At 62.3% G+C, this 56,086-nt stretch carries 51 protein-coding genes (2 of these 51 only partly in view); 25 read left to right on the forward strand and 26 right to left on the reverse strand.

Going from position 1 to position 56,086, the window contains the following annotated elements:
* From PQR40_RS28720 to pdxH, 3 genes are all read right to left on the reverse strand, one after another.
* On the reverse strand, positions 1-516 hold the beginning of the coding sequence (locus PQR40_RS28720) for a DUF72 domain-containing protein (protein WP_408510346.1). The gene continues 813 nt to the left of window position 1, outside the view; the window shows 516 of its 1,329 coding nt (coding positions 1-516); the start codon lies at positions 514-516; the stop codon falls past the left edge of the window.
* 103 nt (positions 517-619) lie between these two features.
* Positions 620-1,834 (reverse strand): class I SAM-dependent methyltransferase, encoded by a 1,215-nt coding sequence (locus PQR40_RS28725; protein WP_408510347.1) that lies wholly within the window; start codon positions 1,832-1,834, stop codon positions 620-622.
* A gap of 144 nt (positions 1,835-1,978) precedes the next feature.
* Positions 1,979-2,623, reverse strand: coding sequence for a pyridoxamine 5'-phosphate oxidase (pdxH, locus tag PQR40_RS28730; RefSeq protein ID WP_408510348.1), 645 nt, complete (start codon positions 2,621-2,623; stop codon positions 1,979-1,981).
* A 243-nt stretch (positions 2,624-2,866) separates the two neighbouring features.
* Between pdxH and tcdA the strand changes: the two genes are divergently transcribed.
* Positions 2,867-3,724: a tRNA cyclic N6-threonylcarbamoyladenosine(37) synthase TcdA gene (gene tcdA / locus PQR40_RS28735; RefSeq protein ID WP_408510349.1), complete on the forward strand. Its 858-nt coding sequence runs from the start codon at positions 2,867-2,869 to the stop codon at positions 3,722-3,724.
* 127 nt (positions 3,725-3,851) lie between these two features.
* On the opposite strand, the gene trxA is transcribed toward tcdA, so the two are convergent.
* Together trxA and PQR40_RS28745 are read right to left on the reverse strand one after the other, a co-directional pair.
* Complete coding sequence (gene trxA / locus PQR40_RS28740; protein ID WP_408235019.1) at positions 3,852-4,700, reverse strand: thioredoxin; 849 nt, start codon at positions 4,698-4,700, stop codon at positions 3,852-3,854.
* Positions 4,701-4,797: 97 nt separating this feature from the next.
* On the reverse strand, positions 4,798-5,673 hold the full coding sequence (locus tag PQR40_RS28745) for a pirin family protein (protein ID WP_408392101.1): 876 nt from the start codon (positions 5,671-5,673) through the stop codon (positions 4,798-4,800).
* A gap of 177 nt (positions 5,674-5,850) precedes the next feature.
* Here PQR40_RS28745 and PQR40_RS28750 point away from each other — a divergent pair, with 177 nt between their 5' ends.
* Positions 5,851-6,732 (forward strand): EamA family transporter, encoded by an 882-nt coding sequence (locus tag PQR40_RS28750; protein WP_408235025.1) that lies wholly within the window; start codon positions 5,851-5,853, stop codon positions 6,730-6,732.
* Positions 6,733-6,885: 153 nt separating this feature from the next.
* On the opposite strand, the gene PQR40_RS28755 is transcribed toward PQR40_RS28750, so the two are convergent.
* A complete protein-coding gene (locus tag PQR40_RS28755; protein WP_408235028.1) occupies positions 6,886-8,463 on the reverse strand; it encodes an N-acetylmuramoyl-L-alanine amidase in 1,578 nt (525 codons plus the stop codon).
* Entirely contained in the window at positions 8,445-9,053 is a 609-nt protein-coding gene (gene tsaE / locus PQR40_RS28760) for a tRNA (adenosine(37)-N6)-threonylcarbamoyltransferase complex ATPase subunit type 1 TsaE (RefSeq protein ID WP_408510350.1), read from the reverse strand. The genes PQR40_RS28755 and tsaE overlap by 19 nt, the downstream gene beginning before the upstream one ends.
* A 17-nt stretch (positions 9,054-9,070) precedes the next feature.
* Here tsaE and queG point away from each other — a divergent pair, with 17 nt between their 5' ends.
* The 3 genes from queG to xerD all read left to right on the forward strand — a co-directional run bounded on the left by queG (position 9,071) and on the right by xerD (position 11,857).
* Positions 9,071-10,312, forward strand: coding sequence for a tRNA epoxyqueuosine(34) reductase QueG (gene queG / locus PQR40_RS28765; protein WP_408510351.1), 1,242 nt, complete (start codon positions 9,071-9,073; stop codon positions 10,310-10,312).
* Between the two features lie 142 nt (positions 10,313-10,454).
* Positions 10,455-10,925: a methylated-DNA--[protein]-cysteine S-methyltransferase gene (locus tag PQR40_RS28770; protein ID WP_408337453.1), complete on the forward strand. Its 471-nt coding sequence runs from the start codon at positions 10,455-10,457 to the stop codon at positions 10,923-10,925.
* Positions 10,922-11,857 carry a site-specific tyrosine recombinase XerD gene (gene xerD, locus PQR40_RS28775; protein ID WP_408337455.1) on the forward strand — a complete coding sequence of 312 codons (936 nt, stop codon included), beginning with the start codon at positions 10,922-10,924 and terminating at the stop codon, positions 11,855-11,857. The genes PQR40_RS28770 and xerD overlap by 4 nt, the downstream gene beginning before the upstream one ends.
* A gap of 106 nt (positions 11,858-11,963) precedes the next feature.
* Here xerD and PQR40_RS28780 read toward each other — a convergent pair whose 3' ends face one another.
* Positions 11,964-13,526 carry a class I adenylate-forming enzyme family protein gene (locus tag PQR40_RS28780; RefSeq protein ID WP_408510352.1) on the reverse strand — a complete coding sequence of 521 codons (1,563 nt, stop codon included), beginning with the start codon at positions 13,524-13,526 and terminating at the stop codon, positions 11,964-11,966.
* Positions 13,527-13,770: 244 nt separating this feature from the next.
* On the opposite strand from PQR40_RS28780, the gene ybaK reads away from it, so the two are divergent.
* Together ybaK and plsY are read left to right on the forward strand one after the other, a co-directional pair.
* A complete protein-coding gene (gene ybaK, locus PQR40_RS28785) occupies positions 13,771-14,262 on the forward strand; it encodes a Cys-tRNA(Pro) deacylase (protein WP_408235046.1) in 492 nt (163 codons plus the stop codon).
* A 125-nt stretch (positions 14,263-14,387) separates the two neighbouring features.
* On the forward strand, positions 14,388-15,032 hold the full coding sequence (plsY, locus tag PQR40_RS28790; RefSeq protein WP_408235049.1) for a glycerol-3-phosphate 1-O-acyltransferase PlsY: 645 nt from the start codon (positions 14,388-14,390) through the stop codon (positions 15,030-15,032).
* A 257-nt stretch (positions 15,033-15,289) separates the two neighbouring features.
* Here plsY and PQR40_RS28795 read toward each other — a convergent pair whose 3' ends face one another.
* Entirely contained in the window at positions 15,290-15,775 is a 486-nt protein-coding gene (locus tag PQR40_RS28795; RefSeq protein ID WP_054034313.1) for a YajQ family cyclic di-GMP-binding protein, read from the reverse strand.
* Between the two features lie 185 nt (positions 15,776-15,960).
* On the opposite strand from PQR40_RS28795, the gene murB reads away from it, so the two are divergent.
* On the forward strand, positions 15,961-17,001 hold the full coding sequence (murB, locus tag PQR40_RS28800) for a UDP-N-acetylmuramate dehydrogenase (protein ID WP_408235052.1): 1,041 nt from the start codon (positions 15,961-15,963) through the stop codon (positions 16,999-17,001).
* A 336-nt stretch (positions 17,002-17,337) separates the two neighbouring features.
* Here the strand turns inward: murB and PQR40_RS28805 are convergent, their stop codons facing one another.
* Positions 17,338-18,564: an argininosuccinate synthase gene (locus tag PQR40_RS28805; protein WP_408235055.1), complete on the reverse strand. Its 1,227-nt coding sequence runs from the start codon at positions 18,562-18,564 to the stop codon at positions 17,338-17,340.
* Between the two features lie 236 nt (positions 18,565-18,800).
* Positions 18,801-19,730, reverse strand: coding sequence for an ornithine carbamoyltransferase (gene argF / locus PQR40_RS28810; RefSeq protein WP_325045554.1), 930 nt, complete (start codon positions 19,728-19,730; stop codon positions 18,801-18,803).
* A 437-nt stretch (positions 19,731-20,167) separates the two neighbouring features.
* On the opposite strand from argF, the gene PQR40_RS28815 reads away from it, so the two are divergent.
* Positions 20,168-20,515 carry a DUF3579 domain-containing protein gene (locus PQR40_RS28815; protein ID WP_408235057.1) on the forward strand — a complete coding sequence of 116 codons (348 nt, stop codon included), beginning with the start codon at positions 20,168-20,170 and terminating at the stop codon, positions 20,513-20,515.
* Between the two features lie 240 nt (positions 20,516-20,755).
* On the opposite strand, the gene rpsT is transcribed toward PQR40_RS28815, so the two are convergent.
* Entirely contained in the window at positions 20,756-21,034 is a 279-nt protein-coding gene (gene rpsT, locus PQR40_RS28820; RefSeq protein WP_074282377.1) for a 30S ribosomal protein S20, read from the reverse strand.
* Positions 21,035-21,555: 521 nt separating this feature from the next.
* On the opposite strand from rpsT, the gene murJ reads away from it, so the two are divergent.
* Together murJ and PQR40_RS28830 are read left to right on the forward strand one after the other, a co-directional pair.
* The gene (gene murJ, locus PQR40_RS28825; protein WP_408510353.1) at positions 21,556-23,106 is read left to right on the forward strand and encodes a murein biosynthesis integral membrane protein MurJ; all 1,551 of its coding nucleotides are present in this window, start codon (positions 21,556-21,558) and stop codon (positions 23,104-23,106) included.
* A gap of 5 nt (positions 23,107-23,111) precedes the next feature.
* Positions 23,112-23,954, forward strand: coding sequence for a SirB1 family protein (locus tag PQR40_RS28830; RefSeq protein ID WP_408235063.1), 843 nt, complete (start codon positions 23,112-23,114; stop codon positions 23,952-23,954).
* A 180-nt stretch (positions 23,955-24,134) separates the two neighbouring features.
* Here PQR40_RS28830 and PQR40_RS28835 read toward each other — a convergent pair whose 3' ends face one another.
* From PQR40_RS28835 to lpxK, 5 genes are all read right to left on the reverse strand, one after another.
* On the reverse strand, positions 24,135-24,893 hold the full coding sequence (locus PQR40_RS28835; protein ID WP_408510354.1) for a 3-hydroxyacyl-CoA dehydrogenase: 759 nt from the start codon (positions 24,891-24,893) through the stop codon (positions 24,135-24,137).
* A gap of 283 nt (positions 24,894-25,176) precedes the next feature.
* Positions 25,177-25,842 carry an adenylate kinase gene (gene adk, locus PQR40_RS28840; RefSeq protein WP_408235069.1) on the reverse strand — a complete coding sequence of 222 codons (666 nt, stop codon included), beginning with the start codon at positions 25,840-25,842 and terminating at the stop codon, positions 25,177-25,179.
* Positions 25,843-26,056: 214 nt separating this feature from the next.
* Positions 26,057-26,857 (reverse strand): 3-deoxy-manno-octulosonate cytidylyltransferase, encoded by an 801-nt coding sequence (gene kdsB / locus PQR40_RS28845; RefSeq protein ID WP_408235072.1) that lies wholly within the window; start codon positions 26,855-26,857, stop codon positions 26,057-26,059.
* A 160-nt stretch (positions 26,858-27,017) separates the two neighbouring features.
* Positions 27,018-27,221, reverse strand: a complete 204-nt coding sequence (locus PQR40_RS28850) for a Trm112 family protein (protein WP_006050060.1) — start codon at positions 27,219-27,221, stop codon at positions 27,018-27,020.
* A complete protein-coding gene (gene lpxK / locus PQR40_RS28855; RefSeq protein WP_408337469.1) occupies positions 27,202-28,218 on the reverse strand; it encodes a tetraacyldisaccharide 4'-kinase in 1,017 nt (338 codons plus the stop codon). Before lpxK ends, PQR40_RS28850 begins: the two co-directional genes overlap by 20 nt.
* A 566-nt stretch (positions 28,219-28,784) precedes the next feature.
* On the opposite strand from lpxK, the gene xseA reads away from it, so the two are divergent.
* The 7 genes from xseA (at position 28,785) to PQR40_RS28890 (ending at position 35,611) form a co-directional block, all read left to right on the forward strand.
* Positions 28,785-30,164, forward strand: coding sequence for an exodeoxyribonuclease VII large subunit (gene xseA, locus PQR40_RS28860; protein WP_408510355.1), 1,380 nt, complete (start codon positions 28,785-28,787; stop codon positions 30,162-30,164).
* Positions 30,165-30,383: 219 nt separating this feature from the next.
* Positions 30,384-30,962, forward strand: a complete 579-nt coding sequence (gene sodB, locus PQR40_RS28865; protein WP_408206612.1) for a superoxide dismutase [Fe] — start codon at positions 30,384-30,386, stop codon at positions 30,960-30,962.
* A 210-nt stretch (positions 30,963-31,172) separates the two neighbouring features.
* Positions 31,173-31,805, forward strand: coding sequence for a LysE family translocator (locus tag PQR40_RS28870; RefSeq protein WP_408235081.1), 633 nt, complete (start codon positions 31,173-31,175; stop codon positions 31,803-31,805).
* Between the two features lie 247 nt (positions 31,806-32,052).
* A complete protein-coding gene (gene tetH, locus PQR40_RS28875) occupies positions 32,053-32,844 on the forward strand; it encodes a thiosulfate dehydrogenase (protein WP_408337471.1) in 792 nt (263 codons plus the stop codon).
* 9 nt (positions 32,845-32,853) lie between these two features.
* Positions 32,854-33,876, forward strand: a complete 1,023-nt coding sequence (locus tag PQR40_RS28880) for a substrate-binding domain-containing protein (RefSeq protein WP_408510356.1) — start codon at positions 32,854-32,856, stop codon at positions 33,874-33,876.
* Positions 33,877-33,968: 92 nt separating this feature from the next.
* On the forward strand, positions 33,969-34,679 hold the full coding sequence (locus PQR40_RS28885) for a c-type cytochrome (protein WP_408510357.1): 711 nt from the start codon (positions 33,969-33,971) through the stop codon (positions 34,677-34,679).
* Positions 34,676-35,611: a c-type cytochrome gene (locus PQR40_RS28890; RefSeq protein ID WP_408510358.1), complete on the forward strand. Its 936-nt coding sequence runs from the start codon at positions 34,676-34,678 to the stop codon at positions 35,609-35,611. The genes PQR40_RS28885 and PQR40_RS28890 overlap by 4 nt, the downstream gene beginning before the upstream one ends.
* 200 nt (positions 35,612-35,811) lie before the next feature.
* Here PQR40_RS28890 and PQR40_RS28895 read toward each other — a convergent pair whose 3' ends face one another.
* Entirely contained in the window at positions 35,812-36,117 is a 306-nt protein-coding gene (locus tag PQR40_RS28895; RefSeq protein ID WP_408337477.1) for a hypothetical protein, read from the reverse strand.
* 124 nt (positions 36,118-36,241) lie between these two features.
* On the opposite strand from PQR40_RS28895, the gene PQR40_RS28900 reads away from it, so the two are divergent.
* The 3 genes from PQR40_RS28900 (at position 36,242) to PQR40_RS28910 (ending at position 42,117) form a co-directional block, all read left to right on the forward strand.
* The gene (locus PQR40_RS28900) at positions 36,242-38,701 is read left to right on the forward strand and encodes a tetratricopeptide repeat protein (protein ID WP_408510359.1); all 2,460 of its coding nucleotides are present in this window, start codon (positions 36,242-36,244) and stop codon (positions 38,699-38,701) included.
* Positions 38,702-39,498: 797 nt separating this feature from the next.
* Complete coding sequence (locus tag PQR40_RS28905; protein WP_408235095.1) at positions 39,499-40,077, forward strand: glycine zipper family protein; 579 nt, start codon at positions 39,499-39,501, stop codon at positions 40,075-40,077.
* 291 nt (positions 40,078-40,368) lie between these two features.
* Entirely contained in the window at positions 40,369-42,117 is a 1,749-nt protein-coding gene (locus tag PQR40_RS28910; RefSeq protein ID WP_408510360.1) for a PQQ-binding-like beta-propeller repeat protein, read from the forward strand.
* A 260-nt stretch (positions 42,118-42,377) separates the two neighbouring features.
* Here the strand turns inward: PQR40_RS28910 and PQR40_RS28915 are convergent, their stop codons facing one another.
* Positions 42,378-43,808 (reverse strand): NYN domain-containing protein, encoded by a 1,431-nt coding sequence (locus PQR40_RS28915; protein WP_408392069.1) that lies wholly within the window; start codon positions 43,806-43,808, stop codon positions 42,378-42,380.
* 149 nt (positions 43,809-43,957) lie between these two features.
* Positions 43,958-44,605, reverse strand: a complete 648-nt coding sequence (gene clpP, locus PQR40_RS28920; protein ID WP_408392067.1) for an ATP-dependent Clp endopeptidase proteolytic subunit ClpP — start codon at positions 44,603-44,605, stop codon at positions 43,958-43,960.
* A gap of 350 nt (positions 44,606-44,955) precedes the next feature.
* Here clpP and PQR40_RS28925 point away from each other — a divergent pair, with 350 nt between their 5' ends.
* Positions 44,956-45,942 carry a sigma-70 family RNA polymerase sigma factor gene (locus PQR40_RS28925; protein ID WP_408235110.1) on the forward strand — a complete coding sequence of 329 codons (987 nt, stop codon included), beginning with the start codon at positions 44,956-44,958 and terminating at the stop codon, positions 45,940-45,942.
* Here PQR40_RS28925 and PQR40_RS28930 read toward each other — a convergent pair.
* The 3 genes from PQR40_RS28930 to PQR40_RS28940 all read right to left on the reverse strand — a co-directional run bounded on the left by PQR40_RS28930 (position 45,898) and on the right by PQR40_RS28940 (position 50,390).
* Positions 45,898-47,172 (reverse strand): EAL domain-containing protein, encoded by a 1,275-nt coding sequence (locus PQR40_RS28930; protein ID WP_408337561.1) that lies wholly within the window; start codon positions 47,170-47,172, stop codon positions 45,898-45,900. The genes PQR40_RS28925 and PQR40_RS28930 overlap by 45 nt on opposite strands.
* A 231-nt stretch (positions 47,173-47,403) precedes the next feature.
* The gene (locus tag PQR40_RS28935; RefSeq protein WP_408510361.1) at positions 47,404-48,867 is read right to left on the reverse strand and encodes a multidrug transporter subunit MdtD; all 1,464 of its coding nucleotides are present in this window, start codon (positions 48,865-48,867) and stop codon (positions 47,404-47,406) included.
* Between the two features lie 95 nt (positions 48,868-48,962).
* The gene (locus PQR40_RS28940) at positions 48,963-50,390 is read right to left on the reverse strand and encodes an aminotransferase-like domain-containing protein (protein WP_325043275.1); all 1,428 of its coding nucleotides are present in this window, start codon (positions 50,388-50,390) and stop codon (positions 48,963-48,965) included.
* A gap of 204 nt (positions 50,391-50,594) precedes the next feature.
* Between PQR40_RS28940 and PQR40_RS28945 the strand changes: the two genes are divergently transcribed.
* Entirely contained in the window at positions 50,595-50,900 is a 306-nt protein-coding gene (locus PQR40_RS28945) for a DUF2917 domain-containing protein (RefSeq protein ID WP_408484041.1), read from the forward strand.
* A 14-nt stretch (positions 50,901-50,914) separates the two neighbouring features.
* Here PQR40_RS28945 and PQR40_RS28950 read toward each other — a convergent pair whose 3' ends face one another.
* Positions 50,915-52,153: a citrate/2-methylcitrate synthase gene (locus PQR40_RS28950; RefSeq protein WP_408510362.1), complete on the reverse strand. Its 1,239-nt coding sequence runs from the start codon at positions 52,151-52,153 to the stop codon at positions 50,915-50,917.
* 125 nt (positions 52,154-52,278) lie between these two features.
* Here PQR40_RS28950 and PQR40_RS28955 point away from each other — a divergent pair, with 125 nt between their 5' ends.
* Positions 52,279-53,670: a CoA transferase gene (locus tag PQR40_RS28955; protein ID WP_408510364.1), complete on the forward strand. Its 1,392-nt coding sequence runs from the start codon at positions 52,279-52,281 to the stop codon at positions 53,668-53,670.
* Between the two features lie 102 nt (positions 53,671-53,772).
* On the opposite strand, the gene PQR40_RS28960 is transcribed toward PQR40_RS28955, so the two are convergent.
* Positions 53,773-54,519: a GntR family transcriptional regulator gene (locus PQR40_RS28960; RefSeq protein ID WP_408235123.1), complete on the reverse strand. Its 747-nt coding sequence runs from the start codon at positions 54,517-54,519 to the stop codon at positions 53,773-53,775.
* 200 nt (positions 54,520-54,719) lie between these two features.
* Here PQR40_RS28960 and PQR40_RS28965 point away from each other — a divergent pair, with 200 nt between their 5' ends.
* Positions 54,720-55,565, forward strand: coding sequence for an aldo/keto reductase (locus tag PQR40_RS28965; RefSeq protein WP_408337490.1), 846 nt, complete (start codon positions 54,720-54,722; stop codon positions 55,563-55,565).
* Between the two features lie 82 nt (positions 55,566-55,647).
* Here PQR40_RS28965 and PQR40_RS28970 read toward each other — a convergent pair whose 3' ends face one another.
* Positions 55,648-56,086, reverse strand: partial view of a hypothetical protein gene (locus tag PQR40_RS28970; RefSeq protein WP_408337492.1) — the 3' portion only. Its footprint extends 44 nt past the window's final position; 439 of the gene's 483 nt are visible here — the last part of the coding sequence; the start codon falls outside the window, past its right edge; it ends in the stop codon at positions 55,648-55,650.

Genomic DNA, 56,086 nt, shown 5'->3' on the forward strand with positions numbered 1-56,086 from the left:
CCGGTCGATGCTGACTGTCTTTAACAGCGGATGCGCGCCATAAGCCGTCAGACCTCCGCGCGAGAGTTTGCTGTTGCTGTAGTCGTCGCCGTAGACGATGCCGTTCCAGCCCGGGAACGACCATGTCGACGTACCGAGATGGACCTGCGACGGCAGTTCGGCGGCGAGCGCGAGGAGTTCAGGAGAGGGTGGAGCGGCGAGCACGTCGCGGGTACGGCGTTTCTTCGGCGCATCCGAGGAAGACGGTGTTGGACTGGAGCCGGCGTTGGCGATGGGCGCCGGTGGCGCGTCATCTTCCTGCCAAAGGGTGGTGGCGCTCTTCTTCGCGCGCGGCTGACGCCGCCGCTCAAGCTGTGCCGTTTCGTCGGCCGTTGCCGGGGTGGCAGCGGCGGGTGCCGCCGATGCCGGCGCGGGCTCCACCGGCATCCCGAACAGATCGAACTGCTCGGCGTCAGCCTGTGCGTCTTGCTCACCGCTCACCGGCTGTTCAACTTCGCTTGTCCCGCTTTGGTCCATCGACGTTCGACCTGCTGTTTAAGGTTTGCGCCGCGTCGGCCCGCCCGTGCAATGCACGCAGCCCCGGAACGCAGCGACGGCACATCGCCGCGGCGCAACCGTATCACAACGATTTGTCGTACATATAGCGGCGCGACCACGGCAGGGTCTTCGCGCTGCGGCCGGCTTTGCGGCAGACCACCTGGAAGATCGAGACGTCGTCGGTTTCGAACGCGTACGCGCAGCCGGCAAGATACACCCGCCAGATGCGGAATTTCTCGTCGTCGACCAGCTTGCGGGCTTCGTCCGCATGCGCCTCGAAGTTTTCCGCCCAGATGTCCAGCGTCTGCGCATAGTGACGGCGCAGGCTTTCGACGTCAACCGCTTCGAGCCCGCCGCGCTGCATCGCTTCGAGCGCGAGGCTGATGTGCGGCAGTTCGCCGTCCGGAAATACATAGCGGTCGATGAATTCGCCACCGCCCAGCGCGGTTTCGCCGCTATCCGAATCGCTCGAGGTGATGCCATGATTCATGGCGACGCCGTCGTCGACGAGCAGATCGTGGATCTTCTGGAAGTAACCCGGCAGATTCTTGCGGCCGACGTGCTCGAACATGCCGACGCTGGTGATGCGGTCGAACTGTCCGTCGATGTCGCGATAATCCTGCAGGCGAATCTCGATCTGATTTTCCAGGCCTGCGGCTTTCACGCGTGCGGTAGCGAGATCGAACTGGTTCTGCGAGAGCGTCACGCCGACGCACTGGGCGCCGAATTTCTGCGCTGCACGCAGGACGAGCGCACCCCAGCCACAGCCGATATCGAGCAGGCGTTGCCCCGGTTCCAACTGGATCTTGGTGAGGATGTGGTCGATCTTCTTGATCTGAGCGGTGGCGAGATCTTCATCGCCATTCTCGAAGTACGCACACGAGTACACCATGTTCTCATCGAGCCACAGCTTGTAGAACTCGTTCGAGACGTCGTAGTGGTACTGAATGGCTTTTTTGTCCGACGACTTCGAGTGATGGAAGTAGCGGCGGACGCGCGCCAGCTTGCTCGCGCTCGTGACGGTATTGCGCGCCAGCTGATAGCCGATGTTGATGATGTCCGACAGCTTGCCTTCGATGTCGATCTTGCCCTTCACATACGCCTCGCCCAGATTGTCGAGGCTCGGTTCGAGCAGATACGGCAGCGCGGTGGCGCTTTTGACGTGTAGCGTGACCCGAGGCGCGGCGAACTGCCCGAAGTCATGTTGCTGGCCGTCCCACAGCACAAGGCGTGCTGGCAGGTTAGCCTTGGTTTTTACTTCTTCCACCCACTGCGCCAGCTTCTTCTCCCAGAACATGTGATTTCTCCGTGTCCGTTGAATTAAAGCAAAGCCTGTGCGGATCGCTGCTCACTGCGGCGCAACTCCTATGCCATGGAGCGCAATCCGGCCGCCGCGCGCTGCTGCGTTGGCAACGCGCGTACGTGTTGTATTCCAATCCATTCAAGGCGATAGGCGGGAGATTTGCCAGTCGCTGCGTTCGCTTGAACGCGTGTAGAGCAGACGATCGTGCAAGCGCGACGGCCGGCCCTGCCAGAATTCGATTGCTTCGGGTACCAAACGATATCCGCCCCAGTGCGGTGGGCGCGGCGGTTGGTCGCCGTATTGCAGGCTGATTTCGCGTTCGCGTGTTTCGAGCTGCGAACGGCTTTCAATTACCTGACTTTGATTGGATGCCCACGCACCGATGCGCGAACCGAGCGGGCGCGAGGCGAAATACGTATCGCTTTCTGCCGCGCTGGTTTTGACAATACTGCCCTCGACGCGCACCTGGCGTTCGAGTTCGATCCAGTAGAACAGCAGGCTCGCGTAGGGATTGGCGGTCAGTTCGCGGCCCTTGCGGCTTTCGTAATTGGTGAAGAACACGAAGCCACGCTCGTCGACGCCTTTGATTAGCACGATGCGCGCCGATGGCCGGCCGCGCGAGTCGACTGTGGCCAGCGTCATCGTATTCGGCTCGGGCAGTTGGGCGTCTACCGCTTGTTGAAACCACGAATCGAATTGACGAAACGGGTTGCGGTTGACGTCGGCAACGTCCAAAGAATCCAGCGAATAGTTTTTTCGAAGTTCGGCGAGTGAGGAGGTCATGTTCTTATGCGAACGCTACAGTACAACCAGTATAGCCAGGGCGTGAATTTTTTGCGCGCAACCAGGTCAAGGCCCACCGCGCTGTGTGGACATCCACGCCACCTCGTTTGCGGCCATTCGCGGCTGAATGGGTGCGTCCATGTGGATCGTCGCGATCAGGCAAAATACGGGCTGCGAACGCCTGAGCATGCCTGAGCGTTTTTATCACTTTCTGTTTTGCCTGTTTTGAACGAGCCTTTCACCATGTCCAGCACTACCGCGCATTCCGATCTTACTACCAGCCTCGACGGGCGGGAAACCGCCGACCGCGCGCGGCGCTTCGGCGGCGTTGCCCGCCTGTACGGCGCGCCGGCGCTTGCTGCGTTCGAAGGGGCCCACGTTGCCGTGATCGGCATCGGCGGAGTCGGCTCATGGGTGGCGGAGGCGCTGGCGCGCAGCGCGGTCGGCATCCTGACCTTGATCGACCTGGACAATGTCGCCGAGAGCAACACTAACCGCCAGATCCACGCGTTGGACGGTAACTACGGGAAACCGAAGGTCGAGGCGATGGCCGAACGCATCGCGGCGATCAATCCGTTCTGCGACGTGCGGCTGATTGAAGACTTCGTCGAGCCGGACAATTTCACGGCGACGCTCGGCGGCGGTTTCGACTACGTGATCGATGCGATCGACAGCGTACGCACCAAGACCGCGTTGATCGCATGGTGCGTCGAGAAGAAGCAGCCGTTGATAACGGTGGGAGGCGCGGGCGGCCAACTGGACCCGACGCGCATTCGGATCGACGATCTCGCGTTGACGATTCAAGACCCGTTGCTGTCGAAAGTGCGCGGACAGTTGCGCAAACAGCATGGATTTCCGCGTGGCCCGAAGGCGAAGTTCAAGGTGAGCGCGGTGTATTCAGACGAGCCGTTGATCTACCCTGAGGCCGCCGTGTGCGATATCGACGGGGAAGCGGAGCATGTCACGACGTCGCCGGGTCACACGGGACCGGTGGGTTTGAACTGTGCGGGATTTGGATCGAGCGTGTGTGTGACGGCGAGTTTCGGTTTTGCTGCGGCCGCGCATGTATTGCGGGCGTTAGCGAAGCAGGCGGCGGATTGAGGCGCTAGGACGTTACAGCATCACCGCGTTCGAACGGCAGGATGTTGATTCAGCCAGGCGGGCCGATGCAGTTTAGCCGCACGGTGTTCAGGCGCGGCTCCCTCGCCGCACCCGAACACAGTACAGATCAGAACAACAACGCGCTCAGCTTGCGCCGCCATTTCGACACCAGCTCCGGCTGATGCGCAGCGAGATCGAACACCGACAGCATGGTTTTACGGCCTATGTCGTCGCGGAACGCGCGGTCGCGTTGCACGATAGCCAGCAGGTGCTCTAGTGCGCCCTCGTATTTGAGGCGGGCGATCAGCGCGCTAGCCAGGTCGAAGCGCGCTTCGAGATCGTCCGGGTTAGCGGCGACTTTGGCGTCAAGTGCGTCCGTGGGCGGCAGATCCGCGGCCGCCTCCACAGCGTCGAGTCGCGTCTTGAGCGCATTGAAGCGGGCGTCGATCCCTTGCGTGGTTTTCGGCGACAACAGGTCGACTTCATTGCGCGCTTCGTCGATACGGTTATCCTCGAGCAGCATCTCGATGAGATCCATGCGCGCTTCGTCGAAGCCAGGATCGTGGGCGAGCGCGGCTTGCAGTGCGTTGTAAGCATCTTCGCGACGGCCTTCGGTCAACGCGGTTTGCGCTTCAAGACGTGCCGCCTCCGCGCCTTGCGGCACGAGGCGCTCAATAAACTCGCGCAACTGGCCTTCCGGCAGCACGCCGACGAATTGATCGACCGGCTGGCCTTCGGCAAACGCCATGACGTGCGGAATGCTGCGCACCTGGAAGTGCGCGGCCAGTTCCTGGTTCTCGTCGACGTTCACCTTCACCAGTTTCCATTTGCCGGCGGCTTCGGCTTCGAGCTTTTCCAGCATCGGACCGAGCGTCTTGCAGGGACCGCACCACGGCGCCCAGAAATCGACCAGCACAGGGGCCAGTGTCGACGCCGCGATGACGTCCTGTTCGAAAGTGGCCAGCGTGGTGTCCATTGCATCCTCTTCGATAAATCGGTTTGTTGGCTAAGTGGGGCCGAGCGCGGCGAATTCAATGCGTCGCGCGCTCACTTCTGCTTGCACTGATTCGCGCTTAATTTCTCGCCGGCAGCGGAATCCATTCGGTTTCTCCCGGTACCTTGCCCATCTCCTGATGGGTCCACGCCTGCTTCGCGGTTTCGATCTTCTCGCGCGAGCTGGCGACGAAGTTCCATTCGATAAAGCGCTCGCCATCCAGCTTTTCACCGCCGAGCAGCATGACGCGCGCGCCGTGAGTGCTGGCCAGCGTGACGGTTTCGTCGAGTGCGAGCACGGCCATCTGACCCACTTCGAGCGGTGCGCCGTCGATCTCCAGATCGCCGTCCACCAGATAGACGCCGCGTTCCTCGTGCTCCGGTTCGAGCGCGAATGCGCCGCCCGGGGCGAACTCCGCAGCCACGTACAGCGTGCCGGAAAAGGTTGCGACCGGCGAGGTTTCGCCGAACGCTGTGCCGGCAATCACGCGCAGCGTGACGCCGTTGCGCTCGACCACCGGCAGCGTGTCGGCCGCGTGATGCGAGAAGGACGGTTCGATGTCTTCGTCTTCGAGCGGCAGCGCGACCCAGGTCTGGATGCCGTGCATGGTCAGGCCACTCGCACGATCTTCGGCCGGCGTGCGCTCGGAATGGACGATGCCGCGGCCCGCCGTCATCCAGTTGACGTCGCCCGGGACGATCTTCTGCTCGGAGCCGAGGCTGTCGCGGTGCATGATCGAGCCTTCGAACAGATACGTGACGGTGGCAAGGCCGATATGCGGGTGCGGACGCACGTCGAGCCCGACGCCGGGTTCGAGCGTGGCGGGGCCCATGTGGTCGAAGAAGATGAACGGGCCGATCAGGCGTGCCGCCATAGCCGGCAGTACACGCCGCACGGTGAGACTGCCGACGTCGCGCAGATGCGGTTTGAGAACTGCTTTGATCGAGGAGGACATGGGCAGGCTCGGCTGGAAGGGGGAGTCGGATTTTGCTTAATGGACGATTCTACTGCGGAGGGCGGAATCACGACGGTTTGCGCCGTCTTGCCGCTCCGGGATTCCGTAATGCGCGCCATCCCCTGGCGCTGCAAGCTCCGCTAAACTGCCGGATCGAACAATCAAATGGAGACTGGGATGTCGCCCAGGGACTTACTGCTCGCGCTGGTCGTCGTGGTTGCGTGGGGCGTCAATTTCGTCGTGATCAAGGTGGGCCTGCATGGCGTGCCGCCCATGCTGCTCGGCGCGCTGCGTTTCACGCTCGCCGCGGTGCCGGCAGTGTTTTTCGTCAAGCGGCCGAAAATGCCGTGGCGCTGGCTGTTTGCTTACGGCGCGACGATTTCGTTCGGGCAGTTCGCTTTCCTGTTCTCGGCGATGTATGTGGGCATGCCGGCGGGGCTCGCTTCGCTCGTATTGCAGGCGCAGGCGTTCTTCACGCTGATTTTCGCGGCGCTGTTTCTGCATGAGCGCTTTCGCGTGCCGAATGTCGTCGGTTTGCTGATCGCGGCGGGCGGTCTTGCGGTAATCGGCATGCAAGGCGGCCACGCCATGACGCTCGCCGGTTTCGTCCTCACGCTGTGCGCCGCGTGTTCGTGGGCGCTCGGCAACATCGTCACGAAGAAGGTCGGCAAGGTCGATCTGGTCGGGCTAGTGGTGTGGGGCAGCCTGATTCCGCCGTTGCCGTTTTTCGCGCTGTCGTACGCGTTCGAGGGGCCGCAGCGGATCGTCGCGGCGCTATCCGGGATCAGCGCGATGTCGATTTTTGCCATCGTCTATCTCGCGTTTATCGCGACGCTGATTGGCTATGGTCTGTGGAGCAGGCTCCTGTCGCGCTATCCGGCGAGCCAGGTGGCACCGTTCTCGCTGCTGGTGCCGATCGTCGGGCTGGCCTCGGCGTCCCTGTTTCTCGACGAGCAGTTGTCGGCGGCGCAGATCGCGGGCGCCTTGCTGGTGATGGCGGGGCTGGCGGTGAATGTGTTTGGCGGTTGGGTCGTGCAGCGGTTTTCTCCGGCGCGTTGAATGCCGCCGCCTGGCGTGAAGCAAAAAAACGGCCGGGTTGAACTGCTCTCCAAAAGTTGGACACCGATCTAAGCTTTGGGTGCAGTTCACATCGAGCGGCCGTTTTTGTATCGCCTGCATGACAGAGCGTGACGCGTGCCATGCAGGGCGGCCTCAGGTCATGCGGTTTTTCGCCAATGGCGGATTCGCCGCGAAATAGCGCTTGATGCCGCTCATGATCGCGTCGGCCATCTTCTCCCGATACGCGTCGTCGTTCAGTTGGCGCTCCTCGTCCGGGTTACTGATGAAGGCGGTCTCCACGAGGATCGACGGAATGTCCGGCGCCTTCAGCACAGCAAATCCTGCCTGTTCGACCGAGCCCTTGTGCAACTTGTTGATGCCGCCGATCTCCTTCAGCACGAAATTGCCGTAGCGCATCGAATCGCGGATCTGCGCGGTGGTCGACATATCGAACAGCGCGCGGTTGACGGTGGCGTCGGCGGACTTGATGTTGATCCCGCCGATCTGATCCGATGAGTTCTCCTTGTTCGCCATCCAGCGTGCCGCGGCGCTCGACGCGCCATGCTCCGACAAGGCGAACACTGACGAGCCCTTCGCCTCGGGCGTGGTGAACGCGTCCGCATGGATCGAGACGAACAGGTCCGCGCCCACGCGCCGCGCCTTCTGCACGCGCACGTTAAGCGGCACGAAAAAGTCGGCGTCGCGCGTCATCATGGCGCGCATGTTCGGCTGCGCGTCGATCTTCACGCGCAGCTTCTTCGCGATGTCGAGTGCGACGTGCTTCTCATACGTGCCCCCGCCGCCGATCGCGCCTGGGTCTTCGCCGCCGTGACCCGGATCGATCGCGACGGTCAGCAGACGTACCGTGTTGCTCCTGCCGGTTTTCGGGTTGGTGAACGCGTAGCTATCGTCGCTGTCATCGCCACCGAGGTTGCTGTTGCTGCTTCCTTTGTTGCGGGCGATTGCGGTGGGCGGCGTGGTCGGCGCAAGCGGTACCGCCGGTGTTGCGGGCTTGCCGAGGATGGGCGGAGCAGGTGTCGGCGTGGTATGCACCGGCGGACGCGGCACGCTCGGCGCGGTCCCGCCGCTGCCGTTCTGCGCATAGCGCTCGAAGAAGGCTTCGCTGTTGTCGGCGGTGGGCGGCGTGGTGCCCGGGCCGCTTAGCGTGGCGGGCGGTGCGCTGTTTTCCTCCAGCGTTTGCTGTTTGCGCTCGGTCTGCGCGAGCAGATCCATCAGTGGGTCGGGCGCGACAGCGGGGTACAGGTCGAACACCAGCCGGTATTTGTACGCGCCGACCGGTGGCAGCGTGAACACCTGCGGCTTCACCGAGCCCTTCAGATCGAACACCATTCGCACGACATGTGGCTGATATTGCCCGACACGCACCGACTGAATCTGCGGGTCGTTCGGCGTAATCTTCGACACCAGATCCTTCAGCGCCTGGTCCAGATCGAGGCCGCTCAGATCGACCACCAACCGGTCCGGACCCTGCAGCAACTGCTGCGTGTTCTGCAAAGGCTGATCCGACTCGATCGTCACGCGCGTGTAATCGCGCGCCGGCCAGACCCGCACGCCCAGCACCGAGCTCGCCCACGCGAGACGCGGAGCGACAAGGCCGAGCACCAGCGTGGACGCGCCCGCGCGCAGAATCTGCCGGCGCCGCCAGTTATGCGTTGCGGTAGCCGCCGATTCGATCGAGCGGAACGGTTTGATCAACATCTTTCGAGACATGCCTTTCCTGATTCGCTGTATGCCCGTGCGACAAGTACCCGGCCGTCACCCGTGCTGTCCAGATCGAGCGAGAAGACAAGATCCGGCACGCCAAGGAGACGCCCTGCGCGCTGCGGCCATTCGACGAGGCAGATGGCGCCGCTGTCGAAGTACTCGCGAAAGCCCGCGTCGGCCCATTCGGCCGGGTCGGTGAATCTATACAGATCGAAGTGATAGAGCGCGAGTTCCCCAGCGGGCCGCTCGAGCACGTAGGGTTCGACGAGTGTGTAAGTGGGACTGCGCACGCGGCCAGTGTGGCCGAGGCCGCGCAAGGTCGCGCGCACGAGCGTGGTTTTGCCGGCGCCGAGGTCGCCGACGAGTTGTACTTGCAGTCCGTGGAATGCCTGGTCACCCGTGGTGCCCGGCGCGCGTTGCTGCGCTTTTTGCAGCGGGTTTTGCGGCGGGTTTTGCGGCAACTCGCGCACGCTTTCGATCGCCCGCGCGAAGCGCTCCCCGAATGCATGGGTGGCGGCCTCGTCCGCGAGCGCAAAGGAGCGTTCGAGCAGGATATCGGCGGGCGGTTGGATCGCGAGATCGGGGTTGACAGGCATTCTCGTAAAATGGCGTGATGAACCGAAGTCCGGAGTCCCCTGTTTCCTGCTCGCCTGCGTCTAGCGACGATGTGCGTGCCGAGCGTCATTTCGATGAAGCGGCGCTGAATGCGCTCGCGCTCAACATCAAAACGTGGGGCCATGAACTGGGTTTCGGGGCGATCGGTATCAGCGACACCGATCTCTCCGCTGCCGAAGCGCCGCTTGCTGCATGGCTGGACGCGGGTTGCCACGGCGAGATGGATTATATGGCGAAACACGGCATGAAACGCGCGCGCCCCGCCGAGCTTGTGGCCGGCACGCGACGTGTGATTACCGCGCGCATCGCCTATTTGCCCGCTCAGACATTGAGTGGAAAGGCGCACGAAAGCGCTTTGCAGGGCGCGTCGCTCGAACCGCAAGACTGGCGAGCAGCCGAGCATGCACGGCTCGCGGACCCGTCGGCGGCGGTGGTGTCGATCTATGCGCGGGGCCGCGATTATCACAAGGTGATGCGTAACCGTCTGCAACATCTGGCCGAGAAAATCGAGGCGGAGATCGGCGCCTTTGGCTACCGCGTATTTACCGATTCGGCGCCGGTGCTTGAAGTAGAACTTGCCCAGAAGGCCGGGATCGGCTGGCGTGGCAAGCACACGTTGTTGCTGCAGCGCGATGCCGGTTCGCTGTTTTTCCTCGGCGAAATTTACGTTGATGTGCCGTTGCCTACCGATGCCGAGACGTCGCCCGACGACGCGCCCGAAACGCCGGGCTCGCATTGCGGCAGTTGCACGCGTTGCATCGGCGCATGTCCGACGGGTGCGATCGTGGCGCCCTATAAGGTCGATGCACGCCTCTGTATTTCATATCTGACAATCGAGTTGAAGGGCAATATTCCCCTGGAAATGCGGCCGCTGATCGGTAATCGTGTGTATGGCTGCGACGATTGCCAGCTCGTGTGCCCCTGGAACAAGTTCGCGCAGGCCGCGCCGGTCGCCGATTTCGATGTGCGGCACGGGCTCGATCGCGCGACGCTGGTCGAACTGTTTGCATGGTCCGCCGACGAGTTCGATACGCGCATGCAGGGGAGTGCGATTCGCCGCATCGGCTATGAGAGCTGGCTGCGCAATCTGGCGGTCGGGATGGGTAATGCGCTGCGTGCGTCTTCGGAAAGTTTGAGCGCTGATGCGCGCGAGGCGATTGTTCGCGCGCTGAAATTACGGACCGAAGACCCTTCGGCGGTGGTGCGCGAGCATGTGGAATGGGCGTTGGAAGCGGCGTAAAGTAGCGGCAGTCGGGCGAGATCGTTGCCAGGAGTCAGTCTGGATGATGGTGAGTAGCGCGTTTGCAAGCTGTCTGCGCGCCTGTTCAAATGCGCCGCCATGCAATCTGAAAGATACGCTGCCAATCACGGAGCAAACAACCATGTTCAACGCAGTGATCGATGCACCGTTCGGCAAGGTCGGCATTCGCCTCGACGGTGACGTCGTGCGCGAGATTGTCTATCTTCCTGAGTCGACGCAGAACATCGCACCGGACACGCGCCTGGCAAAGCAGGCCGTGGAGCAGATCGAGCGTTATTTCGAGCGGGCCTCCGCAAAGTTCGAATTGCCGCTGGCAGCGGTTGGCACCACGTTTCAGCAGCGCGTCTGGCAAGCGATCAGCGATATTCCGCCCGGCGTCGTGCTGACTTATGGACAATTGGCAAGGCAACTTGGCAGCGCTCCGCGTGCGGTCGGTCAGGCATGCGGCGCCAATTACTTTCCGATCGTGATTCCGTGTCATCGGGTGGTGAGTTCGAGCGGCATCGGCGGATTTGCGCATCACGCCGGAGATGGTTTCTTTCGCAACGTCAAGCGCTGGCTTCTGGCGCATGAAGGCATTCCCTACGCATGAGCGACACCGTGACCGAAGACGCGCCGACCGCGTCACCTTTGTTTGTGGCGAGCTCGGCCTCGATCGATGCGTTCTGCGACGCGTTGTGGCTCGAGCACGGTTTATCGCGCAACACGCTCGATGCGTACCGGCGCGATCTGCGGCTGTTCTGCGAATGGCTCGCGCAAACCCGCAACTCGTCGCTCGACACCGCCAGCGAGGCCGATCTCAACGCCTATAGCGCGGCGCGCCAGAAAGACAAATCCACCTCGGCGAACCGGCGGCTCTCGGTGTTTCGCCGCTACTATGGCTGGGCGGTGCGCGAACATCGCGCGAAGGTCGATCCGACGGTGCGCATCCGTTCTGCGAAGCAACCACCGCGTTTTCCGTCGACGCTCACCGAAGCGCAAGTCGAAGCACTGCTCGGTGCGCCGGATATCGACACGCCCTTGGGCCTGCGCGACCGCACCATGCTGGAGTTGATGTACGCGAGCGGTTTGCGTGTCACCGAACTCGTCACGCTGAAGACAGTGGAAGTGAGTCTGAACGACGGCGTAGTGCGGGTGATGGGCAAGGGCTCGAAAGAGCGCCTGATTCCGTTCGGCGAAGAGGCGCATGGCTGGATCGAACGCTATCTGCGCGAAGCGCGTCCGGCTTTACTCGGGGCGCGGGCGACGGATGCGCTGTTCGTCACGAGCCGCGCGGAGGGCATGACCCGCCAGCAGTTCTGGAACATCATCAAGCGCCACGCGGCAGCGGCCAATGTGCATGCGCCACTCTCGCCGCACACGCTACGGCACGCGTTCGCGACGCACCTGCTGAACCATGGCGCCGATTTGCGCGTCGTGCAATTGCTGCTCGGTCATACGGATATCTCGACCACGCAGATCTATACACACGTGGCCCGCGAGCGGTTGAAGTCGTTGCATGCGCAGCATCATCCGCGGGGGTGAGGGGCGTCTGCACGGGCCGTCAGGCGTGTGGTTGTGCTTGCGCTTGTCGTAGCTCTTGTACGGCCTGACTGGCTCGACCGGAGTCGAAGCCATTGCGGCCGCTGCTTTACATGAACTCGCGTAACCGGTGCTTCAGAATCTTGCCAGTCGACGCAGCCGGCAGAGCGGCGAGCACTTTCACTTCGGCAGGGCGCTTGTATGGCGCGAGACGCTCGCCGCACCACGCGATCAGTTCTGCCGGCGACACCTTCGCGCCCGCGATCAATTCGACGAACGCGACCACTTCCTCATTACCCTCCACTGCGCGCCCAATCACCGCGGATTGCACCACCTGCGGATGCGCGTTCAACACATGCTCGACTTCCGCCGGATACACGTTGAAGCCCGAGCGGATGATCAATTCCTTGCTGCGCCCGACGATATGCAACGCACCGTCTGCGTCCTGCCGTGCGAGATCGCCGGTCTTGAGCCAGCCGTCTTCGGTAACGACGGCGCGGGTCTGCTCCGGGTTGCGGTAGTAACCGAGCATCACGTTCGGGCCACGTACCCATAGTTCGCCGATTTCGCCCGGCGCGGCGTCCACGCCATCGAGTCCGACGAAGCGCACGTCGACGCCAGGAATGACCTCGCCAACCGAGCAATCGCTGCGCGGCGCATCGAGCATGGTGTGGGAGACGGTTGGGCTGCTCTCGGTCATGCCGTAGCCGTTGTGCAGCGGGAGGCCGTAGACGCTTTCGACGCGCGCCTTGAGCGCGGCGTCGAGTGGTGAGCCGCCCGAATAGGCAAAGCGCAGGTGCGGCGCGGACCACGTGTGACCGTGCGTTTGCACATGTTCGAGCAATTTGGCATGCATGGCCGGAACGCCCTGGAAGATCGACACGCGCTCGTCGGCGAGCGCGCGCCGCACCGCTTCGGGCGCGAAGCGTGGCGCTAGGCGCAAGGTCGCGCCGGCGTGCAGGCTGCCGAGACAAACCGATGCAAAGCCGTACACGTGCGAGATCGGCAGAACGGCGTACACGACATCGTCCGGACCGACTTTGCGCAAGCGGCTCGACACGGCCGCGATGAAGAGCAGATTGCGGTGCGACAGCATCACGCCCTTCGGCGCACCTGTAGTTCCCGTGGTGTAGATCAGCGCGGCGCATTGACGATGATCATCGGTTTCGACCGGTTCGGCTTTTGCGCCGGTGTCGATCGTGTACGACCAGGCGCCGATATTTGGTGTGATGGCAGGCGCTGTGACAGCTTGATGGCGCTGCGCATGCTGTTGGGCATCCGCGGAGCTTTCGGCCGCATAGGCGACCACGCGAGGCTGCGCGTGTGCTCGGATCGCGTCGAGTTCGGCGGCTGACAGACGCGCGTTCGACACCAGCGCCCACGCGTCGAGTTTCGCGGTCGCGAACAGCAGCACGATCTGCACGATGCTGTTCTCGGCCACGATCATGACGCGATCGCCGCCACGTACGCCCCATTCGCGCAACAGCGCGGCGGTGGCATCGACGGCTTCCAGAAGTTGCGCATTGGTGAGGCGCCGCGCATCCTCGATCAAGGCGATGTGCTGCGGGTCGCGCGCGGCCGCGAGCACCGGAATGTCGGCAATACGCGCGGGCAGGGCGGCCAGCAGCGCGGGAATGTCGATCGTGGGACGGGTGGATGAATCGAGGCTCAACGCTGTCTCCTGTGTCGACCAGAGTTGACGCTTTAGCGTCTTACTCTGGTCCCATGCAAGGCGGTCGACCAGAGTTGGTGCTTTAGCGTCTTCTGGTCCCATGCCACATGGTTGCTAAACGTATTTAGTGCCCGGCATACTATGCGCCGGAAGATTTACGAACGATCGTGCCACAATCGCCGGGCCCGCACAATTGGCCGTTCGGCAAATAGCCGTTGTGCAAACTCGCCATTACAATGCGCCGATGAGCAAATCCAGACACGTCTCCGAAACGCCCGCGACGCAGTTTCTGCGCCGTCACGGTGTCACTTTCGGCGAACATCCCTACGATTATGTCGAGCACGGCGGCACTGAAGAATCGGCGCGCCAGCTCGGTGTGGACGAACATCATGTCGTGAAGACTTTGGTGATGGAAGACGAGCACGCCAAGCCGCTGATCGTGCTGATGCACGGAGACCGCACCGTCAGCACCAAGAATCTGGCGCGGCAGATCGGCGCGAAACGTGTGGAGCCGTGCAAGCCCGAGGTGGCGAACCGGCATTCGGGCTATCTGATCGGCGGTACGTCGCCGTTCGGTACACGCAAGCAGATGCCGGTGTACGTCGAGTCGAGCATCCTCGAGATGGACAAGATCTGGTTGAACGGTGGCCGGCGTGGTTTTCTGGTCAGCATCGAGCCGACTGCATTGACTGGCTTGCTGGCCGCGAAGCCGGTTCAGTGCGCAAGCGTCGATTGACGTTTGCCTCAATGTTTTTCGGGCCGGTGGGTTCGGTAGAATGTGCGCCGCCTGGTTGCCTGTTGCGTTCCCTGTTGCGGTTGGGGTGTCCAGTTTCAGACCGCGGATCCTTATAAGAGTCCCAGATGCAAAACCTGATCGTTGCTGTCGTTGCCTACCTGATCGGCTCGGTGTCGTTTGCCGTGATCGTGAGCGCCGCGATGGGGCTGGACGACCCGCGCTCCTATGGCTCGGGCAACCCGGGCGCGACCAACGTGCTGCGCAGCGGCAGCAAGACGGCCGCGATACTTACCCTGATCGGCGACGCCGTCAAAGGATGGTTGCCGGTGTGGTTCGTGGTGCACTTCGGCGCGCGTTACGGCCTCGACGATACGTCGGTGGCGATTGCGTCCGTCGCCGTCTTTCTCGGCCACCTTTATCCGGTTTTCTTCCGCTTCAAGGGCGGCAAGGGCGTGGCGACCGCTGCGGGCGTGTTGATTGCGATCAACCCGATCCTCGGCATCGCCACCTTGCTGACGTGGCTGATCGTAGCGTTCTTCACGCGCTATTCTTCGCTGGCGGCGTTGGCCGCGGCGGTGTTCGCACCGATCTTCGACGGCTTTCTTTTCGGGCCGCACGTCATCGCGCTGGCAATTGTCGTGATGAGTTCGTTGCTGGTATGGCGCCACCGCGCCAACATCGCGAAACTGATGCGCGGCCAGGAAAGCCGCATCGGCGACAAGAAGAAGGCCGACGCAGCGGCCGGCGCGGCGGGCGGCAACGAACCTTGAGCGCGGGCGGGGGCGCCCGGCTGGGTGTCAACCGGCGTGCTTCAGGTCGTTCACGGAGTGCGCGCGGAAGGCGCACTGCTTGTGTGCTGGTCGTTCGCCACGCGCCGGGTGTTGGGTCAACGCAGCGAATTGCCGGGTGTCGAGTCTCTAAGTGACCCCGTTGTCGAGCGTTCGGCATGCGTCCAGCGCCGAGCCAGCCACAACGCACGCCCGTCGCCGAGCGTCAACAGGCCTCCGGCGCCGAGTGTAGTGCGTGTTCAGTCGCGGAAGTTGTTGAAGTCGAGCGGGGTATCGGTCACGTCCTTGCGCAGCATTGCGATCACACTTTGCAGATCGTCGCGCTTGCCGCCGGTGATGCGCACCGCGTCGCCCTGAATGCTCGCCTGGACCTTGATCTTGCTGTCCTTCACGAGGCGCACGATTTTCTTCGACAGATCGCCGGACACGCCTTTCTTGATCTTGATGATCTGCTTGACCTTGTCGCCGCCGATTTTCTCGATCTTGCCGTAGTCGAGAAAACGTACGTCCACATTGCGCTTGGCCATTTTCGACAGCAACACGTCTTTTACCTGGCCGAGCTTGAAATCGTCGTCGGCGTAGGCCGTGATTTCGCTTTCTTTGTGCTCGACGCGCGCGTCCGACCCTTTGAAGTCGAAGCGGGTTGAAATTTCCTTGTTGGACTGCTCGATCGCGTTCTTGACTTCGATCATGTCCGCTTCGCAGACGACGTCAAACGATGGCATTGTTTTCTCCCAATAGTGCTGCGGTGCGTGGCGCGGCCGGTCGGCTGCTCACGAGGCACTCGCTATAATCACGAACCGGTTGTCATTTTACCGACGCCACTCCCTTTTGCCTAAGGCCGTCGCGCATTGTCGCGCGGCCGGAGGCCAGATGTCGTTTCGTTCGTCGTTCCATTCTTCTCATTCTGATGTCCCAATCCGACTCCGCCGCGTTCATTGCCGGCTATCCGCTAAAGGCGCATAACACCTTCGGTTTCGATGTTCGTGCGCAGTTTGCGTGCCGGATCGAGCACGAAGCGCAATTGATGGCTGCCATGCGCGATCCGCGTGCCGCCGGCTTGCCGCGGCTGGTGCTGGGCGGCGGCAGCAATGTCGTGCTCACGGGAGATTTCGCCGGACTGGTGCTGCTGGTGGTTCTGCGAGGCCGCCGCGTTGTGCGCGAGGACGACGACGCATGGTACGTCGAGGCGGCAGCCGGTGAGCCGTGGCATGACTTTGTCGCATGGACCTTGTCGCAAGGGTTACCTGGATTGGAGAACCTCGCGCTGATTCCGGGCACGGTGGGGGCGGCGCCGATTCAGAACATCGGCGCGTACGGGCTGGAAATGTGCGAGCGGTTTGCGTCGCTGCGGGCGGTTGAGCTGGAAACGGGGGCCGTCGTCGAACTCGATGCCGACGCTTGCCGATTCGGCTACCGCGACAGTTTTTTCAAGCGGGAAGGGCGTGACCGTTTTGTGATTACCTCGGTCACTTTCCGTTTGCCGAAGGTCTGGCAGCCACGGGCCGCGTATGCGGATCTTGCACGTGAGTTGGCCGCGGGTGGGCACGCCGATGCGCCGCCGAGCGCTCAGGCGATTTTCGACGCTGTAGTGGCGGTGCGCCGCGCCAAGCTGCCTGATCCGCTGCAGATCGGTAACGCCGGGAGTTTCTTCAAGAATCCGGTTGTGGAGGCAACGCAGTTTGAGGCGTTGAAGGTTAAGGAGCCTGAGCTTGTGTCTTACCTTCAACCGGACGGCAGGGTGAAGCTCGCGGCGGGCTGGCTGATCGATCGATGCGGCTGGAAGGGCCGTGCAATGGGCGCCGCGGCCGTGCATGAACGGCAGGCGCTGGTGCTGGTCAATCTCGGTGGGGCGAGCGGTGCCGAGGTGTTGGCGCTCGCGAAAGCCGTCCAGCGGGATGTGCTGGCGCGATTTGGTGTGGAGCTGGAAGCTGAGCCGGTTTGCCTGTGATTGCGGCAGGGAGTGGAGCGAGTCGCGTTTAGGTTGTTGGCTATCGTAGCAGCGGTTAAGCGCAAGAGGTGACGCGGCTTGGAGCCGGGTCGCCGTCAATCGGTGCACAAGGACGCTGCAATGAAAAAGGCGCCGGGAGTTTCCTCCCGGCGCCTTTTTCGCATCTGCGTTTCAGTTCTGGCTGCACCTCTCGGCGCTTCACTTCGCTTGCGCGAAGGTTAGCCTCCACCGAAACGCACATCGTCAGTCGCGCTGACTTGGCATTTTGGCTCCGGCCGCGCCTTACGGCGCTTAACTTCGCTTACGCGAAGTTAGCCTTCACCGAAACGCGCGTCCTCAGCTACGCTGACGACGCGCGTTTTCAGCAATCCGCATACGCAGCGCGTTCAGCTTGATGAACCCGCCGGCGTCGGCCTGGTTGTAGGCGCCGCCGTCGTCGTCGAATGTGGCGATCGTCTTGTCGAACAACGTTTCCTTCGAATCGCGTGCAACAACCGACACACCGCCCTTGTACAGCTTCACGCGCACCCAGCCGTTGACCTTCTCTTGCGTATGGTCGATCAACACCTGGATTGCGCGGCGCTCCGGGCTCCACCAGTAGCCGTTATAAATCAGCGACGCGTAACGAGCCATCAGGTCGTCTTTCAGGTGGGCCACTTCGCGGTCGAGCGTAATTGACTCGATGCCGCGGTGTGCCTTCAGCATGATCGTGCCGCCCGGCGTTTCATAGCAGCCGCGCGACTTCATGCCGACGTAACGGTTTTCGACCAGATCCAGACGGCCGATGCCGTGCTTGCCGCCCAAACGGTTCAACTCGGTCAGCATTTCAGCCGCCGACAGACGCTTGCCATTGATCGCGACCGGATCGCCGTGTTCGTACTCGATGTCGAGATATTCGGCCTGGTCCGGCGCCTGTTCCGGCGACACCGTCCAACGCCACATATCGGCTTCGGCTTCGGCTTTCGGGTCTTCCAGGTGACGGCCTTCGAACGAGATGTGCAGCAGGTTCGCGTCCATCGAATATGGCGCGCCGCCTTGCTTGTGCTTCATTTCGATCGGGATGCCGGCCTTTTCAGCGTACGTGAGCAGCTTTTCGCGCGACAGCAGATCCCATTCACGCCACGGCGCGATCACCTTGATGCCCGGTTCAAGCGCGTAGTAACCGAGTTCGAAACGAACCTGGTCGTTGCCCTTGCCGGTTGCGCCGTGCGAGACCGCTTGCGCGCCAGTTGCACGGGCGATTTCGATCTGACGCTTGGCGATCAGCGGACGCGCGATCGACGTGCCCAGCAGGTATTCGCCCTCATAGACCGTGTTGGCGCGGAACATCGGGAACACGTAGTCGCGCACAAATTCTTCGCGCAGATCTTCGATGAAGATGTTGTCCTGCTTGATGCCGAGTTGCAAGGCTTTCTTGCGCGCCGGTTCCAGCTCTTCGCCCTGGCCGATGTCGGCCGTAAACGTGACGACTTCGGCGTCGTAGTTGTCCTGCAACCACTTCAGGATGACGGAGGTGTCGAGGCCGCCCGAATAGGCGAGCACGACTTTCTTGATATCGCTCATGGTGAACTCGTAGCTGGAAAAAGCTGGAAAACAAGGCGCACCGGCGGTTCCGGAGCGCGGAAAACCACTATTTTGACACTAAACCACCGCTTGCCCGCGTTTTTGGGGCAGTGCGATGGGTGAGCCGGGCCCCTTGCAACCGTGGACACCGGCTCGATGCGTGGCGCTAAACGTGGATGCCTTGCCTCGTATTCAAGGCCCCGTCGCGCTTCACGCAGGTGCTGCGTGCGGCTCGCCTAGTGATTCAGCTTGCCGAGCAGCAGATATTCCATCAACGCCTTTTGCACGTGGAGACGATTTTCCGCTTCGTCCCACACGACGCTTTGCGGGCCGTCGATCACTTCCGCGCTGACTTCCTCGCCGCGATGGGCAGGCAGGCAGTGCATGAACAATGCATCAGAATTGGCGCGCGCCATCATGTCGGTGTCTACGCACCAGTCTGCGAAAGCTTTCTTGCGTGCTTCGTTTTCAGCTTCGAAGCCCATGCTGGTCCACACGTCCGTGGTGACCAGATCGGCGCCTGTGCAGGCTTCGTTCGGATCGTCGAATTCCTGATAGAACGGTGCGCTTTCAGCCGCGACCATGGCGCGGTCGAGCTTGTAGCCCGGCGGCGTGGACAGGCGCAGTTTGAAGCCGAGAATCTGGGCGGCTTCGATCCACGTGTACAGCATGTTGTTTGCGTCACCGACCCACGCGACCGTCTTGTCGCGAATCGGACCGCGATGCTCGAAGTAGGTGAAGATGTCCGCCAGCACCTGGCACGGGTGATATTCGTTGGTCAGCCCGTTGATCACCGGCACGCGCGAATTCTCTGCGAAGCGCTGGAGTATGTCCTGGCCGAACGTGCGGATCATGATGATGTCGACCATGCGCGAGATCACTTGCGCTGCGTCTTCGATCGGTTCGCCGCGGCCGAGTTGCGTGTCGCGCGTGCTCATGAAAACGGCATGACCACCCAACTGGAAGATGCCGGCTTCGAACGACAGGCGCGTGCGCGTCGAGTTTTTCTCGAAGATCATGGCCAGCGTGCGGTCGTGCAGCGGGTGGTAGGTCTCGTAGTTCTTGAATTTGCGCTTCAGAATGCGCGCGCGTTCCAGCACGTACTCGTAGTCTTCCAGCGAGAAATCCTTGAACTGCAGGTAGTGGCGAATTTTCTTGGCGGTCATGAAACAAATACGGCGGTCTCACCCGGCAGGATTGCCGGACGGCGCCGCCGTCGTTTGTGGTAACTCTATGCAGCATAAAGGATTTCGCCCCGTTTGACGAGTCGCCCAAAAGGTTGGGCAGGCTGTCTGAAAGGCTCGCGCAGCCTTTGGAGGGAGTTTGTGTGCGCTGCGGAAAAAGGTCCGCTGCGCTATAATCTAGCGGTTATCCCTAAGCCCAGCAGGCCGGTATTGAGCTTGCGGGACACGGCTCGCGCGGTTCGGAAAAGTTTCCTCGCGGTGCGCCGTCATGACGAGCGCCGAGGCGGCTTGTCCGGCCCTTCGTGGTTTCTGGCGGCGCAGTTCGCCATTCAGCGTGTACAACGTGTTCAGGCATCCCAAAACCGCTTTGCGGTCAGCTTTGCCGTCCTCCCGCTGGGCAGTCACACAGGTATTCCTACATGGCCGAAGCAGCTCCAACCGAATATTTCATTCAGGGCATCACGTCGACCGGGAAAAAATTTCGGCCGAGCGATTGGTCGGAGCGGCTCGCGGGTGTGATGTCATGTTTCGGTCCCAGTCCGGGTGGCAGGGGGCCGAATGCTTACCTGCAATACTCGTTGTACGTCCGGCCCACCATGATCGGCGACCTCAAATGCGTGATTCTCGATTCGCGCTTGCGCGACATCGAGCCGATGGCGTTCGATTTCGTCCTGAACTTCGCGAAAGACAATGATCTCGTCGTGACAGAGGCGTGCGAGTTGCAACTTGAGCACGCCGCGCCGCAAGAGAAAAGACACGTGATCTAGCGCGAGCCTGCCGGATCGGCAAAAGCAAAAACCCGCCGGTAGCGGGTTTTTTTGTGCCTGAAGCAGCGGCCTCAAGGCGGGCGGCTTCCATGTGGTGGCTTCGATGTGCAGCCAACTGACTCGCGAATAGGCGTGGATCAGCGTCCGGTTCGGTCGATGCAAAGCAAAAAAGCCCGCCGAAGCGAGCCTTTCTGTTGCAGCGGAAACAGGAGGTAGCCCACCGAAGCGGGCTGACCGAATTTACTGCGCTGCGGGCGCTTGCAGACCCTTGAGGGCTGCAGCGAGACGGCTCTTGTTGCGAGCTGCCTTGTTCTTGTGAACGATTTTCTTGTCGGCGATGATGTCGATGGTCTTCGACGATGCCTGGAAGATTTCAACGGCCTTAGCCTTGTCGCCGGCTTCGATTGCCTTGCGAACAGCCTTGATAGCCGTGCGGAACTTCGAGCGCAGTGCCGAGTTATGCGAGTTTGCCTTGGCGGCCTGGCGGGCGCGCTTGCGTGCTTGTGCGGTGTTAGCCATGACGGTTCCTTATCCTGTTCCTGTTTCCAGTACCTGACCTTCAAGTGGTAGGTGCTGCTTTTAGATCGAACTCCTGGAAGCGATTGCCCAAGAGTGCAAAAAGTGTCGAAATAATCGATCGAGCTACGCGAAGGCGGGCTGCGTTCTGGTGTATTTCGAGGTCCGCTGGCGCCTCAATACAGCTTGAGTGCCGGATGAGATTGCGTGCCTGAACCCCGTCCGAAAATTGAGCGAGCTTCGAAACCGGCGATTATAGCAACAAAATCAGGCACGTGGCAACGGGGAATCGCCAATTCCGGTGTGCCGGGCTGCCGCGCATGGCCCCGATTCTGTAAGCCTGAACGCACGGGCATTGGGCGGGCAACCGGCGAGCGGGCGGTGAGCCCGGCGCGCAACGCCTACGGCAAGCAACAAAAAACGGCCCGATCAGCTTATCCGACCGAACGTCTGCGTCACAAATCGGTCCGATTCGCGTTCCGGCTCGTCGTCCGCACCTGCGGCACCCGTATAATAAGCGCCCCATGAATCTATTCCGAGCCCTGCTGACGGTCAGCGGCTTCACGCTGCTGTCGCGCGTGACCGGACTGGCCCGCGAAACGCTGATCGCCCGTGCGTTCGGTGCCAGTCAATATACTGACGCGTTTTACGTCGCCTTCCGCATTCCGAACCTGCTACGCCGCATTTCCGCCGAGGGTGCGTTCTCGCAGGCCTTCGTGCCGATTCTCGCCGAGTTCAAGAACCAGCAAGGACACGACGCCACCAAGGCGCTCGTCGACGCGACATCGACCGTGCTTGCCTGGGCGCTCGCGGTTCTCTCGCTGATCGGCGTGGTGGGGGCGTCGGGTGTGGTGTTTATCGTCGCGTCAGGGCTCGCGCATGAAGGCCAGGCGTACGCGCTCGCGGTCACGATGACGCGCATCATGTTCCCGTACATCATTTTCATCTCGCTGACGTCGCTGGCGTCCGGCGTGCTGAATACGTACAAGAACTTTTCGCTGCCTGCGTTCGCCCCGGTCCTGCTGAACGTCGCTTTTATCGTCGCGGCGGTGTTCGTCGCGCCGCGCCTGCAAACGCCGGTTTATGCGCTTGCGTGGGCGGTAATCGCCGGCGGCGTGCTGCAGTTCATCGTGCAATTGCCCGGTCTGAAGAAGATCGACATGCTGCCGCGCATCGGCCTGAATCCGCTGAAGGCGCTCGCGCACCGCGGCGTGAAGCGGGTGCTGTCGAAGATGGTGCCGGCCATGTTCGCCGTCTCGGTTGCGCAGATCAGCCTGATCATCAACACCAATATTGCGTCACGCATCGGTCCGGGTGCCGTCTCCTGGATCAACTACGCCGACCGGCTGATGGAGTTTCCGACCGCGCTGCTCGGCGTCGCGCTCGGCACGATTTTGCTGCCGAGCCTGTCGAAGGCACACGTGGACGCCGATCCGCACGAGTATTCGTCGCTGCTCGACTGGGGGCTGCGCGTCACCTTCCTGCTGGCCGCGCCGAGCGCCGTTGCGCTGTTTTTCTTCGCCGAGCCGCTTACCGCGACGCTGTTCCACTACGGCAAGTTCGACGGCAACTCGGTGGTGATGGTCGCCCGCGCGCTGTCGGCCTACGGCATTGGCCTTATCGGCCTGATTCTCATCAAGATTCTTGCGCCCGGTTTTTACGCCAAGCAGGACATCAAGACGCCCGTGAAGATCGGCGTAGGCGTGCTGATCGTCACACAGCTGAGCAACTATCTGTTCGTGCCGATTTTCGCGCATGCGGGTCTCACGCTGAGCGTCGGGCTCGGCGCTTGCGTCAACGCGCTGTTCCTGTTCCTCGGTTTGCGCAAGCGCGGCATCTATACGCCGTCGAACGGTTGGCTCAAATTCTTCGTGCAGTTGCTTGGCGCCTGTCTGGTGCTGGCCGGCACGATGCATTGGCTCGCGATCAGCTTCGACTGGATCGGCATGCATAGTCGGCCGGTGGACCGCATCATGTTGCTGGGGGCGTGCCTCGTTCTGTTCGCCGCGCTATATTTCGGTATGCTTTGGCTGATGGGCTTCAAGTACGCGTATTTCAAAAGGCGAGTGAAGTGATCACGATGACGCGAGTTCTCGACTATTTCAGCACGCTGGTTGCCGAAGATGACAGCCTGCCGCTGACCGAGGCGGCGCTCTCGCTCGCGCAGGACGCTTATCCCGATCTCGATCTGCAAGGCACGCTGGCCGAGATTGACGAGTTGGTCGTGCGTTTGCAGCGCCGCATGCCGGACGATGCCGACATCAGGCAGAAGGTCGGCATTTTGAATCGGTTCTTCTTCCGCGAGCTGGGCTTCGCCAGCAACCTCAACGATTATTACGATCCCGACAACAGCCATCTGAATGCGGTGCTCAAGCGGCGCCGCGGCATTCCGATTTCGCTGGCGGTGCTGTATCTGGAAATGGCCGAGCAGATCGGCATTCCGGTGCGCGGCGTGTCGTTTCCGGGCCACTTCCTGTTGCGCGTGACAACGCCGGATGGCGACGTGATGCTCGATCCGACCAGCGGGCACTCGCTGTCCGAATCGCAGATGGTGGACATGCTGGAGCCTTATGTGGCGTCGGCGGGCGAGTCGGTGAGCAGGGCGCTGCGCATATTGCTGCAACCGGCCACGCGCCGCGAAATCATCGCTCGTATGCTGCGCAATCTGAAGTCGACTTATCTTCAGACGGAACGCTGGCAGCGTCTGTTGGCGGTGCAGCAGCGTCTCGTGATCCTGTTGCCGGAAAGTATCGAGGAAGTGCGCGATCGCGGTTTCGCCTACGCGCGGCTCGACTATCTGCGCCCGGCGCTCGAGGATCTCGAACGATATCTCGGCGACCGGCCGGATGCGGAAGACGCAACGGTAGTGGAATCGCAGTTGCATGAACTGCGTCAACGAACCCAGTACGACGACCGCGACTAAAAGTGCTTTGTCTGCCGGCGGATCGGGCTTGTAGCGCCAGCAGCGACGGCAAGGAATTAGCGGCTGCGTCCAGCTGCGGTTGATGAGCAAAAACCGGTCAAAAAAGAACGCCTGCACGTGACTCACGTGCAGGCGTTTTTCATTGGGCAGCCGCATAAAGCGGCGCGCCGGATACATCAGTTACTTCGGCTGCATGCGGATTGCGCCGTCCAGACGAATCACCTCGCCGTTAAGCATCGGATTGTCGAAGATCTGCTTGGCCAGCATCGCGTACTCCGCCGGTTTGCCGAGACGCGGCGGGAACGGCACCATCGCGCCGAGCGCGTCCTGCACTTCCTGCGGCATGCCCAGCAGCATCGGCGTTTCGAAGATGCCCGGTGCAATCGTCATGACGCGGATTGCGTTGCGCGACAGGTCGCGTGCGATCGGCAGCGTCATGCCGACCACACCGCCCTTGGACGCCGCGTAGGCCGCCTGACCGATTTGCCCGTCAAACGCAGCCACGGATGCCGTGTTGACGATCACGCCACGCTCGCCATTCGCATTCGGTTCGTTCTTCGACATTGCCGCGGCGGCGAGCCGGATCATGTTGAAGGTGCCGATCAGATTGATGGAGATGGTGCGCGCAAACGACTCGAGCGGATGCGGACCGTCTTTGCCGACCGTCTTGATGGCAGGCGCAACACCCGCGCAATTGACGAGGCCGCGCAGCGTGCCGAGTTTCGTGGCGGCTTCGACTGCTTGCGTGGCGTCGTCTTCGCGGCTCACGTCGCACTTGACGAATACGCCGCCGAGTTCCTTCGCGAGCGCCTCACCGGCATCCTGATTCAGATCGGCGAGCACCACCTTGCCGCCGTTCTCGACGAAAAGGCGCGCTGTGGCCGCGCCGAGGCCCGATGCACCGCCGGTGATCAGGAATACGTTGTCGCGAATCTCCATGTCATCTCCTTTGCTTCAGTTCAGTAATCTCTCGATCGAATATCTTTTCGATGATCGATTGTAACGGCTATGCTGCAATGCGGAAAGCAAAGTGGGGCATCGGCCGCCCGGGGCCTCTACCGAAGCCCTATAGCCTATGGCGTCCCCAAGTGCTACGGATAGCTAATTAATGCCGGCGCACGGCGGACCGCGGAGATCGTGGCAGAGCATACGCCACGCGGCGCGCAATAAAAAAACCCGCCGGCATGGGCGGGTTTTTCAAACGACAACCGGAGATGCGAGATTACTTCAACGCATCAAACGCGCGGTTGCGAATTTCGTCGACCGTGCCGAGGCCCGAAATGCGGCGATATTGCGGCGCATTCAGCGGGGTCGACGGGTCGCCGTTTTGCGCCCAGTTGTTGTAGTACTCGATCAGCGGCTTGGTTTGCGCAACGTACACGTCGAGGCGCTTCTTGACCGTTTCTTCCTTGTCGTCGTCGCGCTGGATCAGCGGTTCGCCCGTCACGTCGTCCACACCTTCAACCTTCGGCGGGTTGAACTTGACGTGGTACGTACGGCCCGACGCGGCGTGCGAGCGGCGGCCGCTCATGCGCACGATGATCTCGTCGAACGGCACGTCGATTTCCAGCACGTAATCGATTGCGACGCCTGCCTGCTTCATGGCTTCAGCTTGCGGAATGGTGCGCGGAAAACCGTCGAACAGATAACCGTTCGCGCAATCCGGCTGCTGCAGGCGTTCCTTCACCAGGTTGATGATCAGCTCGTCCGTGACCAGTTCACCGGCGTCCATGAAGCGCTTGGCTTCAAGGCCGAGCGGCGTGCCTGCCTTAACGGCCGCGCGCAGCATGTCACCGGTGGAAATTTGCGGAATGCCGAACTTTTCCTTGATGAAGGTGGCTTGAGTGCCCTTACCCGCGCCGGGCGCACCCAAAAGGATCAAACGCATGTGATATCTCCAGATCTATGTGAATTCTTTGGTGACGCTGCAGCCATCCCACGATTCGTCGAGGGACCCGCGTCGGCTGCCGTTTCGGGCCTCGCGCTGCACGTCGAAAACGACGGCGCTGCAAGGCCAGCAACGGCGCGACCGGGCAATCCCTGACTCTCGCGTTTAACGGGAGGCGCGCACATCCGTCCGATTATGCCATGGGTTTTTACGCTCAAGCCCCGAATAAAGCCTGTACACGCGCGAGATCGGCGGGCGTGTCGACGCCGGGTAGCGGCGCATTCTGAGTGACGAGCACCGCGATCCGCTCGCCGTGCCACATCGCGCGCAGTTGTTCGAGCGCTTCGACCTGCTCGATCGGCGAGATCGCGAGACTCGGGTACGTGCGCAGGAATTGGGCGCGATACGCGTACAGGCCGATATGCCGATGGACGACTGCGGGAGCCGGCGGCGTTGGCATCGACGCCACGTCGGGCCAATGCGGCTGATAGGCGTCGCGTGCCCACGGAATCGGCGCACGCGAGAAGTACAGCGCGACGCCGCGCGCGTCGAGCACGACCTTGACGACGTTCGGATTGAAAATTTCCGCGGGGTCGGTGATCGGATGCGCGGCGGTGGCGATCGCGCAACCGTTATTCGCCGCCAGGTGCGACGCCACGCCGCATACGAGCGCCGGGTCGATCAGCGGCTCGTCGCCCTGAACGTTCACCACGATCGTCTCGTCGCTCCAGCCGAACTGCGCCGCCACTTCCGCGAGACGGTCGGTGCCCGACGGATGATCGGCGCGCGTCAGCACGGCTTCGAAGCCGTGCTCGCGGGCCACATCCAGCACGGCTTGCGCGTCGGAGGCGATCAGCACCTGTTGCGCGCCTGATTCGCGTGCGCGTTCGGCGACCCGCACCACCATCGGCTTGCCGCCGATGTCGGCGAGCGGTTTGTTGGGCAGACGCGTCGAAGCAAGCCGGGCCGGCACGACGGCGATGAACGGGAGAGTGGTGGCGTTAGCGTTGGTCATCGGAAGGACGAGCGGCGATGAAACCGGAAGAAGGCGCTCGCAATTACACCGCGGGCGCTGACGGGAAAGACGGCAAATGCGGATGGCAAGGGCGGATCAGATACGCGGGGCGCGCCGGATGGTCCTGACCTGCACTCGCCCTGCGCCGGGCAAATCAGACTCAGGCGACGGAGCCCGGATTCAGATCGACCGGGGTGCCTTCCACGGTCTGCCGTGCTTCGTCGACCAGCATCACGGGAATGCCGTCGCGGATCGGATAGGCAAGCTTGTCAGCGTTGCAGATCAGTTCCTGCGCAGAACGGTCGTAGCTGAGCGGGCCCTTGCAGATCGGGCAGACGAGAATTTCAAGCAGGCGAGCGTCCACGGACTTTCTCCACAACTAATGCAATGAGGCGATGATCGAGCGCGGCTTCGACAGGGACAACCCAGATGCGCGCGTCGCGCCAGGACCCCAATTTTACCGCATCCTTTTCGGTTATCAGGATGGCGTCCGCGTCGACGTCCGTAAAAGGATTGCGCTCGAACGCGTAGTGATCCGGCAAGGCTCGGGTGGCGGGCGCGAGACCGGCCGCGCGCAACGTCGCGAAAAAGCGTTCCGGCGCTCCGATGCCGGCCGCGGCCAGCACGCGATCGCCGCTGAATTGCGCGAGCGGCCGGCGCAGACCGGGGTTGTCGAGATGCCAGGCGTCGGCGGGCGCGAGTTGCAGCGCGAACGTGTTCGGCCACGCGGGCAGGCTGCGGGAATACGGATCGTTGATCAGCGTCGCGTCGCGATGGCGCGACAGCGGTTCGCGCAGCGGACCGGCCGGCAGCAGAAAACCATTGCCGCCGAGCCGGTGATCGAAGACCACCAGTTCGGCGTCGCGGACGAGGCGGTAGTGCTGCAAGCCGTCGTCGCTGACGATCACGTCGACTTCGCGATGCGCGGCGCACAGCGCCTGCGCCGCCGCGACGCGATCCGGGCAGACCCACACCGGTGCGCCGGTGCGGCGCGCGATCAGCAGCGGTTCGTCGCCGCCGACGCCTGCTGCCGACGTGGAGAAAATCGGCGTCGGCCCCTTGACGCGCGCGCCATAGCCACGCGACACCACGCCGGGCTTAAAGCCGGCGGCGCGCAAGGCTTCGACCAGTGCGATAACGGTCGGCGTTTTGCCGGTGCCGCCGACGGTCACGTTGCCGACCACCACCACCGGCACGCCGACGCGTACGGATTTCAGCCAGCCGAACGAAAAAGCCGCGCGACGTGCGGCGGCGATCGCGCCGAACACGCACGCGAAGGGCGTTAGCGCCCACGCAAACGGGCCACGCTGTTGCCACTCACGTGCAAGGCGCGCTTCGAGACGGTTGTTCAGTTCGCTCATCGGCAGGCCGCAAAGACGAGCGAACGGGGCCGGGACGGCGGCATGGAAGCGCCAGGTGCAATACGCGGGGCAAACGTCAACGCGGTTCTCCGGGCAATCGAAAAGTGAAGCGAAAAGTTAAGACGGCGGCTGCATCCGATGCGTTCGCGCAGTGTGCCGTCAGTGTGCCGCAATGGCGAGCGCTGCGGGGCATTCGGCATGCCGTCGAACCCGCCACTCTAGCCTGCGCGCGTCCCGCCCGGCAAGTCGCGCGCCTCGCACGGCATGGCGAGACGGCGCTTCGAGCGGGTCCGTCGGCCTGTGGATAACTTTGTGGAGAACCTGCCAGTCGATGGGCTGAGAGGGCCGCGCTGAGCGCTCCGTATCGGCAATCGTTCTCTTTAACGAGATATAAACGCTATATAAATCAAATACATGATTCGAATTCGTGCGGCCTGGCGGGGTGGTCTGGCGGTATTTGTCCAGCCGGTCCCGACATGTGGACACTTTTAACAATTCATCTGCGCCGCTGGACGCGGATGGCCACTCGGTCTATCGTCTGTCCGGCCAGTCACGATATTCCTCGCATGAATCCCGAAAGCCCTTTTTCCTCGTCGGCTACGCCCGGCGGTGAAGTTGTCGTCCCCGTTTCCGCGCTCAACCGTGCGATTGGCACGATGCTCGAACGCTCGTTTCCGCTCGTCTGGGTGGCCGGGGAAGTTTCGAACTTCACACGTGCCGCGAGCGGCCATTGGTATTTCTCGATCAAGGACGCCCAGGCGCAGATGCGCTGCGTGATGTTCCGCGGTCGCGCGCAGTACGCCGAGTTCACGCCACGCGAAGGCGATCGCATCGAAGTGCGCGCGCTGGTGACCATGTACGAGCCGCGCGGCGAACTCCAGTTGAATGTGGAAGCGGTGCGCCGCACGGGGCAGGGGCGTCTTTATGAAGCCTTTCTCCGGCTGAAGGCGCAACTCGAAGCCGAGGGTCTCTTTGCTGCCGAACGCAAGCGTGCGTTGCCGGCCCACCCGCGTGCGATCGGCATCGTGACATCGCTACAGGCCGCTGCATTGCGTGACGTCCTGACTACCTTGTCGCGTCGCGCGCCGCATATACCGGTGATCGTATATCCGGCGCCGGTGCAGGGCGTGGGCGTCAGCGCGAAGCTGGCCGCGATGGTCGATGCAGCCAACGCGCGGCGCGAAGTCGATGTGCTGATCGTATGCCGCGGCGGTGGCTCGATTGAGGACCTGTGGGCGTTCAACGAAGAAGTGCTGGCGCGCGCGATTGCCGAGAGCGCCATACCGGTGGTGAGCGGCGTGGGTCACGAAACCGATTTCACGATCGCCGACTTTGCCGCCGACGTGCGCGCACCGACGCCCACCGGCGCCGCCGAACTCGTGAGCCCGCAGCGCGTGTTGTTGCTGCGTGAGCTCGATCATCGGCATGCGACGCTCGCACGCGGTTTCGGCCGCATGATGGAGCGGCGCGCCCAACAACTCGACTGGCTTGCGCGCCGGCTGGTGTCGCCGGCTGAGCGGCTCGCGCGGCAGCGCACGCATCTGCAGCAATTGAGCGTGCGGCTAGCATCGGCGGGGGCGCGTCCCGTACGTGACGCCCGAGCGCGGTTTTCTCTGCTGGAGATGCGCTGGCAGCGCTGGCGCCCTGATCTCGCCGCGCATCAGACGAAGCTCGGCAATCTTTCGCAGCGTCTGGACGCTGCATTATTACGCCAGCATGAACGTCAGTCCGCGCGTATCGGCACGCTGGCCGCCCGGCTCGGGGTGCTGAGTCCACAGCGCACGCTGGAACGTGGTTATGCTGCAGTGCTCGATGCACAGAGCGGCCGCGCGGTACGTGCGCCGTCGTCGCTGAAACCGGGGCGGCGCCTCACGGTGCATCTCGCCGAAGGAGCGGCGGACATTGCCCTCGCCGACGTGCAGCCGCGCCTGACCGACGGTTTCTGACACTTCGCCGACAGCCTGCAAAGGCGTCGTTTTGACCTCCGCATGGGGCAGGCACAGCTCATGCGGATGCACTAAATACGCTATGTGTGCGGCATGTTTGCCGATGCCGGACATAAAGTCCGTTGGTTTGCGGGGTTATTCCAACTCGCCTACAATCGAGTGCTCAAAAGCGTTATCCGCAGACTCCCCCACAACAGATACAGCCACAAGGAAAGCACCATGGAACATACGCTCCCGCCGCTGCCGTTCGCGAAAAACGCGCTCGCGCCGAACATGTCGGAAGAGACGCTTGAGTATCACTACGGCAAGCACCACCAGACCTATGTGACCAACCTGAACAATCTGATCAAGGGCACGGAGTTCGAGAATCTGTCGCTCGAAGAGATCGTCAAGAAGGCATCGGGCGGTGTTTTCAATAACGCTGCTCAAGTGTGGAACCACACGTTCTTCTGGAACAGCCTGTCGCCGCAAGGTGGCGGTGCACCGACCGGCGCACTGGCTGACGCGATCAACGCCAAGTGGGGTTCGTTCGACAAGTTCAAGGAAGAATTCGCCAAGACCGCAATCGGCACGTTCGGCTCGGGTTGGGCATGGCTGGTGAAGAAGGCCGACGGTTCGCTCGACCTGGTCTCGACGAGCAACGCTGCTACGCCGCTGACCACGGACGCGAAGGCGTTGCTGACGATCGACGTGTGGGAACACGCGTACTACATCGATTACCGCAATGCGCGTCCGAAGTTTGTGGAAGCGTACTGGAACATCGCTAACTGGGAATTCGCGTCGAAGAACTTCGCGTGAGATTGCTGTTCCGTGACAATGAAGTCTGGAAACGGCCAAAAAGTTTTTAGCGTGGACGGCGTGCCACGCAATAGACTTTGAAACCGTAGCCGATAAAAAGCCCTCGAATGTGAGGGCTTTTTTGTGCCTGCCTTTCGTTTCAACGTAGCGGTTTCTCGCGAACGTAGCCGAGGCTGACGAAATCAGCCTCTTACAATGGAGAAGACCATCATGCATGAGAGTACGTTGCTAATTTTTGCCGCTGTGGCTTTCGTCGGTATCGCAACGCCGGGACCGACGGTTCTACTGGCGTTGACCAATGGCTCCCGCTATGGACTTCGCCGTGCCGCTTATGGGTTCGCCGGCGCGGTCGCATCTGACTTCGTGTTGATTTTCGCCGTAGCCCTTGGTCTAGGTGCACTGCTGGCAGCGTCGGCGTTCTGGTTTGCTGTCGTCAAATGGGTGGGCGTGGCCTACCTCGCGTACATTGGCATCAGGTTGTTGATGTCAAAGGGCTCGTTGAATGTTGCGAGCACGCATGGCGAAGTCAGCCGCGACAGCAACTCGGCAATTTTCCTCAAGAGTTTCCTCACCGCAGTCACGAACCCGAAAGGATACCTGTTCTTCTCGGCATTTCTGCCCCAGTTTATAGCGCCGTCCGCACCCCTTGTGCCGCAGTACGTGGCACTTGCCATCACGTTCGCGATGGTGGATTGCACGATCATGTCCGGTTATTCGTTGCTCGGTGCACGGGCAATTCGCCTGCTGAAGAAGTCGGGGGCGCTATGGCTCGAACGGTCTTGCGGCGCTGTGCTGGTCGCGCTCGCGGGGTCCCTCGCCCTATACCGACGTCACACGGCTTAGCGTGACTAACGCATACCGCTGCACGCAATCTGCATCAACAGGTCATCTCTCCCGCTGCGATCGGTCCGTATCGCATGAATCATCGGCTACGCAAATACATCAAATCTGAATTCACGATTTCTATTATCGATCGGATATCCCTAGACTTGGCAAACGTTAATAAGACGTGCTGCCATGTCGATTGAGTCACTCGTGTGCCCGTATTCTCGCGACCTTGGCAGTTCGAACAACAACAAGGAATACAGGCATGACGAACCAGAATGCGCGCCGTAGTGCGTTAAAGACATTTGGCCTGGCCGCCGGTACGGCGCTTCTGAGCGCCACCGGGCAATCGCGAGCGATAGCAGCCGACTCGGCATCATTGTTACCCGCAGGGGCAGGCAATCTGTCCGAATTGACCCAGGGATTGGCCGCAGCCCCAAGGCGGCGTGACTTCAAAACGGTTCCCATGATTCTCGAGCGTCCTGACCAATGGGATCACGAGGCGCTGTCTGCTGTCATTGAGTATCGAGGCAGGCCGAAACAGGTTTGGGACAACACCGAACTCGGCGGACCGTGGCTGAACCTGATGCGCAATGCGTTGAATGCGCAGATCTGGTCGTTCAAACATCCGGATTTTCTCGTGGTATCGGCAACGCACGGGTCGGCCCATTTGTCCTTGTTCGACCAGGTCGCGTGGGACAAGTACGGTCTCGCGAAAATGAGCAGCAACAAGTTCGCGGCCAATACGTTGCTCGACAGCAAACCGGCAGAGGCGATGGGTTACGACGATCATGAAGTTGCCGAAGGCGCTTTTTCGTCTCACGACAACAGCATTCCGGCGTTGCTGAAAAGAGGCGTCGTTTTTCTGTCGTGTCACAACGCCATCTGGGAACTGGCGGAGAAACTGAGCGCCGCGAACGCGAATCCGGACAAGTTGCCGCTGGATGCGCTTGCCGCCGATCTGACGAACCATGTCATCCCGAGTGCGATCATCACGCCCGGCGTGGTGGCCACGCTGGTCGAACTTCAACAGGCCGGCTTTCACTACGCCAGTTAAGGATCAGTCATGGCACTCACTCGCGCTCTTAACCCATTGCATGAGCCTCGACGACTCTTGCGGTTAGCACTTGCCGTCTCACTGTGTTGTGCTGCTGGAATCGCGTGTGCATCGCCCGTATCGACGGCGGCTGACATTTTTCCGCCATGGCAGCATGGAGAAAATAACGACGCGCCCGATCGGGGACTCGAATTCACCGTCCCTCAGGTCGACGTGCTGGCCGATTTCCACGGCAACCTGTCAACGCCCAAGCTTGTGCTGTTCGTGGGGGGTAACTATTTCTTCGCGATGGCGCCGCTTGTTGCGCAGTTCGAGAAAGACAACCCTGAATATCGCGGGCGGATTTTTTGGGAAACGATTCCGCCAGGTTTGCTGGTCAAGCAGATGAAGGCCGGCGGCACGATCACGGTCGGCAATATGACCTGGACGGTCAAACCTGATGCCTATTTCGCCGGCTTGGCGAAGGTCAAGGAGCTTATCGCGGACGGCACGCTAACAGGTCCCGCCGTGCCCTACGTGACGAATCAATTGACGATCATGGTTCGTCGCGACAACCCCCAGCACGTCATGTCGCTCAAAGATCTCGCGAGACCCGAGTTGCGGCTCGCGATGCCCAATCCGGCATTTGAAGGTGTGACACGACAGATCAAGACATCGCTGGTGAAAGCGGGTGGCGACGCACTCGCCAAGGCCATCTACGAGGATAAGGTGCAAGCCGGATCGACGGAGCTGACCCAGATACATCACCGGCAAACCGCGCTTTTTCTGATGCAGAATCGCGCCGATGCCGGCGTGGTCTGGAAATCCGAAGCCTTGTTCCAGGAGCAGATCGGGCATCCTCTTGCTCACGTCGACATTCCCGCCGATGAAAACACGACCGCGATCTACGCCGGCGCGCTGGTCAACGGCGCAGCGCATCCGCAAGCGGCTCGCAAGTGGCTCGCTTTCATTCATTCGGTCGCCGCGTTTCAGATATTCCAGCGATATGGCTTTGGCAAGTACGAACCGGCGTCGACTTCGACTATTCAATGATGCGCTGTTGCGATTCGACGAGAACAGTCGAACGCTAGCTTGATACCAATACGAGGCGGGTCACAGCTCGCGACAATTTTGAAGGAGACGAAGTGGACTATTCGGTCATGGCAGTGCGGCGCAGATACCTGACCATGTATCTGGCCATAGCGAGCACGTTGCTGGCAATGTCCGGTGCTGACGCGGATGATCTGACCGCTGGACAAACCATCGCGATGCAGGGCACAGCGAAGGGTGTCGCCGCGTGCATCAGCTGTCATGGCGCGAAGGGCGAAGGCAACGCTGCGGCAGGCTTTCCGCGTCTTGCCGGCGTTAGCGCACCCTATCTGTCGGCCCAATTGATGGCGTTCGCGGACAGGACGCGCCAGAACCCGATCATGCAACCGTTGGCGAAACTGTTGTCGGCGAGCGAGCGCCATGACGTTGCGCAGTACTTTGCCGGGCTGCAGTCGCCTACCGGCATAAACGCGAGTGACAACGAGTCTGTCAAGCCGTCGGACGTCGGCGCATGGATCGCTACGCGCGGACGCTGGAACGAGGGGCTGCCTGCCTGTGTGCAATGCCACGGGCCGGGCGGAATCGGAGTGGGCGCGACGTTTCCACCATTGGCCGGCCAGCCGGCGTCATACATTGCGAGCCAGTTGCACAACTGGAAGAGCGGCACCCGCCCGCCCGGACCTATGGCGTTGATGCCGGCCGTCGCGAGCAAGCTTTCTGACACGGAGATCACGGCCGTTGCTGCCTATTACGGTGGTGGTGGAGCGCCGGCCGAAGGGACCTCTGTGAATGGGAGCAAGCAATGATCGATCGAACCTGGTTGTCTCGCGGTGTGCTCGTCAGCGTGTTGAGTGTGGTTGCCGGTTCGTGCCTGGCTGCTAACGGCGACTTGCCAGCGTTGCCCGCTTCTTCTGCACAAGCTCCTGCGTCGTCGCCGGTAAAGCCATTTTCGCCACCAGCAGAATCGAGTATGCCGACGGGCGGTTTTGGCAAATCGGTCAAACTGGGCGAGCAAATCTTTACGCATACCAAAACGTTCGCCGGGAAGTACGTGGGTAACACCCTGAACTGTGCAAGCTGCCATCTCGATGCAGGTCGCAAGGCGGATTCGAGTCCGCTGTGGGGTGCGTATCCTTTGTATCCGGCCTATCGGAGCAAGAACGGACATGTGAACTCATTCGCCGAGCGGCTCCAGGGATGCTTCATGTACAGCATGAACGGCAAGGCGCCGCCGCTTGGCGACCCGGTGCTCGTGGCATTGGAGTCCTACGCTTACTGGCTCGCGAAAGGGGCGCCGATCGGCGAAAAGCTGCCGGGGCAAGGCTATCCGAAACTTCCGGCACCCGCGCAAAAGGCGGACTACGCGAGGGGGAGCGCCGTCTACACACAGCACTGTGCTTTATGTCACGGAGCCGATGGGCAGGGACAGTCGAGTGGGGGGCAAGCCGTCTTCCCGCCGCTGTGGGGGGCTCATTCGTTCAATTGGGGTGCTGGAATGGGCGACATTCAGAATGCAGCCGGCTTCATCAAGGCGAATATGCCGTTGGGCTTGGCAGGAACGCTGACGGACCAGCAAGCGTGGGACGTCGCGATGTTTATGGACAGCCATGAACGTCCGCAAGACCCTCGCTTTCTGGGTTCAGTTGACGCTACGCGAGCGAAGTTCCATGACTCGCCGCACTCGATGTACGGTCAAACCGTTAATGGACAGGTTTTGGGCGCGCCTGGATCCCAATGAAGTGGTGCGTTGCCACAAGCGTTACCTCGTGTATGCGCGCCCGTGAATGACTTTGTCCCGCAAAGCAAAGCGTCAACTGAGAAGGCTACGACGTCACGCTGACGAAAGCTGAAGAGGGAGTGCGCTCCGCTCCTGCCGGAGGGAGCGACGCGGCGTCTCATTTGTGCGTCAAATCTTTTGGCATCCACGCCTGTTATTACTTACGGGTTACTAAATATTTCTTTCAAACAGAAGGCTTCGTCGGCGTTCCGCATTCCGGGTGCCGCCTTGTCGAAAGCTGGCAGGTTGGTCATCGAAAGACTCATCATCTCCACCCCCATCATCTGAGCGCGGCGCACACCGTACTGGCTATGCGCAGGGCGCTTGCCATGCTCGCTTACAGCCTCGCACCTGCAAAGTCTCCTCGATGTTCGCTGCCTGACCGGAAGCGGCGTAACTTCATTGCTACAAGTTTCGCCCGGTGAGAACTGGTAAACATCGGTAAGTACTGGCTCGCTATTGTTCAACAGTGTCCGTTCCTCTTCGCGCAGTCGACGGCACGCCTTGCGAATGACATCGCATTGACGTGACGCGGACCGCGGTCCGGGTGGAAGCGACATCGATGAAATAGCAGGCCACCGGCGGGGCACGATGGAAACCACCCAGATTCTGGAGCGCGCGACGGCACATCACCTCGCGGGCGAGTTCGGCCATGCGCGCGAGCTGTACGAACGTGCGCTCGCGATCGCCCCCGACGACGCCAACGTGATGTTTCGTCTCGGCGTGCTCGACATGCAAAGTGGTGCGTTCAATGCCGCACTCGACTGGCTCGATCGTGCACTGGCTCGCGCTCCCGATTGCGCGCGATATCACTTCGTTCGCGGACAGGTGCTTGCCGCTGCTCAGCGTTTCACCGATGCCATTGACGCCTACCGGCGTGCTCTGGCACTCGAAGCTGGGTCCGCCGACGTGCTGTTTGCACTGGCGTCAGCGTTGCAATCGGCCGCCGAATACCCTGCGGCAATCGGCGCCTATACCTCGGTGCTGGCGCTCGAACCGGGTCATGCCGATGCGCTCAACAACCTGGGCAACTGTCACCGTCAGCAGGGCGGTATGGATGCCGCTGAAGCCACATATCGGCGCGCGATCGCGGTGCGACCCAACGACGCCAACGCACTCACGAATCTCGGCACGCTCCTCGGGACAGCCGGCCGTCTGAACGAAGCCATAGTGCTGCTCGAGGCGGCGGTGCGCGTGGCGCCCAATTCGCCCTGTGGCCTCGTGAATCTCGGCGTTGCGCTAAATCAGCGCGGCGAGTTCGCCCAAGCCGCCGCGTTGCTGACGCGCGCCCTTGAGTTCGATCCCATGTTTCCCGAAGCAGCGTATAACCTCGCCAACGCGCTGCATGCGCTCGGCAGGCGGCGCGAAGCGGTGAGCCACTATCAGCGGGCGATCGAACAGGCGCCGGTACACGCCGACGCATACAACAACCTGGGTATCGTCTATCAGGAATCGGGATCGCGCGAGGACGCTGCGCAGGCGTTTAGCGCTGCGATCCGTCTGCGCCCCGGTTTCGTTGCCGCGCTCAACAATTCGGCCACGCTGTTGCGCACGCTCGGCCGCCTGGCCGACGCCGAATCCCGCTTGCGCGAAGCGCTTGCCGCCGATCCGCATCACTCGGTCACGCACAACAATCTCGGCAACGTGCTGAAGGACCAGGGGTGCCTCGACGACGGCATCGATTGCTATCGCCGGGCGCTCACGTGCGATCCCTACAACGTCGTCGCGCACAGCAACCTGGTATACGCATTGAGCTTCCAGGCAGAGCATCCGCAGCCGCAGTTGGACGAATGCCGTCGCTGGTCGGTGCGGCACGAGGCGCCATATCGCGACACGCATCGGCCGCATCCGAACGATGCGACACCCTCGCGCCGCTTGCGCATTGGTTACGTGTCGCCGGACTTCCGCGAACATTGTCAGACGCTGTTCACGCTTCCGCTGCTGTCGCACCATGACCACGAACAGTTCGAAGTCTTCTGCTATGCGAGCGTCGTCCGACCGGACGGCCTGACGCAGCGCGTGGCCACTCATGCCGACGTATGGCGCGACGTGCGCGAACTCACCGACGAGCGGCTCGCACAGATGATCCGTAACGACCGGATCGACATTCTGATCGACCTGACCATGCACATGGCGGATGGCCGTCCGTTGCTGTTTGCGCGCAAACCCGCGCCGGTGCAGATTGCGTGGCTAGCCTATCCGGGGACGACCGGCATTGATGCGATCGATTACCGGCTGACCGACCCATGGCTCGACCCGATCGGCAGCGATGCCTGGTATAGCGAAAGTTCCGTCCGTCTGCCTGACTCTTTCTGGTGCTATGACCCGTTGAGCGATACGCCGGCGGTCAACGCATTGCCTGCGCTATCGAATGGATATCCGACCTTCGGCTGTCTGAACAACCCATGCAAGCTGAGCGACGCTACGTTCAGAATGTGGGGCGGCGTGATGCGCGAGATGACGGACGCCCGTCTGCTGCTGATGGCGCCGCATGGCCCGGCCCGCGCGCGCCTGCTCGATCGCCTCGGACAACAGGGTATTAGTGCCGGGCGGGTCTCGTTCGCGTCGTTCCGGCCACGCTCGGAATACCTGCGCACGTATCACCAGATCGACGTTGGACTCGATACGTTTCCGTACAACGGGCATACGACGAGTCTCGATTCGAATTGGATGGGGGTGCCGGTCGTCACGCGAGTTGGCAACACGGTGGTGGGACGAGCGGGGCTGAGCCAGTCGGCAAACCTGGGTCTGCGTGAACTGGTGGCCGATAGCGACGTGCAGTTTGTCGAGATCGCTGTCCAACTGGCACGCGATCTGCCGCGCCTCAATGAGATGCGTGGGGGCCTGCGCGCACGCCTCGCGGCGTCACCGCTGATGGACGGCGCGCGCTTCGCGCGTCATGTCGAAGCCGCCTACCGCGACGTTTGGCAGCAGTGGTGCGAGCGGGCGCAACATGGCGCGCCTGCCGGATGCGACAGCGCGGTGGCCGCCGGGTCCGGCTATGAGCCACGACCGATGGCGCGCACCGTGGTGCCGACCCTCCGTCATTGAGCGAGGCGGATTCAACCGGTCAATGCAACACCCAACGTTTCTGCCAGTTTTTCAGCAGTGTTCATAATTGCAAGGTCTGTCGGGGCCGGTCGTGAGTGCAAGCTTTGTCACAGTTGGTAACTGCGGCGAGGTCAGCGGACCGTTGCGCCGCGCCGGCTCGGACCTTGCGCGCGTTCGATCAAGGCTGCGCTGAAGCGGCCCCCGTCGTATCGGAGTCCCCAGACGTTTGCCGATGCCGATGGCCGCGCCCACCGCCTGCGGGCGCAACCGAACTCGCCGGTGCGGGTGGTGGCGGGTGATTGATGTATTGGAAATTTTGCGCAATCGAGGCGCTCGGAAATGTCGTTGTCGAGGGCTCGATCACGGTGCTCGGGAATGCCGTATTCGATTGCGCGAAAACGGGCGATATGCAGCCGACAGAAGCCGCCACTGCGAAAACAAATCGATTCATCGAGTGATCCTCTGTTGCATCAATGAGTGCCCATGAGCCATGGGTGAGCGCACGTCCAGCGGAGCCGCGGTATGACGGGGGGAGCGCTTCAGCAACCAGATCGCGTGGCTCTGGAGGCAGTCAGTTTAGGCCGCGAGGCGTGAAATCAGATTGCCGCTTCGCTTACAAGCGTTACCCCGTATAACGCGTGGAGCGGCTGATCAGGTCTCCATTTCTGTACAGCGCGGGACAGCGCGCAAGCCATTGCGCAGATGTAAGCGAAAAACTTTCTGTAACGATCATGTAACCAGGGACGGTGCCGTTTGGCCTAACGTTTGAATTCCAATGTCTCTAGAAACGTACCAACATGATCTCCAGCACCAAGTCGATAAGCCTCGCCATACCGGCCGCCGTTGTCGCGCTCGCGCTTGGCGGTTGTGCGGTGATGCCGCCGAGCGGTCCGAGTGTGGTCGCGCTGCCGCGCAGTGGCGAACCGCTTGGGCAGTTCCAGCAGGACGACTACGCATGCCGCGACTACGCTAACCGCTCGACGGATCCGAATGGGGCCGCGCAGGCTGCGACCACAAACAGCGTGAACAGCGCGGCGCTGGGCACACTCGGCGGCGCTGCTGTCGGCGCACTGATCGGTGCGGCGGCGGGTAATGCCGGCGCGGGCGCGGCGATCGGCGCGGGCAGCGGGCTGTTGATCGGCGGCGCGAACGGCGCGAATGGCGCGCAGTATTCCGCCGCAGGTCTGCAAGCACGTTACGACGCGTCTTACGCGCAGTGCATGACCTCGAAAGGCAATACGATTTCGCAGCCGCCGCAGCCCGCCTACTATGCGCCGCAGCCAGCTTATTACGCGCCGCAGCCGTACTACTATGCGCCGCCGCCGCGGTATGTCGCGCCGCCCCCCGTGATGTACGCGCCTTACCCGTATTACTGAGCCTGATCGGCAGCCTCGCTTCGCCGAAACGAAGCGTTTGCGCCAGGTACCAGGCAAGCTTGTTGCTGTAAAGCTTTTGTCATATCTGGCGGAAAGGCACGAAACGATGGCGGCATGCCGCCCGGCAAAGGGCGTACGTTTGGATCGAGGGCCAGAGACGCCGCTTGTCTGGCGGTTCAGCACAGCCCGCAAAGTCCACTCCGCTTCTGCCGGCACGCGCTGTTTCTGACTGCGCCGTGTGACGTAGCCCGACGCACGGAGTGGGTCCGACATCGTGCGAACGAGGCGACTATGCAGCGACCGCAAACCGGTACGTTCAATCCGAGTGTGTGGTCCCGTGTGTGGGCGTGGCTGACGATCGCATTCGTCGTCGCCAGTTTTGTTTCTTGCGGCGGCGGCTCGGGTGGTGGATCAGGTACCGCCTCGGGTTCAGCGGCCGGCGGCGGCACTACCGGCGGTGGCGGCAGCGGCACGAGTGGCACTGGATCGACCGGCGGCTCAATGGGTTCAGGCAGCACATCTACGGGAACGACGGCCTACGCCACCGACGTGCTGATGCATCACAACGATCTCGCCCGCACCGGCCAGATGCTTGCCGAGACCACGCTGACGCTCGCGAACGTCAATTCAGCCAGCTTCGGCAAAGTTGCGTTTCTCGCCGCGGACGGCAAGGTCGATGCGCAGCCTCTGTTCGTGACCAGTCTGCCGATCGGCGGCACGTCGCACGATGTGGTCTACGTCGCGACTGAACACGACAGCGTGTATGCCTATGACACCAACACCTTCGCCCAGTTGTGGAAGGTCTCGTTGATCGGCAGCGGCGAAACATCCAGCGACGACTTTAGTTGTCCAGACTTCACGCCGGAAATCGGCATTACGTCTACGCCGGTCATTGACCGCAATCGTGGCACGAACGGCGTCCTGTACGCCGTGGCGATGACCAAAGACAGTAGCGGCACCTATCATCACCGTCTGCATGCGCTCGATCTGACTACCGGCGCGGAAGTGCTGGGCGGCCCGACCGAGATCGCGGCGACCTACCCGGGCAACGGTGCCGGCAGCGTCAACGGCGTGATTACCTTTAATCCTTCGTTGCATACGGAGCGCGCGGCGCTCACTTTGGTCGGCGGCAACATCTATATGGGCTGGACCGCGCACTGCATGGCGGGCGCGTACACCGGCTGGCTGATGGCCTATAGCGCCGACACGCTCAAGCAGACCAGCGCGCTCAACATCACGCCAAACGGCAGCCAGGGTTCGATCTGGATGGCGGGCTCGGGAATGGCGTCGGACGGCACCTCGATTTACGTCGTGGACGGCAATGGCACGTTTGGCACCACGCTGAATGCGCAGGGCTTTCCCGTCGACGGTGACTTCGGCAATTCGCTGATGAAGCTGTCGTCAGGAAACCTGCAGGTCACCGATTACTTTGCCATGGATAACGTCGTGGCCGAGGCAAACGCCGACAACGATTTCGGTTCGGGCGGCGTGATGCTGTTGCCGGATCAGACGACCACGGGCGGCGTCGTCAAACATCTGGCGGTGGCGGCGGGCAAGGACAACAACATCTATGTCGTTGATCGCGACTCGATGGGCAAATTCAGTCCGACAGCAAACAACATCTGGCAGGAGCTGAGCGGTACGCTCGCGGGTGGCATCTGGGGTTCACCGGCTTACTACAACGGTGTGGTGTATTACGGTGGCTGGAACGATAACCTGAAGGCGCTGCCGGTCTCGGGTGCGTTTCTCGCGACCACCGCTTCGTCGAAGAGTCCAACCATGTTTGCCTATCCCGGTGCGACGCCGGCCGTGTCGGCGAACGGCACGGGCAATGGCATCGTCTGGGTGGCGGAAAACGGCACAACGGGTGCCCTGCATGCGTATGACGCAAGCAATCTTGCGAGCGAGCTGTACAACAGCAATCAGGCCGGGACCCGCGATCAATGGGGCGCGGGCAACAAGTTCATCACGCCGATGATCGCGCGCGGCAAAGTGTATGTGGGTGCGACTAATGGGGTGGCGGTGTTTGGCTTGCTGTGAGTGCGGCAGTGGCAGTTTTAGACGCAGCCCGTAGACAACCGTCATGGGATGAAGTGAGTTGATATTGCGCGGTCGTGGAGCCGGCGCTGTGGAACTGTGGGACGCGCTGTTGCCGTTGCGGTTTCAGTTCGATCGAAGCGTCGTGGATTGGAAATGGAAAAGCCCCTGTTCATGACGAGCAGGGGCTTTTTGTTTGCCGCGGCGGAACTTGTACTGCGGCACTCACATTGCTTCAGTCCGCGCCACGCAATATGGGGCGCTTACTCCGCGTCGCTTGTAGCGGCTGTCTTTCGCGGGCGGCGACTGCGCGGGGCCGTTTTGCGCGCTGCCTTTTTGGCGGGCACGGGCGCTTTTTCTTCTGCGACAGACGCAACCGGTGCTTCAGCAGATGCCGGGATCTCCGGTACCTCATCGGTCTTTCGCGGCGTTGCCTTCTTCGTTTTCTTCGCAGCTGTCTTGCGCGGTGCGCGTTCCTTGCGGCGCTTAGGTTGAGTGCCGCTCGCTTCCTGTGCTTCTTCGCCGGCTACCGCGACGGGTTCATCCGCAGAGGCCGCCGGTTCTGCCCAAGCCGCTTCCGGCGTTTCGAAAACGAACTCGCGGGCCGATGACGCATGCGTGTGCACGGACTCTGCTTGAGCCTGCACATGGCCGCCGTGCTCGACTGCCGCGCGGTCTTCGTGCGCGGCTTCCTGCTGGCCACGACCGGGCTTGCGATTGCCACGGCCCCGGCGTCGCGACTCCTGCTTGCCACCCGACCCGGCGACCACTGTTTCGGTCACCTGTGCCTCAACTATCTGTTCTGCCGACTCGCCAGATTCGGCTGGATCATTCACGTTTTCGGCGCCCACATTCGCGGTCGTCCCCCGATAAACGTATGCGCCTGACTTCTCGTCGCGACCGAATTCAAGCAGCCCACGCGCCTGGGCTTCTTCCAGCAGATTGCCGAATGCGCGAAAGCCATAGTACGTCTCGTTGAAATCTGGCTTGCGGCGCTTGATTGCGTTCTTCAGCACCGACGCCCAGATCTTGCCACTGTCGCCACGTTCGGACGCAAGCGCGTCGAACGTTTGCACCGCGATTTCGACCGCTTTGGTGCGGCGTTTTTCGAGGTCTTCCTTGTTGCGCGACTTTTCTTCGTCGGGCGCACGTTTGGCCGTCTGCTGCGTAGCCTGTTGCGGGCGCGACGACTCGCGTTTGGCTACCGTGCGCTGACTTTCGCGCACGAGGTCGTCGTAAAAGAAGAATTCGTCGCAGTTTGCGATCAGCAGATCGGAGGTGGATTGCTGCACGCCGACGCCAATCACCTGCTTGTTGTTCTCGCGCAGCTTCGACACCAGCGGCGAAAAGTCGGAGTCTCCACTGATGATGACGAAGGTATTGACATGCGATTTCGTGTAGCAGAGGTCGAGCGCGTCGACCACGAGCCGGATGTCGGCCGAATTCTTGCCTGATTGACGCACGTGGGGAATCTCGATCAACTCGAAATTGGCCTCGTGCATCGGGCCTTTGAAACTCTTGTAGCGGTCCCAGTCGCAATACGCCTTCTTCACGACAATGCTGCCCTTAAGCAGCAGACGTTCGAGCACCAGCTTGATGTCGAACTTGTCGTACTTCGCGTCGCGCACACCGAGCGCAACGTTTTCGAAGTCGCAGAATAGCGCCATGCTGACGGTTTCGTTGGATGACGCCATGAATATCTCCATTGAAGCGATCGTCAAATTCGACGAATCGCGACCATGATAGCGATTCCTACGGAGGCGATCAGCTTTTGTGTTCCTGGCGCACCGATACGGCGGGTAAAAAGCCGCCCGGCATGTGTAAGCAGGGCGGCCTTTCCGCTCTACAGGTCATGGTGACGAGCCGGGTCGCCTAGCGCCGCGCGCGTTTCCAGCACCTCGTCGATGAGGCCGTACGCCTTTGCGCCGTGGGCCGACATGAAGTTGTCGCGGTCGGTGTCGCGTACGACCTCCTCGATACTGCGCCCGGTGCGCTCTGCCATCATCGCGTTGAGGCGTTCGCGCAGGTAGAGCACCTCTCGGGCCTGGATTTCGACGTCGGCCGCCGTGCCCTGGCTGCCGCCCGACGGCTGGTGAATCATGATGCGCGCGTTCGGCAGCGCGTACCGTTTGCCGCGCTGGCCGGCGGTCAGCAAGAATGTCCCCATGCTGGCGGCAAAGCCGGTGCACAAGGTCGATACCTCGGGCTTGATGAACTGCATCGTGTCGTAGATGGCGAGACCGTCGTACACCGAGCCGCCCGGCGAATTGATGTAAAAAGAAATATCCTTGTCGGGATTCTCGGATTCCAGAAACAGCAATTGGGCGACGATCAGACTGGCTGACTGTTCGTTTACCGGGCCGACCAGAAAAACGATCCGCTCGCGTAGCAGGCGCGAATAAATGTCGTAAGCGCGCTCGCCGCGGCCTGACTGTTCGATCACGGTGGGCACGAGGCCCAGGCCGACGACGGAGGGATAGCTGGAATGCATGGTTGCCTCGTTTTATGCGGTGTATTGCCGGTAGCCGGTAGCGGTGACCGATTCGAACAACCGCGTACCTGTTGCGCGGGTTGTTGTCCGTATGACGGGAGGGCGGGCGGTGGTGTGACAGGAATATTTCTTCGTCGGGCTGTCACATCGGCGGGGACCTGGACGTCAAGCTGAAAAGGATGCAGATTGCAGCGCGCGCCCGGACAATGTCGCAGGCAGCAGGCAGCAGGCAGCAGGCAGCAGGCAGCAGGCAGCAGGCAGCAGGCAGCAGGCAGCAGGCAGCAGGCAGCAGGCATCAGGCCCGCAAGGCGCCGCGCGCATTTCACTACGCACGATCTGGAGGTCTACGCATGACGGAACAAGGAATCGACAAGGCAGCCAGCTTCGAGGCCGTGCGCGCCCGCCTGTTCGCGCTGGCGTACCGGATGCTCGGCAGTCGCGCCGAAGCGGAAGACGTGGTGCAGGACGTCTGGCTTAAATGGCATCTCGCCGATACACAAGAAGTGCAGACGCCGGCGGCCTGGCTCACCACGATCACCACGCGCGCGGCGATCGACCGGCTGCGTCACGTGCAGCGCGAGCGCGCGTCACAGGCCGCCGGCTGGTTGCCGGAGCCCTGGCTAGACGAGGTGGCGCCATCGGCGGAAGAACTGGCCTTGCGCGCGGCGGAGATGTCCTACGGTGTGATGCTCCTGCTCGAGCGTCTGAAGCCGGATGAGCGGGCGGCATTCGTGCTGCATGAAGCTTTCGATTGCGACTATGCGGAGATTGCGAAAATCCTCGACCGTACGCCGGCCAGTTGCCGGCAGATTGTCCATCGGGCCAAGGCGCGTTTGCAGCGCGCGGGTGCGCCGCTGGAACGGCCCGATCCCGCCGCCCATGCACGGATCGTCGAGCGTTTGCGCACAGCACTGGAGGCGCAGGACCGGCTTGGTTTGCTGCGTCTCTTTAGCGACGCGCCCGAAGTTGTCAGCGACGTCGTCAGCGACGCGCCGGTGTGCACGCAGGAACTGGCGCCAGTGGCCTGGGTGGAGACGGTGACCGCGCTCGCGCATCAGGCGAGCCATGCAGAGGTGGTGTCGGTCGAAGGCGCAATGTGCATTGCGTTGCTGTTCGACGGCGAGGTTGTGGGGGTAATCGACGTGTCCACGCACAGTCTTGCGGACGGTTCGGTGAAGATCGTCGCGTTGCGCGCCGTCACCAGCGCGGCGCGTTTGCAGGCAGCCAACCGCTTGCTGGGTCGCGCGGCCGTCATGAAGCTGCTCGCGCGGATCCAGCAGAACACCATTGCCTCAATTACGATGCGCAGCGACTTCCCAGTTGATGTCGACGCATAGCACCTGCGTGCCGTGCGGCGTATGCGCGGCGATCGAGGCGGTCACGCACAGGTGCGCTTCGTTGATCGACAGGTAGGGTGGCGTGAGGTGCACCTGGCCGGGCACGCGCATTGCCTGAATGAAGTACGGCCGGCGTTCCCAGCTCGCACCTTCGGAATGCAGCAGCGGCCGGAAGCGCTTGGCGCGTTGCGAAGCACGCCCCGCCGGCAGTACGTTGTCGCCGATTTGCCGGCCCGAACCGTCGAGCACGAAGCAGCGGGCTGTTTCGCCGAGCATGAGCAGCGACGCAGTCGCCTGGGTCACCGATTCCCCGGCCACGAGTTGGGCAGCCGCCGTTTCCAGTGCTGTGACATAAGGGGCGAGCCGCGCGGACTGTGCGCGTTCGCGCGTAGCAACCCGTTCGCGTAGCGCGGCGGAGAGCGAGTCCATCAAGCCGGCCGCCGCTTGCGGTTTCACCGGCTCGACGCTCGGGCCCGCGAAGAACGCGCCCTGCACGAAGTCGACATTACATTCGAGCGCGATCAGCGCATCGCGCTCGGTGCTCAGGCCGCCCATCAGCACCAGTTGGCCGGATTCGTGCAGCAGCGAGACGAGGCCCGGCAACACGCGTTCGATATGCGAGTGTTCGCTCGCTTGCGCGAGGATGCAGCGGTCGAGCGTGACGATGTCCGGGCGCAGATTCCACACGCGGTCGATGTTCGAATGCTTCGCGCCGAAACCGTCCAGCGCGATCAGGAAACCGGATTTGCGCAACGCGTCGATGATATCGGCGAAACGCGTGGTTTCACCGCCTGCCTGTTCGGACACTTCCAGCACCACCCGTTGCGGCGGCAGGCCCAGCGCCTTGAGGCCGGCGAGCAGTGCGTCGCCGTAACTGGTGTCCATCAGCGCTGCCGGGTGCAGGCTCAGGAAAAGCCATTCGTCGTGGCTGTCGAACGCATTGAAATTGCCCAGATGCAGCGATTCGGCGAGCCGCCCGAGTTCCAGCAGGTCGCCGCGCCGCGCCGCCTGCGTAAAAACCTCGTGCGACGGCACTTGCAGCGCATGTTCGTCGTGTGCGCGCAATGAAGCGTGATAACCGATCGCGCGCCGGTGCGACACCGAGAAAACCGGCTGGAACACGCTGAAAACGGTGTAGCCGCCGTACAGAACGGTGCGCCGGGACCCTTCGTCGCCGGCCATTGGGCGCGGCGGCTGGAAGCCGGGAGGATCGAGTTCGATCATGCTCATCATGTCAGTCGTGTGGAAGTGGCGGCGCGCCTGCATGCTCGGCACGAGTTCGCACGCGCAAATTGCGAGTTTACAGGATAGTCGAGCAAGAACTATGCGCGCGCGGAAACACACTGTACGCGCACAGTTACCACGGTCAGTACGGCGATTGTGCGCCAGCGCGGTCGCGAAAGCGATGGTTCGCACTTCTGTGGTGCGGCCCGCGCCCCGTTGCGGGTCGGGGCCCGAAACTCAGGTCCGCTCCGAAGGGTCGGTCTTTTTTGAGGGTGTGCGGATGTCCGGCGACAGTTGCGCGAAAATCCACGACGAGCCTGCGGTGATGATGCCTACACCCAGGAACGTCGCATGGAACGCGGGCAGCGAGTTGGCGGCCGTCACGCGCGGCAGGAGGCCGGTAAAGGTCGCGAGCAATGCACCGGCCACCGTCACGCCGAGACTCATCGACAGCATCTGCACGAGCGAGAACAGGCTGTTGCCGCTGCTCGCGCCGCCGGTGCCGAGGTCCTTGAGCGTTAGCGTGTTCATCGCGGTGAACTGCACCGAGTTGACGCCGCCGAAGAATGCCAGTTGCACGAGCCTCAGCCACAGTGGCTGGCCGGCGGTGGTGAGCGCGAAGCTCGCCATGGTCAGCCCCACCAGCACTGTGTTGACGATCAGCACTTGCCGGTAGCTGTACTTGACGATCAGCGTCGTGACGAGGCGCTTGGCGGCCATGCCCGCGGCCGCTACCGGCAGCATCATCATGCCGGCTTCGAAGGCGCTATAGCCGAGACTCACCTGCAATAGCAGAGGGATCAGATACGGCATCGCGCCGCTGCCAATCCGCGCGAACAGATTGCCGAGCAGACCGACGCTGAAAGTGTGGATCTTGAACAGGTCGAGCGGGAAGATCGGCGCAGGCTCGCGTACGGCATGCAGGCCATAGGCGACGAAGCAGGCGAGACTCAGGATCAGCAGCACCAGCACCGTGGCGTGCTGAATACCAAACTCGGTGCGGCCGTCGAGCGCGAATGAAATCGCCACCATGCCGAAAATCAGCAGCAGATAGCCTTTCAGATCGAACTTGCCGGTGTGCTCGTTGCGGCTATCCGGCATGAAGATGAACGTGGCGATGCAACCCACAATCCCCACCGGCACATTGATCAGAAAGATCCAGTGCCACGATGCGATTTTCACGAGCCAGCCGCCGAGCGTCGGGCCGATCAGCGGCCCGATCAGCCCCGGGATCGCCACGAACGACAAGGCGGCCAAATAGCGTTCCGCCGGGAAGGTGCGCAGCACCGCGAGCCGTCCGACTGGCAGTAGCATCGCCCCGCCAATACCTTGCACGATGCGGTAGATCACCAGCTGATTCAGGGTATGCGCGTTGGCGCACAACAGCGAGCCGACCGCGAACACGAGGATTGCGCTGAAAAACACGCGCCGTGTGCCGAGTTTGTCGGCGAGCCAGCCGGATACCGGGATCATCACCGCCATCGTTAGCGAGTACGCGATCACCACCGACTGCATGCGCAACGGCAACTCGCCAAGACTCGTCGCCATCGCGGGGAGCGCGGTGTTGACGATGGTCGAGTCGAGCGTCTGCATGAAGAAGCCGGTGGCGACGAGCCACAGCATCACGGTGAGTGAACGGGGCGAACGGGGCGAGGGAGCCGAAATGGCGGCGGAGGCGGGCAGGGGCGGGGGCGTGGACATAAGGGCGGCTGGGCGCGCAGGGACGGGCTGGGACTCGCTATTCTAGGGAAAAGCGTGGCCCGGCGCAGTAGATAAGCGCCAGGCGCGACGACAAGTCAAGCCGCTTTGGCCGAAGCAGGCAACGCCACGGCAGCGTGAAAAAATGCCTGCGCGCGCGGCTCGTTGCCGAACGCCGCGTGAATCCTGATCCAGGGGCTGACTGCCGTGTTCGGCCGGAAATAGCTGCCGGGAATGACCGTCACGCCGAGCGGTGCGGCGCATGCTACGAACCGTTCGGAGTTGTCGACGTGCGGTACACGTGCCCAGACGAACTTGCCGCCGACGGGTTTTTCGAACAGCTCCCAGCCGGCGTCTTCGAGTGTCTGGATGGTCGAGCCGAGTGCGTCGCGCATGCGGCGACGCAGCCGCTCGAGGTATTTGCGGTACGCACCGCGTTCCAGCAGCGACACGGCGACCGCCTCGGCAAAACGCGAACCGCCGATGCTCGTCAGCATCTTGATGTCGACCAGATCCTTGATGATCGCGTGGCTGGCCACCACGCAGCCGATGCGCAGCGACGACGACAGCGTCTTCGACAGGCCGCCCACGTAGATCACGTGTTCGAGCTGGTCGAGGGTCGCGAGCCGGTCGGTGACGTCACTCTGGAAGTCGGCGTAGATGTCGTCTTCGATGATCTTGAAGCCGTGTTCGCGCGCCAGTTGCAGCAGCCGGAACGCTACCGGCGGTGCGACCGTGGTGCCGGTCGGATTGTGGAACACCGTGTTGATGAACATCAGTTTCGGCCGGTGCAGTTGCAACTGCGCCTGCAACACATCGAGATCGGGACCGTTGCGGGTGCGCGGAATGCCGATCAGCTTCACGCCGTGCAGCTTCAGCAGACCGTACAGGTTGTAGTAGCCGGGGTCCTCGACGAACATCGTGTCGCCGGCTTTGAGCATGTAACGCATCAACAGATCGAGCGCCTGGCTTGCGCCGTTGGTGATCAGAATCTGTGAGGCGTCCGCCTGAATTCCCAACTGGCCGATACGGCTTTGCAGATGTTCGCGCAAGGTCAGATTGCCGAGCGGGGTCGCGTAATCGACCATGCTTGCGGTGTCGGTGCGCGACACGTGGCGGATCGCCTGCGCGAGGCTATCCATGTCGCGCCACGCGTCGGGAATGAAGCCGCTGCAGAGCTTGAGCGTCTCGCCCGGGTGGTTGAACTGCTGCAGAAGGTGTCCCGATTCGTCCTCGGCGCGGCGCGGGTCCGAGGTGCCCTGGCACTGCGTGCTGGCCGGCTGACGGTCGGCGACATAGAAGCCCGAGCCGTGGCGCGAGTCGACATAGCCGAGCGACACCAGGCGGTCATAAGCCTCGATCACGGGGAAACGGCTTACGTCATAGTCGGCGGCGAACTGACGGATCGACGGCAGCTTTGCGCCGGGGTGAACCGTGCGTGACCGAATCCAGGCGGTGACGCTTGTGACGATCTGCTCGGTAAGCGGTACGCCGCTATCCCGATCGAGTTGAATTTCGAGTTTCATGCGGTTCTTTCCTCCAACGGAGACCCGGCGCGCAGAACCGCCTCGACGGTGCGCACCGCACGCTCTCCTGAAGCGTGTTTACCCCAACTGTCCGTTTTTTCGACTGAACAGTTCCGATGGAAGTGTTCGGAACTGTGCATGGGTATTTGATCATCACACGTCAATAATCAATACAACAGGAAAGTTCTTCGAAGGAGAGAAGCGATGCGTGAAGTCCGTATTTTCGAAATGGAACATGACGAGCCCGCGGCGGCCTGGCGTGTCGCGCGTCCGTCGGTCTTCAAGGTGATTTCGGGCGAGATCTGGCTGACCGTTGAAGGCGACAACGCGGATCACTGGCTGGCAACGGGGCAATCGACCGAGTTGCCACGCGGTACGGTGGCGTGGGTCAGTGCAGGGAAGGCCGGTGCGCGTTTCGCGCTGGCTAGCGGGTCAGAACGCGCGGCAACCCGGCCACTGCGCAGCTTGCCAATGTTGAACTGGCTGCCGCGCTGGTTGGGCGTGGCGTAACCCGCGCCTCAACCTCAACCGGCCGCCTCATACTCCCCGATATAGCGCGCGCGTGGCCGGATCAACCGGCCGTCGCGCGTCTGTTCCATTGCATGGGCGATCCAGCCGGCCACCCGGCCGACCGCGAACAGCGTGAATGCGGCGCCGGCCGGTAGCCCGAGTACCCGCTCGATCGCAGCGAGCGCAAAATCGACGGTCGGCTCCGCGCCGGTCGTGTCGCGCACTGTGCGCGCGAGCGCTTGCACTTCGCCTAGCGGTGAGCGGGCCGGCGCGCAGTCGTCGAGCATCTCAAGCAACAGACGTGCGCGCGGGTCGCCTTCCGGATAGAGCTGATGGCCGAAGCCCGACAGCACGGGCCCATGTGCACCGTGTTCATGGCGCGCGAGCCGGTTCGCCAGATAGCGGTCGAGATCGGCGGCGCGCGATGCTTCATCAAGGAGCGCGGTGATCCGCACCGTCTCGCCACCGTGTCGCGGCCCGGCCAACGCGGCCAGACCACCCGCCACTGCGCCGAACAGATGCGTCCCCGTCGACGTGATACAGCGAACCGTGAAGGTCGACGCATTCAGTTCATGATCCGCGCATGCCACCAGCGCCGCGCGCAGCAGCCCTGCCTGCTGACGGCTACGCACATTCCATACTGAAGCCAACTGCTTGTGCAGTGGTTCGTTCGACGGCGCCGCTGAGATCATTGCGGCGGCCAACAGCCGCATGACCGCGCAGGCGGTATCGAGTTGCGCATCGCGGCCGAGCGCCCAGACCCGCGGCATTTGCGCCGCGGCGGCCGGCAGCAGCACGAGCGCGCGGTCGAGCGGCGTGCTGTCGCTCCAGAGTTTGAGCCAGGCTGCCCATTGAGCGGTGGCGAACGGGACCGCCGGTGCATCGGCGATACGCCTCGCGCTGCATTCCCACAACAACGCCGCGACATCTTCCAGTGATGCTGTGCGCGCCAGTTCCATGGCGTCATGTCCGCGATATAGCAAGCGGCCATCGGCCACCAGCGTGATCGACGATTCGAGCACCGGCACGCCCCAGTCCAGCACCTTCTGCGCGACCTTGCCGGCGCGCTTGCCGTCTTCCTTGCGCCGCGCGAGCCGCCGCACTTCGCCGGCGTCGTAGAGGCGATGCTTGCCTGGCGCGTCCGGCGACGAGGTCAGCATGCCGCGGCTGACATATGCGTACAGTGTGGGGAGGCTGATGCCGAGCGCGGCAGCAGCTTCGGCAGCGGTCAGGGAATGGGAGGAGGGCGGCATGGAAACACGTGGAAACCGAAGAAATCAATATATATTGATTATCATAATCAAGATTGATTCCGGCAAGGCGAAATTTTAGACTCGGTTCACTTTCTTCCCGTTCCGAGATGAACGACATGAACCCCATGACGCCTGAACTCGCTCTCAAACATATCTGGACAATCGCGGAATGCGACCCGACTGCGCTGAGGTCCGTTTCGCTTGCGGGCACCGATCCGGGCTTGCCGTCGGTCTACCGGGTCGGCGCGTTGGCCTCGGCGACCATCGCCGCGACCGGCCTCGCGGCTGCCGAATATCATCGCTTGCGCACGGGGCGTCGGCAACACGTCACGGTGGAGATGCGGCGTGCGCTGGCCTCATTTCGCAGCGAGCGCTATCTGCGTATCGACGAGGGTCCGCCGCCCGCCTTGCGCGATCCGGTGATGGGTTTCTACGCCACGCGCGATGACCGCTGGATTCAATTACACACGAACTTTCCGCATCATCTCGAAGGCGTGCTGAAGGTGCTCGGCTGCGCGAACGATCGCGCGGCGGTGGCTGAAGCGATTCGCGGCTGGGATGGCGGCACGCTGGACCAGACGCTCGCAGACGCCGGCTTGTGCGCGGCCTTGATTCGCACGCCCGACGAGTGGGCCGCGCTCGATCAGGCGAAAGCGATTGCGGGGCTGCCGTTGTTCGAGATCGAGCGCATCGGCGACGCGCCGGTCGAGCCACCACGGCGTGGCGGCGCGGAGCGGCCGCTGGCGGGCGTGCGGGTGCTGGATTTGTCGCGCATCATTGCCGGGCCGGTGGCGGGCCGCGCGCTCGCGCAGCATGGCGCCGAGGTGTTGATGGTCAACGGTCCGCATTTGCCGAATATTCCACCGCTGGTGATCGACAACGGGCGCGGCAAGCGTTCGGCGGTTGTTGATCTGCGCGATGCCGCTGGGCGGGAAACCTTACGCGGCCTCGCCGGTGGCGCAGATGTGTTTTTGCAGGCGTATCGGCCGGAGGCTCTGACGGCGCGTGGGTTTGGTCCCCAGGAACTGGTGCAGGTGCGGCCGGGGATCGTCTATGTCTCGGTTTGCGCTTATGGGCACACGGGACCTTGGGCCGGGCGGCGCGGCTTCGATAGTCTGGTGCAGTCTGCGAGTGGGATCGCTTTTACCGAGCGCGAGGCAGCGGGATGGGACGAGCCGAAGCACTTACCCTGTCAGGCGTTGGATCATGCTACGGGGTATCTGGCCGCTTTCGGCGCGATGGCCGCATTGGCGCGGCGAGCCACCGAAGGTGGCAGCTGGCACGTGAGGGTGTCGCTTGCGCAGACCGGACGGTGGTTGCAGTCGTTTGGATTGCTTCCCGACGGCTGGAAGGCAGCCGATGTTTCCATCGACGACGTGCGGGACTGTCTTACGACCGTTCAATCCGAGTTCGGACGTGTTCTGGGGGTTCTGCCGGCCGAGCGTCTGGATGAGACGCCTGCCTGTTTTGAGTTGCCGCCGGCCCGGATCGGGGCGCACGAGGCGAAATGGGAGTGAAGATTGTTTGCCTGTCCCGCGCCTGGTTGCTTGCGTACGCCGCCTGGTCGCGGGTGCAGGTGCAGATGCCCGCGCGGCGGAAAGCGCCGCGCGGTTAGAAAACTACTTCCTCAACTCCGCCACAAAATCATAGTAATCGTTCCGGCAGTAGGTGTCGGTCAGCTCGATCGCCCGCTGATCCGCCGTATACCCGACGCGAGTGATCAGCAACAGCGCGTCGTTCGGGGCAATGCTCATCTGCTGCGCGATCTCGTCGTTCGCGTTCACTGCGCGAAAATGCTGCAGCGCGCGGACAATCGTCAGTCCGCGATTTTCCAGGTACGTGTATAACGAATCGCCAATTGCCTGAGGATCGGGAATCACCGCAGCCGGGAAGGTGGAATTCTCCACGGCCATCACGATGCCGTCGGCGAGACGCAATCGGCGCAGCCGGGTCACGGCCGCCGCCGGCGACAAGCCCAGTTGAATCACCTCATCGCGGTTAGCCGGCGAAATTTCCCGCGACAACCACTTCGAACTCGGCGTAAAACCGCGCCGCCTTAGCATTTCGCTGAAACTCGACAGACGCGACAGCGGATCTTCATAGCGCGGCGTGATGAAGCTGCCCGCGCCTTGGGTGCGGCGGATTAATCCCTGTTCGACCAGTAGGGCAATGGCTTTGCGCGAGGTGATCCGCGATACGCCGAGCGCTTCGGACAGCACGCGCTCGGAGGGCAGCGCCTCGCCCGCGTTCCAACGGTTTTCGTGAATCGCAGTGCCGAGCTTGCGAGCGAGTTGCAGGTATAGCGGCGTGTCGTTTTCCGGGTCCGGGCGCAGGTCGCGCCAGCGGTCTTCCGAGGCAGAGGTCATGGGGCTCACGCAAGAAGGGCAAGCGGCAATTCTAAGACATCGGCGCGCTCCGTTATAGCGGGCTTTTGCCTGGTGGCCGATCCAATGCCCGTGCAACCGCTAAACTCGCCCCTATGATTTCCGTAGCTTGCGTCGCCGCATCGACCTATACGCATGGTCAGACGCGCATTTCAATCTGTTAGCCACTTCGAGGACCAAGCATGACGACCGATATCGCAAGCGTGAGCCTTCCCGACGGCGAGCGCATTCCGAAACTGGGGCAGGGCACCTGGGAGATGGGAGAACAGCCCGCGCGCCGCGCCTCGGAAATCGCCGCACTGCGTTGCGGCATCGAACTGGGCATGACGCTGATCGACACGGCGGAAATGTACGGCGAGGGCGCTACCGAATCGCTCGTGGGTGAAGCGCTGGCGGGGCTGCGCGATCAGGTCTTTCTCGTCAGCAAGGTCTATCCGCATAACGCCAGCCAGCGCGGCGTGATCGCGGCCTGCGAGCAGAGCCTCAAGCGCCTGAAAACGGATCGGCTCGATCTGTATCTGCTGCACTGGCGCGGTTCGGTGCCGCTCGCGGAAACCGTCGAGGCGTTCGAGGCGTTGCGCAGCGCGGGCAAAGTTCGCCACTGGGGTGTCAGCAACTTCGATACCGACGATATGGACGAGCTCGTCGCCACGCCGGGTGGCGAGGCATGCGCAACCAATCAGATTCTCTACAACGTCGCACGCCGTGGAGCGGAATTCGACCTGCTGCCATGGCTCGCCGCGCGCAAAATGCCGGCGATGGCATATAGCCCGGTCGATCACGCGCGCCTGCCGAAGCGCTCACCGCTCGATGACATCGCCGACACACGTGGTGTTTCGGTGTTTCAGGTGGCGTTAGCGTGGGTGTTGCAAAAGCCTGGTGTGTTCGCGATTCCGAAAGCGGGCCGCGTCGAGCATGCGCGCGACAACCATCGGGCGTTGCAACTGGAACTCGGCGCTCATGAACTCGCTGCCATCGACACTTATTTCAAACCGCCGCGCAGCAAGCGGCCACTCGAAATGCTGTAAACGGAGTGGTGGCCGCCTGCGAATGGCAGCCGGCCTTGCAGTCGGTGCGCTTACGCCGCTGTGGCTCGCTGCGCCGGCGTTATTAATTGCAACTGTGGTGCATGTGCACGGAACCCAGAACGGCGACTTCAGCGGGCGTGTGCTTGAGCGAATCTTCGTTGACCTGGGCCGCGTCGGCGACGAACTCGTCGACGATCGACGACACCTGCGTATTGCGCAAACACAGCGAGACCCGCTGCGTTTCGTTGGGCGGCAGCGACGCGCGCTGACCGAGGAACAGCACACCGTACTGATAGCCGTGGATGATGCCGCGGATCGCGCCGACGCATTGACCTTGCGCGACGTTGTCATTTTTCTGTTTGCAGGTTTGCGCGAGTGAATAGGCAGAGAAGGTGGGATCGACCGGCGGAGCGGCTTGCGACAGGGTCTGTTGCTCCTGCTGGGCCGATGTAGCCGGCGTTTGCGCCGGGGTTTGCGCATGAGCGAGCGATGCGAGGCCCAGAGCGGTGACCATGAGCAGG

Source organism: Paraburkholderia sediminicola, assembly GCF_046026855.1.
GTDB classification, from domain to species: Bacteria; Pseudomonadota; Gammaproteobacteria; order Burkholderiales; family Burkholderiaceae; genus Paraburkholderia; species Paraburkholderia sediminicola_A.

What these genes read in the sequence shown, in the direction of transcription:
- PQR40_RS28835 (WP_408510354.1), bottom strand. Translation starts at nt 24,893, where the DNA reads ATGGAGATTCGCGACAACGTATTCCTGATCACCGGCGGTGCATCGGGC.
- lpxK (WP_408337469.1), bottom strand. Translation starts at nt 28,218, where the DNA reads ATGAGCGAACTGAACAACCGTCTCGAAGCGCGCCTTGCACGTGAGTGG.
- xseA (WP_408510355.1), top strand. Translation starts at nt 28,785, where the DNA reads ATGAATCCCGAAAGCCCTTTTTCCTCGTCGGCTACGCCCGGCGGTGAA.
- xerD (WP_408337455.1), top strand. Translation starts at nt 10,922, where the DNA reads ATGAGCGACACCGTGACCGAAGACGCGCCGACCGCGTCACCTTTGTTT.
- adk (WP_408235069.1), bottom strand. Translation starts at nt 25,842, where the DNA reads ATGCGTTTGATCCTTTTGGGTGCGCCCGGCGCGGGTAAGGGCACTCAA.
- PQR40_RS28795 (WP_054034313.1), bottom strand. Translation starts at nt 15,775, where the DNA reads ATGCCATCGTTTGACGTCGTCTGCGAAGCGGACATGATCGAAGTCAAG.
- ybaK (WP_408235046.1), top strand. Translation starts at nt 13,771, where the DNA reads ATGAGCAAATCCAGACACGTCTCCGAAACGCCCGCGACGCAGTTTCTG.
- PQR40_RS28880 (WP_408510356.1), top strand. Translation starts at nt 32,854, where the DNA reads ATGGCACTCACTCGCGCTCTTAACCCATTGCATGAGCCTCGACGACTC.
- queG (WP_408510351.1), top strand. Translation starts at nt 9,071, where the DNA reads ATGAACCGAAGTCCGGAGTCCCCTGTTTCCTGCTCGCCTGCGTCTAGC.
- tcdA (WP_408510349.1), top strand. Translation starts at nt 2,867, where the DNA reads ATGTCCAGCACTACCGCGCATTCCGATCTTACTACCAGCCTCGACGGG.
- PQR40_RS28905 (WP_408235095.1), top strand. Translation starts at nt 39,499, where the DNA reads ATGATCTCCAGCACCAAGTCGATAAGCCTCGCCATACCGGCCGCCGTT.
- PQR40_RS28945 (WP_408484041.1), top strand. Translation starts at nt 50,595, where the DNA reads ATGCGTGAAGTCCGTATTTTCGAAATGGAACATGACGAGCCCGCGGCG.
- PQR40_RS28770 (WP_408337453.1), top strand. Translation starts at nt 10,455, where the DNA reads ATGTTCAACGCAGTGATCGATGCACCGTTCGGCAAGGTCGGCATTCGC.
- PQR40_RS28805 (WP_408235055.1), bottom strand. Translation starts at nt 18,564, where the DNA reads ATGAGCGATATCAAGAAAGTCGTGCTCGCCTATTCGGGCGGCCTCGAC.
- clpP (WP_408392067.1), bottom strand. Translation starts at nt 44,605, where the DNA reads ATGCATTCCAGCTATCCCTCCGTCGTCGGCCTGGGCCTCGTGCCCACC.
- PQR40_RS28750 (WP_408235025.1), top strand. Translation starts at nt 5,851, where the DNA reads ATGTCGCCCAGGGACTTACTGCTCGCGCTGGTCGTCGTGGTTGCGTGG.
- PQR40_RS28870 (WP_408235081.1), top strand. Translation starts at nt 31,173, where the DNA reads ATGCATGAGAGTACGTTGCTAATTTTTGCCGCTGTGGCTTTCGTCGGT.
- PQR40_RS28745 (WP_408392101.1), bottom strand. Translation starts at nt 5,673, where the DNA reads ATGTCCTCCTCGATCAAAGCAGTTCTCAAACCGCATCTGCGCGACGTC.
- PQR40_RS28890 (WP_408510358.1), top strand. Translation starts at nt 34,676, where the DNA reads ATGATCGATCGAACCTGGTTGTCTCGCGGTGTGCTCGTCAGCGTGTTG.
- PQR40_RS28830 (WP_408235063.1), top strand. Translation starts at nt 23,112, where the DNA reads ATGACGCGAGTTCTCGACTATTTCAGCACGCTGGTTGCCGAAGATGAC.
- pdxH (WP_408510348.1), bottom strand. Translation starts at nt 2,623, where the DNA reads ATGACCTCCTCACTCGCCGAACTTCGAAAAAACTATTCGCTGGATTCT.
- PQR40_RS28915 (WP_408392069.1), bottom strand. Translation starts at nt 43,808, where the DNA reads ATGGCGTCATCCAACGAAACCGTCAGCATGGCGCTATTCTGCGACTTC.
- trxA (WP_408235019.1), bottom strand. Translation starts at nt 4,700, where the DNA reads ATGGACACCACGCTGGCCACTTTCGAACAGGACGTCATCGCGGCGTCG.
- PQR40_RS28960 (WP_408235123.1), bottom strand. Translation starts at nt 54,519, where the DNA reads ATGACCTCTGCCTCGGAAGACCGCTGGCGCGACCTGCGCCCGGACCCG.
- PQR40_RS28935 (WP_408510361.1), bottom strand. Translation starts at nt 48,867, where the DNA reads ATGTCCACGCCCCCGCCCCTGCCCGCCTCCGCCGCCATTTCGGCTCCC.
- PQR40_RS28930 (WP_408337561.1), bottom strand. Translation starts at nt 47,172, where the DNA reads ATGAGCATGATCGAACTCGATCCTCCCGGCTTCCAGCCGCCGCGCCCA.
- tetH (WP_408337471.1), top strand. Translation starts at nt 32,053, where the DNA reads ATGACGAACCAGAATGCGCGCCGTAGTGCGTTAAAGACATTTGGCCTG.
- sodB (WP_408206612.1), top strand. Translation starts at nt 30,384, where the DNA reads ATGGAACATACGCTCCCGCCGCTGCCGTTCGCGAAAAACGCGCTCGCG.
- PQR40_RS28900 (WP_408510359.1), top strand. Translation starts at nt 36,242, where the DNA reads ATGGAAACCACCCAGATTCTGGAGCGCGCGACGGCACATCACCTCGCG.
- PQR40_RS28965 (WP_408337490.1), top strand. Translation starts at nt 54,720, where the DNA reads ATGACGACCGATATCGCAAGCGTGAGCCTTCCCGACGGCGAGCGCATT.
- PQR40_RS28725 (WP_408510347.1), bottom strand. Translation starts at nt 1,834, where the DNA reads ATGTTCTGGGAGAAGAAGCTGGCGCAGTGGGTGGAAGAAGTAAAAACC.
- PQR40_RS28815 (WP_408235057.1), top strand. Translation starts at nt 20,168, where the DNA reads ATGGCCGAAGCAGCTCCAACCGAATATTTCATTCAGGGCATCACGTCG.
- tsaE (WP_408510350.1), bottom strand. Translation starts at nt 9,053, where the DNA reads ATGCCTGTCAACCCCGATCTCGCGATCCAACCGCCCGCCGATATCCTG.
- PQR40_RS28940 (WP_325043275.1), bottom strand. Translation starts at nt 50,390, where the DNA reads ATGAAACTCGAAATTCAACTCGATCGGGATAGCGGCGTACCGCTTACC.
- argF (WP_325045554.1), bottom strand. Translation starts at nt 19,730, where the DNA reads ATGACCGCCAAGAAAATTCGCCACTACCTGCAGTTCAAGGATTTCTCG.
- PQR40_RS28910 (WP_408510360.1), top strand. Translation starts at nt 40,369, where the DNA reads ATGCAGCGACCGCAAACCGGTACGTTCAATCCGAGTGTGTGGTCCCGT.
- murB (WP_408235052.1), top strand. Translation starts at nt 15,961, where the DNA reads ATGTCCCAATCCGACTCCGCCGCGTTCATTGCCGGCTATCCGCTAAAG.
- PQR40_RS28755 (WP_408235028.1), bottom strand. Translation starts at nt 8,463, where the DNA reads ATGTCTCGAAAGATGTTGATCAAACCGTTCCGCTCGATCGAATCGGCG.
- rpsT (WP_074282377.1), bottom strand. Translation starts at nt 21,034, where the DNA reads ATGGCTAACACCGCACAAGCACGCAAGCGCGCCCGCCAGGCCGCCAAG.
- murJ (WP_408510353.1), top strand. Translation starts at nt 21,556, where the DNA reads ATGAATCTATTCCGAGCCCTGCTGACGGTCAGCGGCTTCACGCTGCTG.
- plsY (WP_408235049.1), top strand. Translation starts at nt 14,388, where the DNA reads ATGCAAAACCTGATCGTTGCTGTCGTTGCCTACCTGATCGGCTCGGTG.
- kdsB (WP_408235072.1), bottom strand. Translation starts at nt 26,857, where the DNA reads ATGACCAACGCTAACGCCACCACTCTCCCGTTCATCGCCGTCGTGCCG.
- PQR40_RS28925 (WP_408235110.1), top strand. Translation starts at nt 44,956, where the DNA reads ATGACGGAACAAGGAATCGACAAGGCAGCCAGCTTCGAGGCCGTGCGC.
- PQR40_RS28950 (WP_408510362.1), bottom strand. Translation starts at nt 52,153, where the DNA reads ATGCCGCCCTCCTCCCATTCCCTGACCGCTGCCGAAGCTGCTGCCGCG.
- PQR40_RS28955 (WP_408510364.1), top strand. Translation starts at nt 52,279, where the DNA reads ATGACGCCTGAACTCGCTCTCAAACATATCTGGACAATCGCGGAATGC.